The sequence below is a fragment of the uncultured Enterococcus sp. genome, assembly GCF_913775425.1.
Taxonomy (GTDB): Bacteria; Bacillota; Bacilli; order Lactobacillales; family Enterococcaceae; genus Enterococcus_G.
Window position 1 is genome coordinate 1 of record NZ_CAJYIS010000029.1, and the last position, 48,177, is coordinate 48,177.

The window sequence follows — 48,177 nt, forward strand, 5'->3', positions numbered from 1 at the left end:
CGATGGTGTCAAATTGTTTTACTAAACCAGTTGTATATTTTTGAAGATAGTCTTCTCGTTGGTTCATGATTTTTCGATTAATCTTCGCCACCATGATACGAGCTTTTTCTAAGTTTTTAAACGAAGACAGCTCAAGCTTAATACCTTGTTCTTTGGCAAGATTCATTTGTTTTTTAGCTTGGATTCTCCTTCTAGCAAGTTTTCGTTCCCAAAGCTTACGCTTTTTAGACAAAGTGCGTTCGAAATTTTTATTTGGTAATTTTACACCATTCGATTGTATCGCTAAATAAGAAATCCCTAAATCAATACCAATACAACGATTAGTCTTAGCTAATGTTGAAGGTTCATGTTCCACCTGAATCGTTGCCGTAAATGATCCGTTCGGGTTTTTTCGAATAACAGCACTCTTGATTTTGCCATTGATACGGTGTAAGCCATTTGCTTTCACAAGACCTAGTTTTGGCAATCGAATCACATGGTTATCCACAACAGAAATATTATTGTTTACACAATTTGATTTGTAACTATTTTTAGGATTCTTCTTCGATTTGAATCGAGGAAACTTTGTTTGTTTTTTGAAGAATCTTGAAAATGAATCGTTTAAATCCGCAGAAGTATACAGTAAGCTTGTACTTTCAGCGGATTTGATGAATGGAAATTCTAATTTCATGGCTTTAATCAAGTAGTTCATGCCGAATTTACCGACAAAATCACCACCATTTTTATGGCGTTCAATTTGCATGGCAAGTAATTGATTGTACACAAAGCGATTGATATGGAAATTAGATTCGATGAATTCAATTTGTTTTTGAGTAGGATATAGTTTGATTTTGATTCCTTTCAGTTTCATTATGATTCATCTCCTTTACTCGTTGGCCGTCAATATACTTCGCAATAGCATGTTCATTTGTCGTTCCAATACTTTCAACAAAATAGCTAGGGGACCAGAATTGTCTATCCCCTTTTGGCTTCCCAGAATTGGTTTTCAGTTCTGGATGCAGTTGGAAAATCTTCCGAGCACTAATCCCTTTTAGCCAACGAACAATATTGGTGACAGAAAGTTTTGGTGGTGCACTAACCAATAAGTGAATCTGGTCATCAAGACCAATCTCCATATGAGATATGGTGAACCCATATTCATCAGCAATATCATATAGTAATTGTTTCAAATCTGTTTCGATTTTACCTTTTAACATGTTGTTCCGATATTTGGTTCCCCAAATTAAATGGTAGTTTAAATTGTATACAGAAGTCCTACCATATGTAAATTGTTTATCATCTTTCATATCAGCACCCCTAGACAATTATACCATTACTATATGTAAACTAAAAAGAAACAGAACGGGAATTCATCTCGGCATTAAAATACCGAGTTTCCTTCCCGTTTAATTAAAAAAAGAGATGTGACAAAATTCGTCACATCTCCTAAAAAATGAATAAACAGTATTCCCAAAATAGACCTGTCAAAAATAAGCCAAAATCTTACCGAATTAAATAAAATAATTATTGGTAAGATTTCAGCTTATTTCTTGTAGTTGCTACTTTTACTACGGCTGCTTGTGTTATTCTGAGACCATCGCGATCACTTCGATTTCAACTTTAGCGTTTAATGGCAATGTGTTTACCGCATACGTGCTTCTTGCCGGATACGGTTCACTAAAGTAGATGGCATATAGTTCATTGATGGTCGTAAAGTCAGCCATGTCCGCTAACAGCACAGTCGTTTTCACAATATCTGTCAAACTAGCACCTTCTGATGCTAAGATTCGTTTGACATTTTCAATTGCCGTGGACAATTGTTTTTCAACACCACCAACCAATTGATTGGTTTGGGGATCGATCCCTAGTTGACCCGATACAAATAATAAAGAACCTGCTCGTCGTACTAAAGAATACGGTCCGACTGGTTGAACTAATTTTTCTGACATACTACTTCACTCCATTCTTTCGGTCTTCCCTTTAGTATACGTGAGAAAAGAAGAAAGCAACACTATTTTTTAGTTTAATCTGTAAAAGAAGTTTTACGTTTCTCATATTTTGCAAGCCAGATAAACAATAGAACATCGATGATCAAAACTACAAAAATAAAGAAGAAAGCAGAATGAAATCCAGTAAACTGATTTTTTGAAGTATCGCTCGCCACAATCGCTGCCACAATCGATGTCCCCACAGCTCCTGCAAATTGCTGCAATGTATTAAATAGTGCATTCCCGTCAGCTTGATCTTTAAGAGATAATTGCTGTAGACCATTTGTCATGATATTTGGCATACTGATCGACATTCCAAAGGTAAAGAAAATATAGATCCCTGCTAAACCAAAACTCGTACTTTGACTTAATAAAAACACGAACAATCCGCCACCGATCATTTGTAGGATCAGACCTGTTGCGATTGGTTTTTTAGCACCAAAACGATCATACAAAATCCCACCTACCGGAGCTAATAATGCCCCTACGAACGCTCCTGGAAACATCGTAACTCCTGATACAAATGACGATTTATGAAGGACAATCTGAACCATATTCGGAATCAAAAATGAAAAAGATAGTACTGCAAATTGGCCGATAAAATACTGTCCTAAATGCAAGTTGAAATCTAAACGTTTGAATAGACGTAGTTGTAAAATCGGTTGGGCTTGTTTTTTATAATGAACGAGCGCCAAAATACTACCGACAATAACGAGTGCGATATAAATCACGATTTGGCTGCCTAAATGTTGAAATTCTGTAAAAATCATGATCATACCGATCAGGACGATTGAAATGTAGATCCAACCTAAACCATCAAATTTAGGTTTTGATGGTGCAGTTTTTTGTTCAATCGTATACATTCCTAGAATATAAGCTAGAACTAATATCGGGATGATCAAATAAAATACTGCCCGCCATCCTAAGCTATCAACTAAGATTCCTCCATAAGTCGGTCCGATTGCAGGTGCGATTGCCGTAATAAAGTTCCCGATCCCCATCAATAACCCAATTTTTTTACGTGGGGCTTGTTCTAAAATAATATTAAACATCATCGGTAAGCTGATCCCCGTACCGACTCCTTGTAAAACACGTCCGATAATCAAGATCGGTAGTGTGGGCGCAATGACATCGACGACTAAGCCTCCAATAAAAAAGAGTGCTGCTGTCGTGAATAATTGTTTGAGTAAAAAACGCCGTTTCAGATAAGCAGATAACGGCATCATCACTGCTAGCATCAATAGATAAGCCGTTGTCAACCACTGTAATTGTGATAATGGTGCATCGAATAATTCCATCAGTCTTGGGAAAGTCACATTCATCGCAGTCTCAATCAACACTCCTGCAAATGAAAAGATTCCGGTCGCTAAAATGGCGAGTACTAATTTTTTACTTATTTTTTCCAACGTACGTTCCCCCTTTTTCGTCTATAGATGATCGACCAATTTTTGGGATAGCGCTAAAGAACCACTTTCGTATACAAAGCGTCCTTTATTCGTTTTCTCACTTTTTAAATAGAGCGCTTTCTAAATCTAACCATCTGTTTGATTTAGGACGCTTATTTTAGAAAAGCTTCTGGTTTCTTTGTATCGCCATAACTGAAGCCCTGTCAACTAAAGTTCGTACATGGACCATTCTAAATAGTTCCAATTGTGAAGTCAATCAAAAAAAAGAAGGCGAAATATTCTCACATTTCGGCCCTTCTTTATTATTTCTCACATTCTTTTAAATACTCATCAAGATAAGTCAAAAATTTTTGTGCCAATTCACTAAATTGATGGTTATTCTTTTTGATCAAAATCAATTCATTTTGGTCTTCGTTTTCTAGTGGAATCAATACGATCCCTTGTCGCTCTGGATACTTCACAAGCCCTGAGCCTGATCCATAAGCTAATGTTTCATGCAAGATCCCAACTAGGGTAGCACGATCGGTCGTATGGATCACTTGATTTGCATCAAAAAAGTCTAAAATATCTTCAGAAAAATAAGTATAATGATTCTCTTCTTGCGTGAAGCGAACTTGAGGATACGGCTCTAAATCTGCTACAGTCAGGCTTTTCTTATGACTTAAAGGATGAGTTTCGCTTAAAAAGATATGGGTTTGAAAGACACCTAATGTCTCATAACACATATCCCCGCTTTCAATAATCCGGACTAACGCTCTTCGATTGCGTTCATTGAAATATAAAATACCCAATTCGCTGCGAAAATGTTCGACTTCTTGAATAATATTCATCGTCGTATTTTCATAAATGCGAAAATTTGTATAATCCGGAAATTCTTTGATTAATCGACTCACGACATGAGATAAGAAATCATAGTGTTGGCTTGCGATCGAAAAATGATGCGCTCGTTTTTCAGGTGACAAAAAGCGCGTTTCTAATAAATTGACTTGCGAGAGTACTTGTTGTGCGTATTGTAAAAAATCTTTTCCCGTTGTGGTCAAAAATGCACCATGATTCGTACGTTCGAATAAAGAAATACCAATTTCCGTTTCTAATTCTTTAATCGCATGCGACAAACTGGGTTGAGAAATATATAATTTTTTAGCTGCTTCACGAAAACTTCCATTATTTGCAATCGCAACGACATAGCGCATTTGTTGGATATTCATCTTATTGCTCCTTTAATTTGATTCATTTAAATAGGCTGTTGCCAACGCAACAAAGTAATCGATCGCTTGTGGCAACATCGCATCATCTACTCGAAAACGCGGATCGTGTAGTTCATACGGCCCGCCTGAACCGATCATGACAAAACTTCCAGGAATCGTTTCTTGATAATAGGCAAAATCTTCACCAATCGCCGTTTCTTTTACGACTTTCGTTTCTGTCATCACGTTACGCGAACAAGCTAGTGATAAGTCCGTCAACAATGGATCATTTAAAACTGACGGGCAATTTCCATACCATAACAACTCGATTTCGACTTCATTAAGTAAAGCTAATTGGGTTAAAATCTTACGAATCCGTTGTTCAAGATAAACACGATTTTCCCGGCTAAACGTGCGAACAGTTCCTTCTAACATCCCCGTATCTGGAATGACGTTCCAAGTACTTCCACTATGCACTTGCGTAATACTGACTACAGCATGTGAATCTGGTGCGATCTCACGACTGATCAGTGGTTGGAATGCTTGGATGATCTGTGCAATAACAAGCATTGGATCACGACCTTCGTGTGGCTTAGCAGCATGTGCTCCTTTTGCCTTGATTTGGATTTCAAAGCGATCAACAGCTGCCGTTAACGCTCCAGCCTTTGTCCCTAGTGTGCCTACTGGCAACGATGGATCATTATGAAATCCAAAAATAGCTTCGACTTTTGCTAATGCCCCACTAGTTAAAACCGTTTTGGCACCCACGCCAGTTTCTTCCGCAGCTTGAAAAACCAATAAGATCTCGCCATTTAACTGTGCAGCTTGTTGTTTTAATACAATTGCAGCACCCAACAATACACTTGTATGCATATCATGGCCACAGGCATGCATCACGCCTGGATATTCAGAGGTATAAGGGACGCCTGATTGTTCGACAATAGGCAATGCGTCAATATCTGCTCTTAAGGCGATCGTTTTACCAGGATTCGCTCCTGTGATTCTCGCGATCAAACCCGTTTTCAAATTTGTATCGACCACCTCGATCTCATATTCTGCTAAAACAGCCTTAATTTTTTTGGTCGTTTCGATTTCTTGATTGGATAGTTCTGGAAAACGGTGCATCTCGTGTCTAAATTTCGTTAAAAAAGGAATCATTGCCTCAATCGTCATATGTGAACGTCTCCTTTGACCTTATTATATAAGGAAAATTTGTTTCTATCATACGCAGACAATCTCGAACTTGTCAATTTGTTCTGCAAAAAAAGATTAAAAAATAATGAAAGTTCTTAATCATATTTCAGCAGCTAAGTCTTCAAATTGCGTATTTTAAAACGAATAGGGTAAAATAAGAGCAACACAAATTTTAATCGATAACAGTACTTACAAAGATGGAGGAAATGCTATGACGAAAAAATTGATACTTCAAGGTTTTGAATGGTATTTACCAGCAGATGGTACGCATTGGAACCTGTTGGCAGAAAAAAGTAAGGAACTACAGGCGTTAGGATTTACAGGTGTTTGGATGCCGCCTTCTTCAAAAGCGGCCGAAGGAAAAAATGACGTAGGTTACGGCGTGTATGATCGTTACGACTTAGGTGAATTTGATCAAAAAGGCACGATCCCTACAAAATATGGAACCAAAGAAGAATATTTACACGCAATTCATGCGTTAAAAGATGCAGGACTAGAAGTGTTTGCAGATATCGTCTTCAATCAAATGCTAGGTGCTGACGAAACAGAAAAAGTCCCTGCTACCAAATATAATGCAGAAAATCGTAATGAAGAAATCAGTGATGAAGTCGAAATCGAAGCTTGGACAAAATTTACCTATGAAGGTCGTCATAAACAATATAGTGATTATGTTTGGACGTGGGAGAACTTTTCAGGAATCGATTATGATGAACGTACGAACAGCCATGCAATTTTCAATTTCGCTGACAAAGGTTGGGATGATGCGGTCGATGATGAAAATGGGAATTTTGATTACTTGATGGGTTGCGATCTAGATATGAACAATCCAGAAACGCACGAAGAATTAGAAAAATGGGGACAATGGTTTTATGATCAAACTCAAGTCGATGGTTTCCGTCTCGATGCTGTAAAACATATCGAATTTTCTTACTTTGTAGATTGGTTATCTAATCGTAATGAACAAGCTGGGCGCGAGTTGTTTGTTGTAGGTGAATATTGGGCAAATGAAATCGATAAATTAGAAGACTATTTAAAATCTAGTGGGAATATGATCCATTTATTCGATGTGCCTTTACATTTTAATTTCTTTGAAGCAGCTCAGTCTAATGGTGAATATAATATGACTGAAATTTTCAACAATACACTCGTTCAATCGCAACCTGATTTTGCCGTAACATTCGTAGACAACCACGACACCCAAAAAGGCCAAAGTTTAGAGTCATGGGTCGAAGGCTGGTTTAAACTGCATGCTTATTCTTTAATCTTATTGCGTAAAGAAGGAATCCCAGTAGTCTTTTGGGGTGATCTTTATGGGATGCCATCCCAAGAGGTAGAACCTGTTGGAGAAGCACTCGAAGCATTGCTTTATGCGCGTACCCATTTAATGGATGGACAACAAGTCGATTATTTTGATGATGAGTCGATTATCGGCTGGTCAAGTATTGGTGCAGAGGATCAAGAAGATGCTGGTATGGCCGTGTTGATGACCAATGCAACAGGTGGACGTAAACAAATGACTATCCATGCTCGTTTTGGTGGCAAAACGTTCGTCGATATTTTGGGCCATAATGAAGAAAAAATCATTTTAGATGAGACAGGTAGTGCTGATTTCCCAGTAAATGATGGCCAGATTTCGGTATATGTTCAAGAAGATTTTGCGAATCGCTTTGCAACGCGTCATGAAGGAGAACAGCGTTAAAAAGCTGTTTAAAAAGTGATCCGCCCTTTTTAAATACCGTTTAGTTAATTTTTGGGATGTGGCAAAAATCTGTCACATCCTTTTTTACGCTGACTACTATGTTTTACAACTTAGTGATTGTTTGTTATACTAATATGTAATACATACTAGAAAGGAGAACCTTGTGGCCAATAGTCAATTGTTAAAAGGAACTTTAGAAGGTTGTGTCTTAGCAATCATTTCTACCAAAGAAGTTTATGGCTATGAACTTGTACAAGTATTACGTAATCAAGGCTTTCCACAAGTTATTGGTGGAACCATCTATCCTTTACTACAAAAACTCGAAAAACGCGCTTTATTAAAGAGTACGATGCATCCTTCTGAAGATGGACCTGATCGTAAATATTATCAAATCACGGATAATGGACGCGCATATTTAATGAATTTTCAAGAAGAATGGCAACAATTGAATCAAATTGTAACTACGATTTTAACCACTGCACAGGAGGATCTACATGAATGAAGTCACCCAGTTAATTGAACAAAATAACGAATTAAGAAAACAATTAAATGATGAGAATATGGTCTATTATGAGGATCTACTCGTCTATTTCCGCTTAAAAGGCTGGTTGATTGAAGATCGATTGATCGAAGAAACACTCTTAATGATCTTACAAGATATTCTCACTGCTCAACAAGAAAATGAAACAGCCGAGGATTATTTTGGACGATCACCAAAAGAACATGCAGATGCGCTATTAAACGCACTCCCTAAAGCATCGATCAAACAAATCAGTTCCTTTATCGGATTAACTTTTGGGATTTTGACCTTCTTTAGTTTCATTGGTCAATTTACTACCGGAATCAACCGCTTTAGCCTTGCGATCTTAGTCAGTAATGCCATCATCAGCGCTTGTGGTGTTGCCGGATTGTTGTGGTTTATCCAAACGATGATCTATACCAAAGTCCCTAAATGGTTATCCACACTACTTGTAGCAATCGGTAGTGCTTGTTTATTTGGTGGATTTTTATTCTCGCAATTTTATTTACGAACGACGTGGGAGATCGTTTTACCACACGCTTTTATTATTACTGCTTTTTCTATTATCTTAGTTGGTTTAACGATCTATCTTTTGATCAAACTAAGCAAACACGAGTACCAATCGATTCTTTTAGGTGTCAGTCCCTTCTTGTACGTCAATGGTTTAGTAAGTATCTACAATCAATTTGCTGCCTTATCCTTTTCTAGTTTTATGAATACCACCTTGCAACTCTTATTGATTCTAGCAAGTGCAGGCGTTTCTTACTTTTTACTATTTCGCTTTAGCAAATAAAACAAGAGACATTCACAATTGTGAGTGTCTCTTGTTTTATTTATTGAGGTCTGGAATATAGAGATTTCCCAATGTCGCTGCCATAATCGCTTTGATGGCATGCATTCGATTTTCAGCTTGAGTAAACACTAATGAACGTGGACTTAAAAAGACTTCGTCCGTCACCTCTAATGCGTCAACGCCTAATGATTGCGCTAACGTTTTCCCTTCGACTGTTTGCAAGTCATGAAAAGCAGGCAAACAATGTAAAAAAATGACCTCTTCATTTTGCGTTGCTTCAATGCACGCTTGGTTCACTTGGTAAGGAAATAGCTGATTCAGGCGTGCTGTTGTATCAACATCTTCTCCCATCGAAATCCAGACGTCCGTGTACAATACATCGGCTCCAAGTACCGCTTCATTGAGATCATCGGTAATCATAAATGACGTGTTTGGAGCTGCAAACTGTTTTGCCAATGCGACGACCTCGGCACTTGGTTGCAAGTTACTTGGTGCTGCGATACGAACTTCGACACCTAATAACACACCCGTGATCAGTAAGCTATTTGCGACGTTATTGCGCCCATCGCCTAGATAAGTCAACACTTTATTTTCTAAAGTTCCAAAGTGTTCTTTGATCGTCATAAAATCTGCTAGCATTTGTGTTGGATGCCACTCATCGGTCAACCCATTCCAAACTGGAACCTGACTTTTTTTCGCTAGTTCTTCTACGATAGATTGCGAGAACCCACGATACTCGATGGCATCAAACATACTTCCTAAAACTTTAGCGGTATCTGCGACCGATTCTTTTTTTCCAAATTGAATATCTGCTTTTCCTAAAAACTCAGGATGCGCACCTAAGTCGTTTGCCGCAACCGTAAATGCGGAACGTGTACGCGTCGATGTCTTTTCAAATAACAATGCGATATTTTTTCCTAAAAGATATGGATGAGGAATTTGTTGTTGTTTTAACGTCTTTAAATGAAGCGAAAAACCAATCAAATATTCCCACTCTTTTTTGGTAAAATCTGTCTCTTTCAAAAAAGATCTTCCTTGAAAATGGCTCATACTGTCACCTCAGATACATTTGCTGAATAAACAATGACTTCTTTGATTTCTTGGATCGCTTGAATCAATTGTGCCCCTTTGATAACTAAAGGTGGCAATAAGCGTAAGGTGTTTTGCTGAGCGGATAACGTTAAAATACCTTTTTGATGTAATTTAGCGATTACTTCTGAAACTGGAATCTCTGGAGCTAATTGGATCCCAACCATCATCCCTTTTCCTGTAATTGCTTGAACTTTTTGTACACCATTTAGTTCTTTTTCTAAAAAGTACCATAAAAGATGTGATTTTTGCGTTACCGCTTCTAAAAATGTCGGCGTCAGTAAATCAAGAACCGTATCGGCTGCAGTCAAGGCTAAAGGATTACCACCAAATGTCGTTCCATGACTTCCTGGTCCAAATGAAGGTGCTAACGCTTTTTTCCCAATCATCGCCCCAACTGGTAAGCCATTGGCCAATCCTTTTGCTACAGTAATAATATCTGGTTGCATCGCATAGTGCTCAAATGCATAACGTTTTCCTGTGCGTCCCATACCCGTTTGGACTTCATCGATGATCAATAAGACACCTTGTTCATGACAAGTATCATTTAAAGCTTCTAGCCAATCAGCAGTTCCTGCAATAACTCCACCCTCTCCTTGAATGATCTCCACGATTACTGCTGCCAGTTCGTCATGGATCAGATCTAGTGAAGGATAATCATTATATGTACCAAACGTCACGTCTTCTAATAAAGGACCGAATCCTTCTTTGATCCCTTCGTTTCCAGTCACCGATAACGCACCAGTTGTTCGTCCATGAAATGAATGCGCAAAGGACAACACCGCAGTTTTTCCTGAAGCTTTACGCGCTAATTTCAAAGCTGCTTCGTTTGCTTCTGTCCCTGAATTACAAAAGAAAACGGCATAGTCCTCTGTTGGCACCAGTTTACTTGCTACTTTTTCTTGTAAAGAACTTTGATATAGATTTGACGTATGCCAGATTTTACCCAATTGTGTTTGGACAGCTTGATTCAGTGTTGGATGATTGTAACCTAAGTTACATACACCGATTCCACTTGTTAAATCTAGATAGGCATTTGCTTGTTGATCATATAAGGTAACGCCATGCCCTTCAGTCAATTCAAAAGGATGTTGTTTATAAGTTTGAAAAAGTGTCGTCATGTTGATCATTTCCTTTCTGAATACTCGTACCCACTGTCGTTAAACTATTGGTTACCGTAATTTTTTGTACACCAGTGTAAGCCGCATAAAAGGCTGCTGCTAATTTAGGTTGCATCCCTTTAGTGACGATATTTTGTTTTTTTAGTACTTGTGCTTGTTTTTGCGTCAAGACTTTGACGACCTCTCCTTGATGTAATACACCCGGAACATCCGTTAGGAAATATAAGGCTTCTGCTTGCAGAAAACTGGCAATTTGTGCAGCTGCTGTATCTCCATTGACATTTAGCCATTGCCCCTTAGAATCTAATGCTAACGGAGCGATGACACCGATTCCTTGTGCTAAAATATGAGCAAATTTTTCTTGATTTACACCAGTAATATTTCCAACATATCCGTATTTTTCTTGGTCTAAATACGTTCCTGTGATCAATTGATCCATCGCAGCGTGTAAACCAAAGACTGGAAGTTGATAGCGAGTAAACATTGCGAGAAATTGAGGTTGGATCTCACCTAGTAATACCATTTTCGTAATGGCTAATGTTTGCTCATCTGTCACACGGATCCCATTTTCTTTTTTTACAGGAAGTGCTAATTGTTGTGCCCATTCACTGATCGTATTGCCTCCACCATGGACAAGTAAAATTCGCTTTCCTTGTTTATGCCAATAACTCAGTTGTGCAAAAAAAGCTGGCGTCAATTCTTCTAAGGCGTTCCCACCGACTTTGATGACGATTAATTGTTTCATAGTGCGTCCTTCTTTCTTAAGTAGTGTACGTCGCATTGATTCTGACGTATTCATACGTTAGATCACAACCCCATGCTTTGGCTTCACTTGATCCGACATCTAAAGAAACTTCAATTAAAATATCTTCACATTTCAATGTCTGACTGATCAATGCTTCATCAAAAGCGATCGCTTGACTATGCTCTACGACTTTATGGTGATTAATGGCTACTGTCACCGCATTAGGATCTAGTGTAATTGCCGTTGCCCCAAGTGAGCTGATGATTCGTCCCCAGTTTGGATCAGCACCAAAAATCGCTGATTTGACTAAGCTAGATCCCACAATCGCTTTAGCAGCTTTTTGTGCATCTAACACACTTTTTGCTTTGGTTACATGAACTTCAATTAATTTTGTTGCGCCTTCACCATCTTTAGCAATCGCTTTAGCTAGCGTTTCTAGAATGTGATGATAAATTGCTTTAACCGTTTGATAAGTTGCAGAAGTCGTTTCCACCAACGTATTTTTTGCTTGACCGTTTGCCAAACAAATCACCATATCATTTGTTGAAATATCTCCATCGACTGTGATTTGGTTGAATGTTTGATCAGTCAATTCACTCAAGATTTGTTGTAAGGCTGCTGGAGCAATTGCACAATCAGTCATTACAAATCCTAGCATCGTCGCCATATTGGGATGAATCATTCCTGAACCTTTTGCAAAGCCCGTAAATGTACAAGTTTTTCCATCGATTTCGCTTGTCACGCAAATTGTTTTTTCAATCGTATCTGTTGTTAAGATCGCACTTGTAATCGCAGTATTTTGCGTTTGTTCTAATTGCGCTATTCCATTTTTGATTTTATCCATTGGTAAATACGCTCCGATCAGTCCTGTTGAAGCGATCCCAACTAATTCTGGATCGATCCCTAATCGTTCAGCAGCTAATTTTTGAGTTTGCTGCACATCTTGCATCCCTTGTTCTCCTGTGCAAGCATTGGCGATCGCACTGTTCATGACTAAAGCTTGCAATTGATGGTTCTTTTTGATCAGTTGCTTGGTCTTAGCTGTGGGTGCTGCGCAAAATTGATTGAGCGTATAGACACCTGCAGCTGCAGCCGGAACATTCGACACGACCCAGCCAAAATCTAATTTTTTTTGACGTAATCCAATATGTAAAGCATCACTTTTAAACCCCTTTGGCCAAGTAAATGCGATTGTTTTCATTGTAGTCTCCATCTAATTTTCCCCTTTAAGGCAGTTGCGCAAACAGCGGTAGTGCCGTTGTTTCGTCAAAGCCAAACATTTGATTGAAATTTTGAACTGCTTGTCCTGCAGCACCTTTTAATAAATTATCGATTACAGATACGATTGTTAACACTTGTGTCGTTTCATTGAATACAGCACCTATCGCACAGTGGTTTGTTCCAACAACCTCTTTTAATGAAGGAATGCGCTCATTTAAGTAGTGCACAAACGGTGTTTGATGGTATGTATTTAAAAATAACTTATCGATTTGTGCTTGCGTCATATTTTGATTTAACTTCACGTAAATCGTTGCCATCAATCCTCGATTTAACGGTACTTGTGTCGTCGTAAACTGAATAGCTGGGATCTTCTCATCCCATTGTTTTAATTGGTTCATCATTTCTGGGATATGTTGGTGTTCATTTAGTTTATATGGATAAAGGTTTTCATCGATAAAAGAAAAATGACTCGACAACGCTAAACTCTTTCCTGCTCCAGAAACGCCTGATTTGGCATCGACAATAATAAAATTAGGGTCTAGTACGTTTGCTTGCGCGAGCGGTGCAAGACCTAGCAAAGTTGCCGTGGCATAACAACCCGGATTTGCAACATAAGCACTATATTCTTTAGTAAATTCTGCTAATCCATAGGTAATGGCTAACGATTCATTTAATTTAGGATGTGCACGTTTATACCATTTTTGATAACTCGCTTCATCTGACAAACGAAAATCACCAGATAGGTCAATAATTGGGAATTTTTGATCGATCAATGAGCCCAACATCTCTTTTGCGACTCCGGATGAAGTAGCACTGAATAAACAATCTACTTCGTTTACGACCAAATCAACATCAAATGGCGTAATCATAGTATCGTCTAGATAAAATTGATCCACGACATCTGATAATTTTTGCGCTGGTTTATCAGGGTTTCCATATAAATAAATGTTGTCGACGTGTGGATGTTGTTGCATCAGTTGATAGACTATCGCGCCTCCGTATCCAGTCACTCCTAAAATCCCAATATTCATATAACCCCTCTTTTCTTGAATAAAAATTCAATATTTATTAAGTAATATAATACATATTCATTCATTAATCAATGCTTTTTTCAATAAATTTTCAAAAAAATCTTTTTTTATTCGTTTAAATTATGTTTTTTCGTATTTTTATAAGATTATAAGCATAAAAAAACTTGTATAATCTATAAAGATTATACAAGTAGAGTGTACAAAGATGGATGTTTACTCAAATCAATAAATGTTGAATCAAAAGCAGTTAATCGTTCCAATAAGGATTCAATAGCTTGCGCTTCTTTTAATTGGATGCCTAAAACGACTGGTCCAGTGCGACGATTGACTTTTTTGGTATATTCAAAGCGGGTGATATCATCGTCTGGTCCTAAAACTTTTGTAACAAATTCTTTTAAAGCACCGGGACGCTGTGGAAAATTCACCAAAAAGTAATGCTTTAACCCTTGATAAATCAGTGCACGTTCTTCAATTTCTTCCATCCGGCTAATGTCATTATTTCCACCACTAATCACACAGACGACTGTTTTCCCTTTAATTTGCTCTTTCATTTGTTCTAATGCAGCAACGCTTAGTGCTCCAGCTGGTTCGACGACGATCGCTTGTTTACTGTAAAGATCCAAAATGGTCTGACAAATCTCTCCTTCTGGTACTGTATACACTGCATCTGTCGTTTGTTTTACGTATTGATACGTGAGTTCTCCAACTCGTTGTACTGCAGCACCATCAACAAATTTATCTAGTTGCTCTAGTGTAACTGGTCCATTTTGAGCTAGTGCAGCCGCCATTGACGGCGCTCCCTCTGGTTCGACTCCGATCACGTGAGTACTTGGACTCATAGCTTTTGTATATACCCCTACTCCACTGAGTAAACCACCACCACCAACAGCTGCCAGCACATAATCGATCGTCAATTCTTGTTGCATGGCTTGTTGCATGATTTCTAGAGCCACTGTTCCTTGACCTGAAATAATCGCTTGATCGTCAAAAGGGGCAATAAATGGAAGTCCGTTTACAGTCGCATAAACTTTAGCTGCTTGTGCGGCTTCGTCAAATGTATCGCCTACTAGTCGAATGTCGACCATTCCTCCGCCAAAAAATTGGACTTGGTTGATTTTTTGTTGCGGTGTCGGAGTGGGCATAAAAATCACACCTGGAATCGTTAATTCCTGACAGGTATACGCCACACCTTGTGCATGGTTGCCGGCACTCGCACAAACTACTCCTCGCTCAATGATCGCACGTTCTTGTTGTGTGATGGCATAGTATGCACCACGTAGTTTGAATGAACGGACTTTTTGCAAATCTTCACGTTTTAAATAGACCTTACAGGCATATCGTTCAGATAAATACCGATCATATTGTAGTGGCGTTTTGGTTACGACATGTTGCAACGTTTGATAGGCCGCTTCGATCGTTTGTTTGGAGACACTTTGATTTGTTTTGACGACTTCCATCTAAACACTTCCTTTTTTATTTCACTTATTGACCATTCACAAATGGCATCATTTTACGTAATTCTTCTCCCACTGCTTCGATTGGATGACCTGCATTTTCTTGACGCATTTCTTTAAAGTGCTTAAATCCTTGTTCGTTATCTTCAATGAAGCCTTTTGCGAATTTTCCATTTTGAATATCCGCCAAGACAGCTTTCATATTGGCTTTTGTTTGTTCTGTAATAACACGTGGTCCTGAAACATAATCGCCATATTCTGCTGTATTTGAGATCGAATGACGCATTTTGGCAAATCCTCCTTCATAAATCAAGTCTACGATCAACTTCATTTCATGACATACTTCAAAATACGCCAATTCTGGTTGGTATCCGGCTTCGACTAACGTTTCAAATCCAGCTTCGATCATACTCGTCAACCCACCACATAATACAGCCTGTTCTCCAAATAGATCCGTCTCGGTTTCTTCTTTAAAGGTTGTTTCCAAAACACCAACGCGAGTGGCCCCGATTCCTTTAGCATAGGCTAAAGCAAAGTCAGTCGCGTGTCCTGTTGCATCTTGGTAAACTGCAAATAAAGCTGGAACTGCAAAACCTTGGGTAAAGGTTCGACGTACTAAATGTCCTGGGCCTTTAGGGGCTACTAAAAACACATCCACATCTTTTGGAGGCGTAATCACATCAAAATGGATATTAAATCCATGAGCAAATGCAAGTGCATTTCCAGAGGTCAAGTTTGGTTTGATCTGCGTCTCATATAACGTTCCTTGAATTTCATCTGGTGCTAAAATCATGATGACATCGGCTTTTTTTGTGGCTTCATCAACTTCAAATACATCAAATCCATCAGCTTTTGCCATTTCCGCTGATTGACCTGGACGAACACCGATGATCACTTGATGTCCATTATCACGTAAATTTTGTGCGTGAGCATGACCTTGTGATCCATAACCGATAATCGCTACAACTTTATCTTTCAATACCTCGTTCTTTACTGAATCATCATAATATACTTTTGCCATGTTGTTGCCTCCTCTAATTTTATAGACACACTACCTAAGTAGATTGTGTTCTTGTTAATCCAACCACACCCGTGCGCGCAATGTCTACAATACCAAATGGTCGTAAACTTTCGATACACGCGGTGATTTTTTCGTGGTGACCAGTGATTTGAATGATATATGCTTTTTCATGTGCATCAACGATCGTCGCTCGAAACGGTTCGATTGTCGTTTGGATCGCTGCACGTTGTTCAAGAGGTGCATGGATGCGAACTAACGCTAATTCGCGTTCGATCGCTTGTCGCTGTGTCATATCCGATACTTTTTTTACATCGATCATTTTATGCAACTGCTTCATAACTTGTTGTACTTCTTCTAAACTTTTCACTTGGATCACAATAGTAATCCTAGACCACAAAGGATCCTCGGTTTCTCCGACAGTAATACTTTCGATGTTGACTTGTCTTCTGGTCAATATCCCCGTGAAGCGATTTAAGACACCTTCTTGATTGCTTACAATAGCACTTAGGATCCTTCTCATACTCTAACCACCCCAATCATTTGGTTATTGGCTTTTCCTGCAGGCACCATCGGCAATACTTCTTCACTAGCCGGGATAATGATCTCAATGACCTGAGCATTTGGATCGTCAAAAGCTTTAGCCAACTGTGCCTCGACGGTCTGAGGATCAGATAGCGTAAATGCATCTAATCCATAGGCCTTAGCCAAAGCTACAAAATTTGGTTGTTGCTCAAACTCTGATTCTGAATAATGATCACTAAAAAAAGTATGTTGCCATTGATGAACCATCCCTAAAGTATGGTTGTTCAATAAGATCACCTTAATCGGTAGTTGGTATTGTTTCAGTAAGATCAATTCTTGGTTGGTCATTTGAAAGCCACCATCGCCAACGAAAATGACTACCTTACGATCAGGCTGGGCAATTTGAGCACCGATTGCTGCCGGAATCCCGTAGCCCATCGTGCCCAAACCGCCACTAGTGATTAGTTGATGATCACTTGTAAATGGATAAAATTGTGCAACCCACATTTGATGTTGCCCGACATCAGTTGCCACTAATGCTTCACCATTTGTTAGACGACCAATTGTTTCGATCACTGCTTGTGGTTTGATCTGATCGGAACTGGCTTCATACGTAAACGGGTAATGGAGCTTATATTCAGCAAGTGTCTCACTCCAGTCTTTTCGATCCATTTGAGGCAATTGATCTGCTTGATTTAACGCGAGCAATGTTTCTTTTGCATCCGCTACTAGAGGAATATCCACCCGTACGACTTTCCCAATCTCCGCAGGATCTAAATCGACATGGACGATTTTGGCATGAGGCGCAAAGTCACTTGGTGAACTGGCTAAACGATCATCAAAACGCGAGCCAAAATTTAATAATAAATCACATTCTGTCAATGCCATGTTTGCCGCGTAAGAACCATGCATCCCTCCCATTCCTAAAAACAAGGGATCATCATTTGCAACGACGCCTAATCCAAGTAATGTCGTTAACGTCGGTAACTGATAGTGTTGAATAAAGGCTCTTAATTCTTTTGTTGCATGTGCATGACTTACACCGGCACCCACTAAAACTAAAGGACGTTTGGCTTGGCTTAAGGCCTCCAATACTTTTTTGATCTGCTGTGGATTTGGCAAGCGATTTGGTTGGTAGTTCGGCAAGGAAACTGGTGTTTTTTGTGGTGCTTCAAGTTCAATCAATTGTGCCATCAAATCTTTAGGAATATCGATCACAACTGGCCCCATTCGTCCTGTTGTGGCTAAATGAAAAGCCTCGTTGACTACTTTTTCGATTTCTTCTACGGCACGGATTTGGTAATTGTATTTGGTAATTGGCATCGTGATACCAAGCATATCTGCTTCTTGAAAGGAATCTTTACCAATACCACTAGTTGCTACTTGACCAGTTAATACGATCATCGGCAAGGAATCACTCATCGCATCTGCGATTCCCGTGACTGCATTCGTCGCACCTGGACCACTTGTCACTAGTACCACACCTGGTTTTCCTGATACTTTTGTATATCCTTGAGCTGCATGTGTCGCTCCTTGTTCGTGTCGAACTAGAATATGTTTGATCTTTTGATAATCATATAATGCATCATAAATCGGCAATACCGCTCCACCTGGATAGCCAAAAATAAATTCGACTTCTTGAGCTGCTAATGCGTCAAGTAGTTGATGTGCTCCAGTTCGTTTTGTCATTTTTTTGCCTCCTTACGATAATAATTCCTCTGGGATCTGCATGATCGCTCCAGTATGCGCCGAAGTGACCAGTGCCGTGTAACGTGCTAACCAACCAGAACGAACTTTTGCTTTGAATATCGGTAAATGTTGCATTCGCTCCATCAGTTCTTCATCAGTGATATCTAGATGCATCGTCCGTTTTGTCAGATCGATTTCGATCACATCGCCGTCTTGAATCGCTGCGATTGGTCCACCTGCAGCTGCTTCTGGTGAAACGTGTCCAATCGCAATTCCACGAGTAGCACCTGAAAAACGGCCATCGGTAATCAGCGCAACGTCTTTACCTAAGCCTCGACCTACGATCCTTGAAGTGGGCTCTAACATTTCTGGCATACCTGGACCTCCTTTTGGCCCTTCATAGCGAATCACGACGACATGCCCTTTTTTCACCGTGCCATTATCGATTGCAGTAACGGCTTCGTCATGTGTAGAAAAACAAATCGCTTTACCAGTAAACGTACTGATACTTGGATCAACCCCACCGACTTTGATCACACTGCCTTCCGGCGCGATGTTGCCATATAAGATCGATAAACCACCGACTGGACTATATGGATCTTCTTTCGGATGGATCACGGCTTCATTTTTGATAGTACACGCAGCAACATTTTCACGAATCGTTTTGCCTGTGACCGTAATGCGATCAGGATGGATACACCCTTCGATACTGACAAGCTCATTGATGATGGCCGATACTCCGCCTGCTTCATGCACATCATGCATCGAATATTCAGAAGATGGTGCAATCTTTGAAAGATAAGGCACACGTTTGGCGATCTCATTGATATCGCTTAGTTCATATTCAATCTGAGCTTCTTTGGCAATCGCTAATGTATGCAAGACTGTATTTGTCGATCCCCCCATTGCCATATCTAATGCAAATGCGTCATCGATTGCTTCTTTAGTCACGATGTCTCGTGGTTTAATTTGTTTTTTGACTAGATCCATTAAGTGAAACGCCGATTCACGAACTAGATCACGACGCTCTTTAGATACAGCAAGCGTTGTGCCATTTCCAGGTAACGCCAAGCCTAAAATCTCCATCAAGCAGTTCATCGAGTTTGCCGTAAACATGCCCGCACAAGATCCACACGTCGGACACGCATTTTTTTCTAATTGTTTAAATTCTTCTTCCGTCATCTTACCTTCTTTAAACGTTCCGACTGCTTCGAACATTGTCGAAAGTGTTGCGGTATGGCCTCTTGGATCCACACCTGCTTTCATCGGTCCACCTGAACAAAAAATTCCGGGGACATTCGTCCGCATCGCAGCTAGCAACATGCCTGGCGTGATCTTGTCACAGTTTGGCATGTAAAAGACACCATCAAACCAATGCGCATTGATTACTGTTTCTGCGGAATCGGCGATCAACTCCCGACTTGGTAATGAATAACGCATCCCGATGTGGCCCATTGCGATTCCATCATCGACACCAATCGTATTAAACTCAAAAGGAATGCCTCCGGCTTCACGAATCGCTTCTTTGGCAATATCGGCTAACTCTCTTAAGTGGACATGTCCTGGGACAATATCGATATAGGAATTGCAAATCGCAATAAAGGGTTTTTGCATATCCCGAGCATTTTTAACTTGTCCTGTTGCATATAATAAACTTCTTGCAGGTGCGGCTTCGATGCCTTTTTTGATTTGATCACTGCGCATGTTTTTCATCCTCTCATATAAAAAAAGCATCCCATCAAGATGGGATGCTTTAGCAAAAGTCCCATCTACCAAGCGAAATAGGACTTGAACTGTTTCGAAAATAACGAAAACATTCTAAGTCCTGGGTCTAATTAATAAAATAATGACTGATTGATTCATTACTGTTCGCTTGGTCATATCGGGTCTCTCCTCTTTATCTTTTATTGTTTGAATTGTCTGTTAATTTAAAGGTTGTTGTCAGTTTAGCGATTATTTTAAGCAAAGTCAACATGTTTTTTCATTTATTTTTAATACAACTCATTTAAATTTCATTTTATTTTTTAAAAAAAGCCAACGAACTTTAAATCGTTGGCTTTTTGCGCATTTTAAAATAACATGTTTTAATATTCATTGATTTCTTTGCGTTCCGATAAACGACTTTGTTTCCCAATTCGCGTCTGTGCTTCTGCTTTTAATGCCTCAAGTGGAATACCTTTTTCTACAAGTAATACGCTTAGGTGATACAATAAGTCATTTGCTTCTAAAATCAATTCAGACTGCTCCTCGTTTTTTGCTGCGATCACGACTTCCGTTGCTTCTTCTCCAACTTTTTTTAAAATCTTATCCAACCCCTTATCCAATAGATAATTGGTATAAGATCCTTCTTTAGGATGTTGCTTGCGGTCTAAGGCTTCTTGATACAACTCTTCAAACATTGATTTTCCTCCTGACTTTTCGTTATTTAATCGTACGGTAAAAACAGCTTTTTTCACCTGTATGACAAGCGGCTCCTGTTTGTTCGACTTCAATTAAGAGCGTATCGTTGTCACAATCGATTTTGATTCCGACTACTCGTTGCACGTGCCCACTGGTTTCACCTTTATGCCATAATCCCTTGCGGCTTCTAGAATAAAACCAAGTTTCATCTGTAGCTAATGTCTTCTCATAACTTTCTTGATTCATATAGGCCAACATCAGGACTTCTTTGGTCGTAGCATCCGTCACAATAGCTGGGACTAATCCATCTTGTTTTTTAAAATCGGGATACATCAACGTCACTCCTATTCTATAATCCGGACTGGAATCTGTTGTTTTTTTAATTCTTGTTTTAAGGAAGGGATCGTCACTTCATTATAGTGAAAAATACTTGCCGCTAGCGCACCAGTAGCTGGGGTTTTCGCTAAGACCTCGACAATATCTGCTTGATTGCCAGCTCCTCCTGACGCGATGACAGGAACGTCAACGACTTGACTGATTGCTTGATACAATGCTAAGTCATAACCTGACTTCGTTCCGTCCTTATCCATCGAGGTAACGAGCAACTCACCTGCTCCTAAACGTACAGCTTCTTTAGCCCACTCAATAGCATCGATTCCCGTGTCTTTACGCCCACCGGTTACAAATACATGCCAACTGTCACCAACACGTTTTGCATCGATGGCGACGACGATACACTGATTGCCAAATTTTTGAGCTCCTTGCGTAATCAAATCTGGATGTTGAATCGCAGCCGAATTGACCGCGACTTTATCGGCACCAGCTTTTAGCATTGCATTCATATCCGCTACACTGCGAATTCCACCCCCGACAGTAAAGGGAATAAAGACTTGATCTGCTGTTTTGGACACGACATCGACCATCGTTTGGCGTCCCTCATGCGTCGCACTAATATCTAAAAAGACCAATTCATCGCATCCTTGTTCATAGTATGCCTTGGCAATTGCAACTGGATCCCCTACGTCAGTAAGATCAACGAAATTGACGCCTTTTACGACACGGCCATCTGTCACATCCAAACAAGGGATGATCCGTTTGGCTAACATTGTGCACCTCCATTGACTTTCGCTAAGTCTTCTAATGATAATGCCCCACTATAATACGCTTTCCCAACGATGGCTCCTGCTACACCTAATTGAGCAAGTTCAATCAAATCTTCTTTACTGTGGATGCCACCAGACGCGATAATTTGACAATTTGGTAGGGCTGCGATCAAGTTGCGATAATGGTCAAAATTTGGTCCCGACAGCGTGCCGTCTTTTGCCACATCTGTATAAATAAATGTGGCTGCTCCATACTCTGCTAACTGTTTTGCCAGTTCAATGTAATCAAGTGCCGTTACTTCTTGCCAACCTTCGATTGCAACTTGACCATTTTTTGCATCGATCCCAACAACGATCTGTTCGGCACCAAAACGTGCGATCGCTTCTTTAACAAACAATGGTTCTTTAGCTGCCATCGATCCTAAGATCACACGGTCGATCCCGACTTCTAGATATGCTTTTATTTGGTCCATCGTCCGAATCCCGCCACCTACTTCAACTTTCATTTGGCTTTCTTGTTTTAATTGGGCGATCAGATTTGCATTGACTGCTTTTTTTTCTAGAGCACCATCTAAATCCACGACATGCAGATACGTCAAACCAGCTTTAGCAAAAAGTTTTGCTTGTTCTAAAGGATAAGCATTCACGATTGTTTGTTTCGAAAAATCCCCTTGGTATAAACGGACGGCTTTTCCGTCTTTTAAATCAATTGCTGGTAGAATTTCCATATACATACTCCTTAAAATTTTTTAGAATTTGATGACCTTGGTCACCGGATTTTTCCGGATGAAATTGTGCACCAAATACAGCACCTTTTGAAATCATTGCCGGTACGCGGCCATTATACTCACTATACATCCGCAAATACGCATCTGCGACATCGGTATAATAACTATGTACAAAATAGACATATTCCTGATCGATTCCTTTAGTCAAGGCATCTTCATGATTCAAGTGAACTTGATTCCATCCCATATGTGGTACAGGATAGTCTTTTGTTGCCTGTAACGGCCGACATACTCCTGGAATAAAACCAAATCCCTTCGTTGCGCCATGCTCTTGACTGGACTCGACCAATAATTGCATGCCCAAACAAATACCTAATAAGGGGATTTGCTTTTCAACTAGTTCGTTGATGACATCGATTAAGTGTCGTTTTTCCAATTCTTCCATCGCTTTAGGAAAAGCTCCTACACCAGGTAAGATCAATCCATCTGCTTGACGTAAACGTGTAGGATCACTGGTCAGTTCTGCTTCGACCCCGATTGCTTCTAAAGCTCGTAAAACGTTCCGTGTGTTCCCTGCATCGTAATCAATGACTGCTATCATTACAGCACTCCTTTCGTCGAATTCACTCCTTGAATTTCAGGATTGATCGTAATCGCCTCACGTAAGGCACGACCAGTTGCTTTAAACAAACTTTCGATTTTATGATGCGTATTAGTACCGTAAAGCACTTTTTCATGAAGCGTCATTTGTGCATTAAACGCGAATGCCTGGAAAAATTCTTGCGTCAACTCGGTATCGAATTGTCCCAACTTAGGATTCGTCAAGGTTGCTTCAAAAACTAAGAAACTACGACCAGATAAATCCAAGCTGACCATCCCTAAAGTTTCATCCATTGGTACAAACGAAGTCCCATAGCGATTGATTTGTTTTTTATCTCCTAGCGCTTCTTTAAGTGCTTGACCTAGAGCGATCCCAATGTCTTCAACTGTGTGATGACTATCGACCTCTAAATCCCCCTCGGCTTTTACGATCAAAGAAATCCGTGCGTGACGTGCAAAAAGAGTCAACATGTGGTCAAAAAAACCAACACCTGTTTGAATGTCGACCGGTTCTACTTGATCTAAACAAAGGGTCAATTGGATCTTTGTTTCATAAGTATCTCGTGTAATCGTAGCTTGTCTCATTATGATTGCTCCCTCATCGCGACTGCTCGGGCATGCCCGACCAATCCTTCTTTATTGGCTAATGCTTGAATAGCTGGTGCTGCTTTTTGAATGGCTTCTTGTGTATAAGAAAGATACTGGATTCGTTTGACAAAATCATGCACACCGAGTGCAGAAGCAAAACGCGCCGTCCCACTCGTTGGCAAGACATGGTTTGAACCTGCAAAATAATCACCGATTGGTTCACTCGTATACGGACCTAAAAAAACCGACCCTGCATTTTTAACCCGATCTAAATAGGAAAAAGCATCCGCAAACGCGATCTCTAGATGTTCTGGTGCCAAAGCATTCATTAAGGTAAACATTTCGTCGACTGTTTTCGCGATGATGATCCTGCCATGCTCTTTGATTGATTGTAAGGCAATTTCTTTTCGTGGCAATTGTTCCACTTGTATGAAGACTTCGCGTTCTACTGCCTGTGCCAATTCGACAGAATCGGTGACTAAAAAGGCCCGCGCAAAGACATCATGTTCAGCTTGTGACAATAAATCAGCTGCTAGATAGGCGGGATTTGCATCGTCTCTAGCTAAAATCCCGATTTCTGAAGGACCAGCGATCATATCGATTCCAACTTTACCAAATACTTGTTTTTTCGCCGCAGCCACAAATCGGTTTCCGGGACCTACGATCTTATCGACGGGACGAATCGTTTGTGTCCCATAAGCTGCTGCAGCAATTGCTTGTGCTCCTCCAACTTGATAGATAGTATCCACTCCAGCTAGCTTAGCAGCCACTAAGATAGCTGCATTAAATACGCCATCTTTTGGCGGTGGCGTAAACATCACGACTTCTTTTACACCCGCTAATTTTGCTGGGAGCACATTCATCAAGACACTTGAAGGATAAGCAGCTGTTCCTCCTGGGACGTAGACAGCTACGCGCGTCAAAGGAACGATTTTTTGTCCACGCATCACGCCATTTTCTGGAAAGTCGATAAATCCTTGTTCGATCTGATGCGTATGATAAGAAATGATATTTTCTTTTGCTTGTTCTAAAGCAGTTTTCACTTCAGGTTCGATTCGTTCGAAAGCCTCTGTGATCACAGCAGTTGAAACCACTAGATCATCTAATAACACACCATCGAATGTTTGGGTATAGTCATAGAGCGCTTGGTCTTTTTGTTTTCTTACAGTTTGAATGATCGTAGCAACTGCTTTTTCGACCTCCATTTGATTGTCTTGATCGAGTTGCTCGACTTGAATTCGTTCAATAATACGATCGATATCGCCCGTTAACCAGGTCATGTTCATTTAACATTCCTCCAAACTTGCTTCCACTTGATTGATAAAGGTCAAAATTGCTGGATTACTTTTTAAAGCCGATTTATTTACGATTAGACGAGCAGAGATCCGGCAAATCTCTTCAAAGACGACCAATCCATTTTCTTTTAATGTCGTTCCTGTTTCGACAATATCCACAATCGCATCTGCCAAATGAAGCAATGGTGCAATCTCCACTGAACCTTCGATTTTTATGATTTCAACATCTTCTTTCTTCGCTTGGAAAAAACGACTCGCCACTGTCGGATATTTAGAAGCGATCCGCTTACGGCGATGATTATTTGGATCATAGTTTGATGTAGAGGCGACGGCAAAACGACAAACCCCAATCCCTAGATCCAACATCTCATAATACCCTTCTGGATGTTCTAGTAAGATGTCTTTACCTACGACACCGATATCGGCGACACCATGACGAACATATGTCGTCACATCGACTGCTTTGACTAGTAAGAAACGAAACTTCCCATCTGGACTTTCAAAAATCAATTTGCGCTTTTTATCTTCCATAAATGCAACATCAAAACCTGCTTTGGCAAATAACGCCAACGTTTGTTTTTCTAAACGCCCTTTTGTTAATGCGATCGTGATCGGTCGACTCATAGTTTTACCTCTTCTTTCCCACCTGTCGCATCGATGATCCATACTGCATCATACAGCCATTTTTTCGCAAATCGAAGCGTCTCTTCATATGTTTCAAATAAAGACAATTCAATGCCTTCTTGTTCGAAATCAGGTGCGACATTTGCAGTTTTATCATCAAAATAGACAAGAATTTTTTTATGCTCTTGTTTTGTTGGTTTTTGATATAAGAAATCAAAAAGTGTATCGATATTTAGTGCCCATCCAACTGAGCTCGTTTGTGCTAAGTCAAATCGTTTAAATAGATAATCATATCGCCCACCACTGAGAAAGTTTTCAGGGATCCCTTCACTAAAACTTGAGAACATAATCCCCGTATAATACTCCATCGCTCCGACCATACCCAGATCGACACGTAGACGCTGTGTCAATGAATGTGGAAATAATGTAACGAGTGTTTCAATCTCTGCTAGATCATCTAGGATTGGATGATTCTCAGGTAGTAAAGTTTTTGCCTTAGCCAAGGTTTGCTCGATCGGTCCAAATAACTTTGGAATCTCTTTGATAAATTCACTGATCACACTAGGGATCTGAATGGCTAGCTCTGCAATATCCGTAATACTTTTATTTAAAAAATGGATCTTTAATTGTTCGGTCTGTTCGCGATCTAGATGCAATTCCGTCACTATATGTTGAAAAATACCAGCATGTCCGATCTCGATCGAATAATTCGGAACCGCTAGAGCCGCTAACACTCGATCAGCTGAAAGAATCGCTTCATACTCTGCTTTTAACGAAGGAAAACCAATAATTTCGATTCCAGCTTGGGTAAATTCATTTTGCAATCCTTTCATCTCGTCATGATAGCGAAATACTTTTCCGCTATAACGCAATTTAAGTGGCAATTCGACTTTAGTCGAAGCAATCACACGGCCGACCGGTGACGTCATATCCGGACGCAAGGTCAATAAGCGCCCTTGATTGTCAAAGAAACGATAAAATCCTTCTTGATTATGACTACCTTCAAATACTTCAGCAAATTCGATAACCGGTGTCTCAATTCGTTGAAAACCGCGCTGACGTAACAGGCGATTTACTTGATATTCAAGTTCAAATACTCCTTCTGCCCGCCGAAATAAGCGGTCTTTCGTTCCTGCTGGCAATTGCTTTCTTCTCATGACTGCTCCTCCTTTTGTAACTGTTTGATACAAGTGATCACTTGTTGCATCTCATTTTGTGTCCCAATCGAAATACGTAAATAATCGGCTAAACGTGGTGGTTGCTCAAAATAACGAACATAGATCTGACGCGCTTTTAATTGTTCATATAGTTTTTTGGCTGTCGTAAAGTATGGTTTAGTCAACACAAAATTGGTATGACTAGGTAATGTTTCAAAATCAAGCTGTGTTAATGCTTGGCTAAACCAAATTCTAGTGCTGACGACTTCTTGAGTTATTTTTTGATAGTATGTCTGATCTTTTAAAGCTGCGATTGCTACTGTTTCAGCTAATGCATCGACTGCATAAGGATTATATGAATTTTTCACTGCTTTGATGATGGTTGTTAATTTTTCTGATCCAATCCCATATCCTACTCGTAAGCCTGCAAGTGCATGATCTTTTGATAAGGTACGCGTCACGTATAAATTTTCATACTGTTTCACTAAAGAGACAACGCTAAAACCAGCAAATGCTTGATACGCTTCATCGACAATAATCACTTGATCTGGATAGGTTTCAAGTAAAGAAATAATAAATGCTTTGGTTTCAACTTGACTCGTAGGTGCATTTGGATTTGCCAATACGACGCCACCGATTTTTTTAGGCAAATCTTTGGGCCAGTGGAATTGTTCGTCTAGTGCAATCGTTTGGTAAGGAATACCATATAACTCACACCATACTGGATAAAACCCATAAGTCATATCAGGAAATAAAATAGCCTTTGATGTTTGAAAAAAACTTTGAAACGCTAATGCTAAAATATCATCACTCCCATTGGAAGTCGTAATCAAGCTCGGATCGATCCCTTCTTGACTAGCAATCACTTGACATAGCGCTTGATTATCGACTGATGAATAGCGTTGTAGTTTCTTCAAGTCAAACGTGCTAAGTGCTTCTTTTATAGTGGGTGAAGGTGGATAAGCATGTTCATTCGTATTTAATTTGATTGCAGTTTGTTCAATCACTTGTTCTCCTGGAACATAAGGTTTAATTTTACGTAATCCATCCATTTTACTATTCCCTCCTAATTAAAAAAAAACGCCCTCTAGCACTATTAGCTAGAGGACGTCAACACGTGGTTCCACCTCTGATTTTTTTGATTTTCACAAATCAAAACTCATCAGGTCGATCAAATCGATCGATCTTGGCGTTAACGGGCCCACCGTTTTTTCCTACTCAAATACTATTTGGTTCAAAAAAACACTCCAGAATGTGTCGTCTTATTGTTCTTACTCTTTTTCACCAACCAAGAGTTCTCTTTAAAAGAATGGAATAAGCCTTTTTCTCTCATCGTTTTATTATATAATTTTCATTTTTTTGATATTGAAACTATCATAATGATTATTTGTTAAATTTGCAAGAAAAAAATGCAAAAAACTTAAAATTAAGTATAATGAAATTAAGAAACATTCGTCTTAATTATTTATTCACAAAGGAGAAAAGATTGATGGAATACTATGACCAACATCTTCATACACATTTTTCTTATGATTCAAATGCTGATTTTGAGGACTATTTAACAAACTACGATGGTTACGTCGTGACAACTGAACATTTTGATTTAGCCAATCCTGTTACTAAAGTCGATGATATCCCCGATTATGAAATGTACAGTCAAACAATCGATAGCTTAAATAAGCGTTTTGGCAATCGTGTTTTAAAAGGCATCGAGATCGGTTACATCGCTTCTGAAAAGGATCGGATCATCGACTATTTAGCCGATAAAGACTACGATTTAAAATTACTTAGTGTGCATCATAATGGCCAATTTGATTATTTAGATGATGAAGTCAAAGATATGGATCCTGCACACATTATTCCGATGTACTTCGAACAATTAGCAGAAGCTATTGAGGTCATCGATGCCAATGTGTTTGCCCATTTTGACTATGGTTTTCGGGTGTTTGGTCTATCCGTTGCTGAATTTAAACAATATGAAGCGCAGTTTTTACCGATTCTAGATCAAGTAATCAAAAATAAATTGGCCTTCGAATTAAATGCTAAGAGCGCTTACTTGTATGATAATTTAGCGTTATATGAATATGTCATCGATTTATATCTTTCACGTGGTGGTACCTTGTTTAGTGTTGGATCAGATGGGCATTACCTTGAACATTTCCGTTTTCATTTCGATGATCTTTTTGCTTTGTTAAAAGCAAAAGGTGTGACCGAATTAGCGATTTATCAAAAAGGAAAGCAAATCATGGTTCCATTACCAGTCTAAAAAAAACGTCCTCAGCATCAAAAGTGAGGACGTTTTTTTAGATCTCTTTTTCTAAAATCGGACAAATACGATCTTGTTTTCCTAAAGGAAAATGTTTGATCCCGATTTTTTTAAATCCATGACGTTCGTAAAAACGAATGCCTGCATGATTTTTTTCATAAACAGTCAACCGTAAATAACGTTTTTGTTTTGTTTTAGCATAACGATTCGCTTCATTGAGTAATCGTTGCCCTAACCCTTTGTTCTGATAATCTTTGAGCAGATAGATCCGTTGAATCTCTATAGCATCTTTTTCGTCATTGACTTTCATATAACCAATGAGTAGTTGATGATCCTTAATACCAATAAATTTACTGGTTGACTGTGCTAATTCTACTGCCAATATTTCAGTTGTCAACTGTGTCTGTAAATATCCTTGCATATCAAGTGGATCTGCGCCAGCGATAAACGATTCATAAAAACTGATAACACTTACAACTTGTAAAGCATCTAGATCATCATGATCTAAATACGCTAGTGTGATTTGATTGTCCATCTAACTCCCCCTTTAAAGTAGTATACTAAAAAATGAGTGCAGTTGTAAAAACCCCCAAAAGCTAGAACAGATGTCTAGCTTTTGGGGGAGCACTACATTTTGTATTCACTTTTTAGTTAGTCAGATTTGTCCCATTTGTCGCAATCACTTGTCGGTACCAGTCAAATGATTTTTTCTCATAACGATTTCCTGTACCGTTGCCTTCATCATCTAAGTCGACATAGATAAAACCATAACGTTTGCTCATTTCACCTGTCGAAGCGCTGACTAAATCGATACACCCCCATGGCGTATACCCCATAATATCCACACCATCAACGATTGCTGCGGCCATCGCCTCGATATGTTCGCGTAAATAATCAATACGATAATCATCTGCTACATAGAAGTTCTCGTCAACTTTATCGATCGCACCTAGACCATTTTCTACAATAAAGACCGGTTTTTCATAACGATTGTATAATTCATTTAACGCGATTCTCAGCCCAACTGGATCGATTTGCCAACCCCATTCACTCGCTTTTAAGAAAGGATTTTTTAGACCGGCAAGTAAGTTTCCACTTGCTTTTGCTGCTTCTTCATCCGTAATATCAACTACACTAGACATATAATAACTAAATCCAATGTAATCAACTGGATAGTCTTTTAATAACTCTAGTTCACCTTCTGCAATGTCTAACTCGCTGACATTGTATTTGTCAAAAATCCGTTTGGTATAAGCTGGGTATTCTCCACGAACTTGAACATCCGCACAGAAAAAATTCATTTCTTGATTTTGTTCGATCGTTGCCATTTGATTGATTGGATTAGAATCCATACTATAGGTTGTTGCATAGATGATCATACAGCCAATTTGTAAATCCGGATTCAATTCGTGCCCGATTTTTACGGCCTTACTGCTAGCTACAAACTGATTATGCCATGCTTGGAAGACATTTTGATAATCACTAGCCCCAGTCGAATTTACCATTCCTTGACTCAAAGCTGGAAAATGGAAAGCTGAATTGATCTCATTAAATGTCATCCAATAGTTGACTTTACTATGGAATTTTTCTAACACCACTTTTGCATAACGTTCGTAAAAAGTAATCAATTCACGGTTTTTCCAACCACCGTATTCTTTTGCCAAATGTAGCGGCATTTCATAATGAGAAATCGTAATGACTGGTTCGATGCCATATTTAAGACATTCATCGATTACTTGTTCATAAAATGCCAGACCTTCTTTATTAGGTGTCAACTCATCCCCTTTAGGGAAAATGCGTGTCCACGCGATTGAAAAACGATAGCATTTAAAACCCATTTTCGCAAACAGGGCAATGTCTTCTTTGAAACGATGGTAATGATCGATTCCTCGATGATTTGGATAGACATATTGTGCTTCATCGATCGTCCAATCAAATGTATCGCTGCCTAGAACTTCAAGTCGAGTTTTCCCACCAGGCATAGCATCTGCTACGGATAATCCTTTACCGCCTTCTTGATATGCTCCTTCTAATTGGTTCGCTGCTGTAGCGCCACCCCATAAAAAACCTTCTGGAAATACTGATTTTGTCATATTGCCTCCACCTTTCTATTTTACAATCGTCAACAGATCTTCGCCATTTAAAATCGTTTCTTGATCTAGATCTAATACATCGGTAAATTGTGCCGTGTTCGTAATCACGACTGGCGTTACCACTGGGTACCCTTGAGCTTTGATAAATTCAATATCAAAAGTGATCAATCGCTCACCTTTTTGGACATGGTCACCTTGTTTCACATGTGCTGTGAACCCTTTTCCTTCAAGTGCAACAGTGTCCATTCCAATATGCATCAAAATTTCAATTCCGTCAATCGTCGTCAATCCGACTGCATGTCCTGTTGGAAAAATCGTTGTAATCTCACCATCATAAGGAGCGTATAGTTCTCCGATCACAGGCTCGATGGCCACGCCTTTACCTAGTGCTTCAGAAGCAAAGACTTGGTCTTCGACTTTGCTTAAAGGCAACACTGTTCCTTTTAAAGGACTTGAAATCGTATAATGATGCGCATCACTTGTTGGATTGATTCTTGTATCTGTTACTTCATCTACTTTTGCTAATGGCGTTGTTGCCGCTACTTCTGGTTGATCTTCAAAACGTAACACCATCGTCAATACAAAAGCTAATACAAAAGCGACTGCAGTACCGATGGCAGCCCAAATGACACCATCCAAACTTTTAGTATCTTGAGGGATAAAACTTGGTAAGCTTAAAATACTCACTAATCCAAAGGCATAGTTTTGAACATGTGAAAAACCAATAATCGCCCCACCCACTGCACCACTGATACATGCTGCAATAAATGGTTTTTTAAGTGGTAATGTTACTCCGTACACAGTTGGTTCGGTGATCCCGAAAAATGCCGTGATAGTAGACGACATGGCTAATCCTTTTAATTTGGTATTTTTAGTCATAAAGAAGACCGCTAAAGCTGCACCTGCTTGAGAAATAACAGCAGGTAGTAACATCGGTACCATCGAATCTGATCCGTATTGTGTTAAATTCAATAAAGCGATCGGTACAAAGCCCCAATGCATCCCAAACATTACAAAAACTTGCCATAAACCACCCATTACAGCACCAGCTACTAATGGACTTAGCCCGTAAATCGCGCCATAGCCTTTACCTAACCAATCCCCTAAAATCGATCCAATCGGACCAATCGCAATAAATGTTAAAGGTGCCATGATCAAGAAGACCGCTACAGGAACACAAATAATTTGTAAAAAGTCCGGAACAACTTTTTTAAAGAAACGTTCTACGTAACTTTGAATAAATACAGCTAATAAAATCGGAATAACCGAAGATGTATATGCGCTTGCTCCGATAATGACTGGTAATCCTAAAAAGCTCAATGTTTGACCAGCAGAAGCGGTAATCGTTGGATAAACGAGTGCCATCGCTAACGCTAATGCCAAAAATTCATTGGTTTTAAATTTACGTGCAGCCGTTACGGCTAAAGCGACTGGTAAATAAGTAAAGAAACCATCTGCAATGGCAAACAAGACGATATAAACACCTGAAGTATCTGTCAACCAATTTAATGCTAAAGCGAGTGTTAGGAATCCTTTTAATACCCCAGCTCCTGCCATCGCACCTAAAAAAGGTGTGAAAATCGACGACACGATATCGATCAAACGCCCAAGTATCGTTTCGTTTTTATCAGAAGCTTCATCGGATGAACTACTTAAATTCGATTGGTTGATCAATTCACGATACACATCACTTACATGACTTCCGATCACGACTTGATATTGACCACCACTACGGACGACTTGGATCACATCTGGATCTTGCTTTAAGCGTTCTGTATCAGCTTTTTCTTCGTCTTTTAATTTAAAACGCAAACGTGTTGCACAATGGACGACACTGTTTACATTTTCTTTTCCTCCTACCGCATCTAGCACACGGCTTGCAATTTCTTGATTTTTCGACATAAGATATACTCCTTTTTTACTATTTTTTATAAACAAAAAACCCAAATTGAAAAAACACTAGTGCTGATGCATAGTTGTCTTTTCAATCTGGGTTTTGCCTGCCTAACCAGTCACAATCCATTCGATTGATTATTATTGTTCTTGCACGACCCGTTCGATATGGATCGTTAAATAAATCATTTCCGATTCGCCAATTGGACGATCGTAACGCGTAATCAAAAAATCATTGATCCGCTGTACAGCCTGAAATGCCTTTGGATATTTTGATTGAATCAATGCAAATAAAAATTCATCCGTTTCTTCTGAAAGTTTATTTTCCAAATAGCGTTGGGCGAAGTATTGCAAATGTGTCACGATTCTTTGATAACTTAACGTTTCAGCATTAAGGGTGATTCCAAAATAACGACTGATGATTCTTAAGATATTGCGTACCATCTCCGTCGTTTCCATCGTAGTCGACATATCCGCATGCTGTTGTTGGGCATTCACGATATGAAACGCGATGAATCCGGCTTCTGATTCTGGTAATGTCACTGAAAAATAATCTGAGATTTTGGCTAAAGTATGTTGCGCAATCCGAAATTCTTTAGGATAAAACTTTTTTGTTTCAAAAAGTAGCGGATTTGGTAATTCGATTCCTTCTTTAGCTCGCATGATCGCATAATGCATATGGTCGGTCAAGTTTAAATAAATAGTTGGTGCTAGGGTCACTTGAAGTTCTTTTTCAGCATAATCAACAATTTTTTTGACTAATTCGATTTCCTCAGCCGGAACATCTTCAAATAATTGCTGAAACTGTTGACTCGTTACTGAATCTTTTAATACAAATTCTTTTTCGATCAAAGTATCTTCAACGACATCCCCTGATTTCTTTTGAAAAGCGATCCCTTTTCCCATGCAAATCACTTCTTCACCGCGCTGATTTAACGAAGAAATCACATTATTGTTCAATACTCTTTCAATGATCATCTTGATCCTCCAATCAACATAAAAAAAAACCTAGAATCATCCCCATACAATTACACGAGATAACTCCGGTTTTGCCTGCCGAGCAGTAACAATCCTGATTACAAGAGCTATCTTAGCATAGATATTTTCCATATGCAAGCCTTTTCAGTATTTTTTATGTTGCTTATTTTTTATTTATGAACGCTAAAATTCGGCATACTTGTTCCACTGTATAGGCTAAGTTATCCGGACCATCTCTCAACGCTTCTTTAAGAGAAGTCGGCGCGGGTATAATGCTAAAGCAAGCAGTTATCCCTATTAGGTCAAGGTCTTTTTCTACACTTCCACCAAATGCTAAAATTGGAATCTGATGAGTTGTAAGGCGCTGGATTACTCCTGCAATCACTTTTCCCTTTTCTGTTTGGTAATCAATTTTTCCTTCTCCCGTGAAGACAATCGTATCTTTTGTTACGTAACGCTCTAGATTGACTTCATCTAACACCCAGTCGATGCCAGAAATTCTTCGACAACGTTCATTCACTAAACTTAACCCAAAAAGAATACCTCCGGCTGCGCCCATACCAGCAGTTTGTAAATAATCGTTATGTTTTTGATTGAACGTTTGAGCTAAACGAACCGTTTCTTTTTCTAATTGTAAGATCTCACTTGCTGTAGCTCCCTTTTGTTTAGCAAAGACATGTGCTGCTCCTTGGATACCACACAATGGATTTTCCACATCACTAGCTACGATAAATTCGAGATGCTTGATCCTTGGATCGATCGTTTCACTAGATAAAGTATCGATTTTAGATAATTGAAGTCGGCCATTTGGAATTTGAACGTATTGTTTTGTAAAAAATCGAACACCCAACGCTTGTAAAATCCCAAATCCTAAATCGTGTGTTGCACTGCCTCCAACTGCTAAAATAATTTTTTTCGCACCTAATTTTACGGCTTCTAATACACACTGTCCTGTACCAAATGTTGTCGTAGTTAACGGTGTTCGTTTCACTTTAGCTACAAGTTCCAGTCCACTCGTTTGTGCCAATTCTAAAACAGCTACTTTGGTTTTTTGATTATATAGAAATGTTGCAGGTACTACTTCATCAAAGAATGGTCCCATCACATGCCGCGTCACTTTTTCATAATCCGCATGTTCACTAATGACATCTAGCGTTCCTTCCCCGCCATCTGCTAGAGGAACATGATGGATAGTAGCATCAGGAAAAACCTGACGAATCCCCTTTGACATTGCAACAACTACTTCTTTTGCCGTCATGCTTTCTTTGAATGAATCTGGTGCTAAGATAAATGTTTGGCTCATTCTCTTCACCCCTTTCTTATTAGTGTACTACAAATTTGCATAAAAAAAAGAGGTTCCCTATTAAGATAGGTTCCCTCTTTGATTTATTTTGTTTTTTGAAACATCACTTGACGATATTCATGAATCGTTCCAATCGTAAAGATGGCGATTCCTAGCCAAATAAAGGTGAAAACAAACCATTTGTGTGGGTCAAATGCTTCATGTAAAAAGAAGACAGCTACGATCAGTTGCATTGTGGGATTGATATACTGAATGAAACTCAATGTCACAAAATCAACATTTTTTGCCGCCACAGTAAATAAAAGTAAAGGTACAGCAGTCACGATACCACTTAATACTAAAAGTACCATCACAAGAGGCGAATAAGACCAAAATGATACGTCCGTGAAAAAGAATAAATAGACCAGTCCAAAAGGCACGCACATAATCGTTTCTAGCATTAAGGAAAAACTCGCAGGCAATTGGATTTTCTTTTTAATGACTCCGTACAAACAAAAAGCTGTAGCTAAGATCAATGTATTGATTGGAAGCGACCCTGTTTGAATCGTGAACCAAACCACACCAATCGCTGCAAATAAAATAGCGAGAACACTCGTCTTCGTCAATGGTTCTTTAAAAAAGATCAATGCGATCGCTACATTAAACAAAGGCATAATATAATACCCTAAACTAGCCTCAGTCGCTTGACCATGACCGACCATGTAAATATAGGTCCCCCAATTGACTGCAATCAAAAAAGAAGCTAAGGCAACCCAAATGATTTTTTTAGACTGAATCAATGTATTGACTGCTAAGAAAAAGGCACGCCAATCACGTTGAACCGTTAAAATAAGTGCCATAAATACAAGTGAAAATACAAAACGATAGGCTAAAATATCTAATGCTGGGACGATAGCCAACAGCGCCCAAAATAATCCTAACACACCCCAAAATAAATAGGATACTAATCCACTTAGAATCCCGACTGATTTTTCTTCCATTGATATCCTCCAATCTCTTCTAAAGTTAGCATAACACGTTAAATTTAGAAAATCTCTATTTTATCTAATTTGATGTGTAAAATATGCTTTTAAAAAAAGAAGAGTGACAGAAATCTGTCACTCTTCTTAAAAATGATTGAACCATATTCTATTGACGAATCATATAATCGAAAGCACCTAGCGCAGCTGTTGCACCAGATCCCATTGAAATAATGATTTGTTTATAAGCACTATCGGTACAATCACCGGCAGCGAAGATACCTGGTACACTTGTTTGACCAAATTTATCCACTACCAATTCTCCCATACGTGTTTTTTCAAATCGTTCATCTAAAAATTCTGTATTAGGAACCAAGCCAATTTGAACAAATACACCAGCTAAATCAACTTGATGTTCTTCGTTCGTTTCACGATCGATATACGTCAATGCATGAACTTTCGAATCGCCTAGGATCGCTTTCGTTTGTGCGTTTTTGATGACCGTAACGTTTGGTAAACTCGCTACACGTTCTTGTAAAACTGAATCAGCTTTTAATTCTGGTAAGAATTCTAATACCGTAACATGACTAGATAGACCAGCTAAGTCGATGGCGGCTTCGATTCCAGAGTTTCCGCCACCAATCACGGCAACATCTTTTCCTGCAAATAAAGGACCGTCACAGTGTGGACAATAAGCGACTCCTTTATTTTTAAATTCTGCTTCACCAGGAACATTAACATTGCGCCAACGCGCACCTGTTGCTAGAATCACAACTTTTGCTTTTAAAATTGCACCATTGTCTAATTCAACAACCTTAAGACCAGCATCTTCTTGAATATCGATCACACGTCTTGTTTTGATGATATCGATTGGATAAGTTTTTGCGTGTTCTTCTAGTGAAATCGCTAATTTTTCCCCTTCAGTGTAAGGTGTTCCGATCAAATTTTCGATCCCAACAGTTTCTAAAACTTGACCACCAAAGCGTTCTGCAACGATTCCTGTGCGAATTCCTTTACGCGCAGCATAAATTGCAGCACTCACTCCAGCAGGACCTGCTCCAACGACCAAAACATCAAATGGTTCTTTAGCAGATAGCTCTTCATGATCTGATTCACCGATTGCTAATTTGTCTAAAATTTGTTCAATCGACATCCGACCACTATCAAACTCTTCGCCATTCAAGAAAACAGTCGGTACTGCCATGATTCCCTTTGCATCGACTAATTCTTGAAACATTCCACCTTCAACCATCGTATGAGAAACATGTTCGCTTAAGACACTCATGATATTCAAGGCTTGCACGACATCTGGACAGTTATGACATGTCAAACTTACAAATGTCTCAAAATGTAACGGGCGATCGATTTGTTTGATTTTTTTGATCACATCTTCATCGACCTTAGGTGCACGACCACTCACTTGTAATAAAGCTAATACAAATGACGTGAACTCATGACCTAAAGGAACTCCAGCAAAAATGACGCCTGATTCTTTTCCTGGCTGGTCTAAGCGAAAGCTTGGTGTATAGTCCAGCTTTGCTTCAACGAAAGTCAAGCGATCAGACATCGCCACGATTTCTTCGATAAATGCACGTACTTCAGTCGACTCTTGTTGATCATCTAAACTTGCTGTAAAGACGACATCATTTTCTAAAAGGGCTAGATATTGAACAAGTTGTTCTTTGATATCTAAATCTAAACTCATAGTGTCCCTCCTTAAATTTTACCTACTAAATCTAAGCTAGGTTTCAATGTTTCTGTACCTTCTTTCCATTTAGCCGGGCAGACTTCACCTGGATGGGTACGTACATATTTCGCAGCTTTTACTTTATCGATGTAGTGACTTGCATCACGTCCGATACCATCTGCATTGATCTCAACAGTTTGAACGACACCGTCTGGATCGATCAAGAATGTACCACGTTGAGCAGCACCTTCTTCTTCATCTAATACATCAAAAATACGAGAGATACGGTGATTTGGATCCCCGATCATCGTATAGGTAATTTTACCAATCGCTTCTGAATGATCATGCCAAGCTTTATGAGTAAAATGCGTATCTGTTGATACTGAGTATACTTCTACTCCTAATTCTTTTAATGTCGCATATTGATCTTGTAAGTCTTCTAATTCAGTTGGACAAACAAATGTGAAGTCAGCTGGGTAAAAACAAAATAGACTCCATTGTCCTTTTAAATCTTCTGAACTCACTTCTACAAAATCACCATTTCTAAATGCTTGAGCTTGAAATGCTTCGACTTCTTTTCCAATTAATGACATGGATCATTCCTCCTAAAAATTTTAAAATTGTAATTTTATTTACAATAATCATTATTATATTAAATTGATTATAAGTCAACCTTTATGAAACAAGAATTGAAAGATAAAGGGCATTCTTTATTTATTCACTAATTGTTTATTTTCAATTATCATTGCTAAATGAAAATGGGCTCTTCTGATTAAAAGAAAAAAACCAGAACAGATGGACATTTTCACTTCCCTCATTCTGGTTTTTATTGAGTGCTTAAGACACCAAGATTAAATAAGTACTATTGCTCATTCTTAGCTGACGTAATTAAGGAAATTCGACATCGATAGAACCATCTTCGTCTGGAACTAATTCAGAAAGCAGCATATTTTTCAATATTTGAACGGAAACTTCTTGTTTCATTTGTTCAAAAGAACGTTTAGCCTCTACCTGAAATTCATAAATAGGGCGGTGTTGTCCCCAGTTACGGCCATTGACGACCACTTTTAACTGTTGTAAATTATCTGATTGCTCGATCCATTGTTGATCGAGTGCTTTTAATAAAATCAAACGTTTAAAATAAATTTGTTGGTATAAATTATCTAACGGCGCCATTGCAACAGCCAAACGTTCCCGAATCAATTCGATCAAAAATTCTCTTACATTTTTTTTATTCAACTCGCCTAAATCAAGTACGCGTTGAGGGTCAAAATCATAGTCGATCGTATTAAAAATAAAATCAGTTAATGTTTCTGAATTTAGATTTGCAGCATCTTTACAATAATTTACAATAGCTTGATTAAACGAGTAATGGATCAATTTATCTAATTCTTCAAGTAAAGCAGACATGATCATATTTCGTGTTTTATAAACAGTATCACGCTGAATCGTAATGATTTCATCAAACTCTAACGTGTTTCGACGTGCAGCCACTTCTTGATTTTTACGGATTGCTTGTGATTTATCAATAACTCTACGATATTTACGCTCGCTCAACGAAACATTTTCAGCTATTTTTCCTTCGTCTAATTCTTCTAACATCTCTTGACGTTTGTGGTTAGCCCATTTTGGCGCACTTTCCACTACGATACGATCCTCTAGTGAAACGTAAAAGATACTATCACCTGGATCGCCTTGACGGCCAGAACGTCCGCGAAGTTGATTGTCGATACGGTCACTAGTCATGCGTTCTGTTCCTATTACAAATAATCCGCCTTGCTTTTTCGATCGACTATCCAATTTGATATCAGTACCGCGACCAGCCATTGAAGTTGCTACAGTTACAGCTCCATGTTTTCCAGCTTCTGAGATGATCCAAGATTCTCTAGAAGCCGTTGTCGCGTTTAATAGATTATGAGGAATTCCATTTTGTAGTAAAATCAATGAATACAATGTCGACATTGAAACAGAACCCGCTTCAATTAAAATCGGACGATCCACTAGTAATGCACCTTTCACTGCTTCTAGTGAGGCCATGATCTTAGCTCGATTAGTTAAAAATACTAAATCTGGATGATCGATTCGATTGATTGGTTTATTCGTAGGTACTTTGACAACATCCAGATTATACGTTTCCCGAAATTCATCTGCATCGGTTAACGCAGTCCCAGTCATTCCTGAAATGATAGCAAATTTTCGGAATAGATTTTGATACGTGATCGATCCCATCGAGCGCGTTTCTTTGGTGATCACTAAATTTTCTTTCGCTTCTAAAGCCTGATGCAGACCTGCTTGTAATTTCGTTCCTGCTAACTTACGACCATTTGTTTCATCTAATAATACGATTTCCCCATCATCGACTACGTAATCACGATTGATATGTAAAATGTAGTTTGCTCGTAACGCGATAACCAAATGACGATACAAATCGCGCCATTCTTCACTTAAAATATGCTCGACTCCAAAGTATTCTTCAGCCTTTTTGATCCCTGTTTCTGTAAACCAGACTGATTTTTGATTTTCACTAAGCTGATAATCTTCTTCTTCAATTCCTTGAACAAACCAGTTTGCCAAAGAATAAAAATTCGATTGAACTTTTGGTGCCCCGGAAATCACTAGAGGAGTCTGTGCCATATCTAATAAAATCGCATCGATTTCATCAATCAAGACATAATTCAATTGATTGATGAATTGTTTTTCAACCGTTACAGCTAGATTATCAAACAAATAATCAAAACCTAATGCACTATTTGTGGTGTACACAATATCCGCATTGTATACCACTTCTTTATCGATTTCTTCATCTTCAAATTCAGGAACGCCGATTTCAACCGACAGTCCTAAAAATTGGTAGATTTTTCCCATTTCTTGCGCATCACGTCTAGCCAAGTACGGATTTGACGTAATCAAAAAATTCCCTTTCCCTCTTAGCCCATGAAGGTATAATGGCATCGTCGCAGTCAAAGTTTTGCCTTCACCTGTTTTCATTTCTGCTACATTTCCAAAAAACAAAGCTACAGCACCTAATATTTGGACGAAGTAGGGTTTCATCCCTAATAAACGGCGGTTTGTTTCAACTACTACCGCATAAGCGGGTATCAATAAACTTTCTAACTTAGCCCCTTGTTCCAGTCGTTCCCGAAAGTTCAAGGTTTGTGCTTGCAGTTCATCATCGCTCATTTGTTGATACGTATCTGCCAACGCAATAATTTTATGGGCGATTTTTTCATATCGTTTAAACTTTCGATTTTTCATCCTTATCACTCATTTCAACGAAGTAAACATATGGTAATTGGTGCTAGTCGTCTTTTTCTGACTCTTTTAATACACCTTTTGCTTGAAAGCCATCCAGTTCTTGGATCTGTTCGCGCAGTGCTTGATTGGCAAATAGATCAAACACGATTTTACCTTCTGTTGCTTTCAATTGGATTTTTTCGGACGCAACAAGCGGAATACCTTCTTTTGTGACTAAACGCTGTCCTTCTTTGTTGACTAAGGTGATCGTAAAGACATACGATTTATTACGATCCAGTTTTTCAAAAGGAAACTCGCCTTGATAGATTTGACTTTGATCAAAATCATCTGTCTTTTGTGACAATTGATACTCCTTAGTCACGACTTTCGTTTTCATCGTTAGTTCTGCTTGTTCGATAGGTGCCGTTGATTCAGTCGTCTTTTGAGTCGCACTTGTTTGTCGATAATCCACAGCTTGTTGTAAATAGTAAATCCCAAAGATAAATAAGCCTAATACTACAATAATCATAAACAAACGTTTCATAATACTTGATCCTTAACGATCATCTTCCATATTTAAAGACAACTCATTTAAAACATCTAGTTGTTCTTTTAATATAGCATCAAGATCAAGTGAACTTTCTTCCGTCATAAAATCATCTGTTGCATCAGAGCTAATAGCTTGCGTGCTTGATTCTTCAACAAAATAATCGACATCTTGATTGTTGTCATATTGTTGTTCACTCAACTGGGCTGAACTAGAGTCAGATATATACGCTTGTCTTGATGGCTCTTCATCTACAGATTCAAATAGTGGTTCTTGCGCTTTAGTTTGCACGGTCTCATCGGTTGCAAACTCTAAATCGCTTTGGCCGTTCCACATAATTTCACCAAATAGATATTCTCCTTTAGAACAAGCATTATCCATTTTTTTACAGAATAATCCTACCGTTTCTAAGGCAAGATCAACTTGTTTCTGGTTGATCACTTCTGCTTGGATATCACGTATTAAGATGCTGTCTGCATACTGTACATCGTTGTCTTTTTTCAAATAAGATAAAACTTTTTTCGTTTCTTCAACAAATTCTGCACGAACAAATGGTGTAAGATCGATCGTATTTTGACCGTTTACTTTTAATACAAATTCACTTCTTCTGGCAGCAGTCGTGATCAAATTATATACGATTTCACTATTGATTTGAAATGGACGTTCTCCTTTTCGCAAACAACTTGTACGATATTCTTGAACGACACGGTCTGCTAAAGCGATCAAACCTGTCGAAATGTAATCACTTTTGATGACTTCCCCATCTTCATAGACATCGCAACATAAATAATGGTCGCTTAAATCAAGTACGTAAGACAAACCATCTAAAAAGTTCATTTCTTCCATATCGACATCGACTTTAGTATGGTTATCTTCTAAAATAGCACATAGTGTTCTTGGGATCATCGTTACATCTTCAACTATGATCGTATAAGTTTCACCATCGACCATTGTGTGAAATTCACCAGTAAACGCTTGTTCGATTGCTGCTAAATCATCTGTACTCTTAGTTGAAACACCAATACATAATGAACAAGCAAATGTATTTGAATATTTCGCATCGAACAATTCTTGTTTGTCAGCTACTAAATACGACAAAATCGTTTTGATAAAAGCATGTGTTTCAGGCCCTTTTAGATTTTTTAAAACATTCCCAAATGTTTCATACGCTTTAGGACGACGGCTATATAAATGATTGATTCCCCAATCGATAGCATTCAGGCTATCTTGTAATTGAATCCGTTTTCCATGATCGCCACCTAATTTATCACGAAACAAAACGGCTTTCCAGTTGTTTTTCTTTACGGAAGAGTAACTTGCGCTTAATACCTTGTGATACCCATTTGCTACAATTCCTACTCGATATTCATCAATATCTAATCCGATAATATGTTTCACGTATAGTTTCCTCCTGTATTACAACACTATTTTAGCGAAAGCGATCACTGATCTGTAAAGATAATTGTTGTAGTTGATTTTCTTGTGTAGCTAGCTTTGTTTTGATCGTCGTTACTTGTGCCAAAATAGAGACCGTATCTTTCTTTTCTATCAGTCTACCTTCTAGATATGCAAGTTGTTTCTCAATTGTATCATAGGTTTCGTTGAAAGATTGAAAAAGACGTTGAAGCGTCAAAATTTCTTGATAAGACACTTTCGAGTATTGTTTGATTTGTTCTAAAAATTTATATAGACTTTTATACTGCTGATCTCTAATTTGGATTAATTCATCGATCTCGTTCACTAAATGGTTGATGGTTTCGTTAGTTGAATCAATCCGCATCCAAATGACTCCCTTCTTCCTTTGATTCGAGTGCAATCAGTTCAGCAGATAATAAACTTTTTCGTGTAAATAGACCGTTAGTTAGTTGCTTACTGATTCTTGTCACATTTTGTTTCATTTGTATTTTTTCCGCTATAGATAAATGACATATTAGATTTTCGATTTCATCTAATGAACGGATCGTTAACCCAATATTGTAACGTTTGACGATTTGCGCAATCGCAGACTCTTCCCACACGATCACAGGCATCCCTAAAGCTATATATAATGAGATTTTATGTGGAGAATTGTAGCGTGTATATTGCCCGTATGCTCCACCTTGAGCCAAATCCTCGTCCCATGCTAATCCAAATGTATCTCTAGGTAAATGATAAACCAATTCCTCAGGCGCATAACTTCCTTGATAATAGACATTTGCTGAGAAATTCTCACTCAAGCCATCACCAAAAGCAAAAATCGGGATCGACCACTGCCAATTCTTTAAAAAAGGAGATTTGTGTAAGTTTCCTGCAATTGTTACTTTATTTTCGAATATAGTGTTTGGATCAAGTAGTAGCGTTTGTGGACATCGATAATCAAATAATTCTTTTAAAATCAATGGTACAACCACCCCTGCATCCAGTAATGCTTTCTTCATCGCTGATCCATGGATGATTACTGACTGCGCTTGATTCAATAAAGCAACTTCTCTTATTTGATCACTTGCTCCACGTAGATATTCAATATCATGTATCCATAGACAAACATCGATTTCACGTGCATTCATACGTGAAATAAAACGGGTATCAAAATCAAGACCGTTATAGCTAGGATATTGATACACCACCAAATCATTAGCTGCCACACCGGCTGTGATTCCATCGATTCGTGAATGTAATGCATATTCACTTTCATTATCATCATAGTAGCGATAAATATATAGTGGCTTGTAATCCATTTTACGACTAAAAAACAAGACATCTTCACGAGCCTTTGATACAGAGTCGTGCGACTCACCTTGAACGACTGTCGTTATCCATCTTCTCATTTTACATACTCCCTATTAGGTAAGTCATTACAAAAGCTTTTTCATCTGAAACCTTTTCTAAATCTCTACTTTGACTCCATTCTTCGATGACCGAGCTAATATTAGTATCAATTTGTTCAGCATTTGTCACGTTGCTAAACAAAGCGAGGTCAAACAATTGTTGATCATATGGTGAAATCGTCCAATTTGCTAATACTTGCGACTGTGCTTGTTTCAAAAAATCATAAGCTACTAGTTTCCCTTGATTTTTTCTCAAGATCAAACTCAAGTCAAGAATACTTCCTAAGAAAAAAGAACGGGCGAAAACTAACTTATTTTTCTGGATTTTTGCTAGAAACATTCGGATAAAGGAATCAATATTTTGTTCAACATACGATATTTTGATTCGATGATAGTGTTTAAAGTTTAATACTCCCAAATATAAAACAATATCATAGAGGGTAAAATATTCGATTTTTGATAAATAGCTTTCGATTCGTTCTACTCCATAATGTTTAACGGACTCTTTTGATCCCGTACGAATCATATCACAAAAAATCAGAATCAATTGATACAGCTGCGTGTCTTCTCGTGAAAATCGAAATTTTTCCAATTCTTTGGCAACCGCTACAAGCTCTTGTTGACTTTTTTCATCGTGTTTCAATGAAAGATCGACCGTAAGCAACAAAATACGCAGTAATTCATCCGTACTATCTACAAATAAATCCTCCAGTTCAATAAATGAGATTCCTAAAATCTTGGTCATACTAACAATGTATTCCATCGGAAGATCAATATCGTACTTCAACCACCGATAGTACCGAGATTTAGACAGATTGATTTTCTCTTCAAACGTTCGAATGTAGATTCCTTTATTTTTACGAATCTCCTCGATTTCTTCACGATTGATATTCACTGAAACAACAGAAGTTTGAGGGATCTCTCGTTCTGGATTCACCATTCGAATCAATCGCCGTACACCTAACAGATATCTCGATTCCATCTGAAACATCCCTCGCTTTCTTTGACTAATTCATAATAGCAGTAATCAGCGAATAAACTAGAGAACCTAAAATCAAAACAGACATAATGATCGCTAAAGTCACTGTGATCGCTTTATTTTTTTTAGTACTTTTTTGAGAGTGATCTTTCGCACGTTTGGTTTCTGATGCGAAAATGGTTTGAATCTCTTCATCTAATTGTTTGTTCTGTTTCAAGACCGTTCACCTTCTTTATATCTCTACTATAGAAATTAGAGAGTGGAATGTGTTGACTCACTTAAAAACATCTCTTGAGCACTTAAGATTTGATCATGGATATCAACAGTTTCACTTGTCACTGCTACATCGATCGTCTCTGTACTTGAATCTGATTCACTTAGATCGACTGTTAGCGACACCTCTTCGACCACTTCTTGATCAATCGTAGAATCCGGCAAAGACTCCGCTACTTCCGTTTGAACTTCTTGTTCTGCTTTTGATACTTCAGAAATCACTTGTTTTACTTGTTCCAAATGTTCATCTTGGTCTGTTAATTTACCGATCAACGCTTCTAACATTTGTGTGCTCTCAGCTAATAAGTAATCTTTCATAATCTTATTTTCAATATCGTACGCACTTTTTAGAGTCGTATATAAAACTTTTAATTCTGCTTCATTTGTTTGGTATTGTGTATAATGTGTCGTGAATTGCGTTTTTAATTCTTGTAATTGTTGTGTGGTCACGTGTGTTTTACTTGCTGCAACTTCTTTGATTTTGGTATGAACGAGCGTCATTTGTTTGATTTCTGCCTGTTGTTTTTCTGTCAGAACTTCTGCTTGTTGCAATTCTTGATCGAAATTCAATACGGATTGTGGATTTTCAGCTACTAATTGTTCCATTTGTCCAAAAATTTCTTTTGCTGCTTCGTTTGTCATAATAAGTTCCTCCTAATTGTTTTCTACATCGATTTTTTGTAAGTTTACGCCGGTCGCTTTTAGTTGTTCATAGTATTCTTGCTTCATTTTGACACGATGGACATAAGCGATTTTATTTTCTAAAATCGATCTTAAATTCCCTTTAATTTGACCATCTTCACCAATCGGCGCTTCCATTAAGCGCAAAATGTTATAGGAAGTCGTTTTTTCTAATGCAAATAATTCCATTCCTAGATATGAGATTGTCACTGTATCTTCTGGATTGACTACTTTAGCTAGTTGTGCTGCGATAAATTGGGCTAACGTTTGATAACGTTCACGGATGGCTAAGGTTTCTGGATCGCGAATCGTAATAAAATTGATTTGACCTTGATAAAAATAATAGGTCACGATCGGTTGCTCATGATCATTTAAAAATTGGATCTCTTGTACTTGGTTTTTATCGTAAAAAATATGACTATAAACTTTTCCATCACCACTATATTCCTCCACAAAATCTAACGATCGATCAGCATGGAAGTAACGCACTTCTCGAACATGACGTCTTGTTTGTGGATATAAGAACACCTTCCCAATTTCAGAACCATCGTACAAAATCGAAATACTTCGATTTTCGTTCATAAAAATTTCTGCATTTTTTACTGTTGGTACTTGGTTGAAAAATAAAAACGTCTCTGGATCAAAGCTACGCTTGGTTAACTCATCCAACAAATTAATCCCCGTTACGTCAAGTCGTCGTAACACGGTTTGAAAATCGGGCATTGGTGAAATCGATAAAATCTTAGTATTCGGCTGTTTTAACTGTTCTTGTTGTTTTTCCCAAATTTCACCGTTTGGTCTAATCACGGTCATCAACTCATAATTCATCGATCAACACTCTCCATTTCTCTGCAATTACTGAGTCTTGAAACGCTTCAACAGAAGTTCGCGTTTTATCTTGGTAAGCTTGATTAGGTGCACTACATAATTTTTGGATTCCTTCAGCTAAGCAAAAAATACTAAAGGTCGCATCTGTACGCGAAAAGTCACACAAGTACCCATTGACACCATCTTTGACTAACTCTAATGCTCCAAATCTCGCCTTAAAGGTAACGATCGGTAACCCAGCATTCAGTGCTTCAATATAAGTCAGTCCAAATCCTTCTGAATATGATCCAGAGATGAAGGCATCATATTGAGGATAGACAGTATCTAATGTATTGGAATGTCCTTTAAGTTTGATATAGTCACTAGCATCTAATTCATCAATTGTCTTTTTGATAACGTGGTCTTCTGATCCTTGACCATAGATATCTAATGACAAATCAGGGAATTGCTCGCGGGCTTGAACTAACGCACGCACTACGATATCGATGTGTTTTT

The 48,177-nt window shown here is 38.6% G+C and carries 48 protein-coding genes and 1 other annotated feature; of the genes, 4 read left to right on the forward strand and 44 right to left on the reverse strand.

The genetic code is table 11. The annotated features are described in order from the left end of the window. The 6 genes from QZ413_RS03015 to QZ413_RS03040 all read right to left on the reverse strand — a co-directional run. The coding region (locus tag QZ413_RS03015) for a transposase (RefSeq protein ID WP_297076191.1) at positions 1-850 on the reverse strand (850 nt) is incomplete at its 3' end. Continuing rightward, the gene (gene tnpA / locus QZ413_RS03020; protein WP_297076194.1) at positions 798-1,286 is read right to left on the reverse strand and encodes an IS200/IS605 family transposase; all 489 of its coding nucleotides are present in this window, start codon (positions 1,284-1,286) and stop codon (positions 798-800) included. The genes QZ413_RS03015 and tnpA, both read right to left, overlap by 53 nt. Positions 1,287-1,562: 276 nt before the next feature. After that, positions 1,563-1,928: a Rid family detoxifying hydrolase gene (locus QZ413_RS03025; protein ID WP_297076196.1), complete on the reverse strand. Its 366-nt coding sequence runs from the start codon at positions 1,926-1,928 to the stop codon at positions 1,563-1,565. Positions 1,929-2,002: 74 nt separating this feature from the next. After that, on the reverse strand, positions 2,003-3,373 hold the full coding sequence (locus QZ413_RS03030) for an MFS transporter (protein ID WP_297076199.1): 1,371 nt from the start codon (positions 3,371-3,373) through the stop codon (positions 2,003-2,005). Between the two features lie 302 nt (positions 3,374-3,675). Beyond that, on the reverse strand, positions 3,676-4,581 hold the full coding sequence (locus QZ413_RS03035) for a LysR family transcriptional regulator (RefSeq protein ID WP_297076201.1): 906 nt from the start codon (positions 4,579-4,581) through the stop codon (positions 3,676-3,678). A gap of 12 nt (positions 4,582-4,593) precedes the next feature. Then, positions 4,594-5,733, reverse strand: coding sequence for an amidohydrolase (locus QZ413_RS03040; RefSeq protein ID WP_297076203.1), 1,140 nt, complete (start codon positions 5,731-5,733; stop codon positions 4,594-4,596). Between the two features lie 232 nt (positions 5,734-5,965). Here QZ413_RS03040 and QZ413_RS03045 point away from each other — a divergent pair, with 232 nt between their 5' ends. The 3 genes from QZ413_RS03045 to QZ413_RS03055 all read left to right on the forward strand — a co-directional run bounded on the left by QZ413_RS03045 (position 5,966) and on the right by QZ413_RS03055 (position 8,766). Next, positions 5,966-7,453 (forward strand): alpha-amylase, encoded by a 1,488-nt coding sequence (locus QZ413_RS03045; protein WP_297076206.1) that lies wholly within the window; start codon positions 5,966-5,968, stop codon positions 7,451-7,453. A gap of 163 nt (positions 7,454-7,616) precedes the next feature. Then, positions 7,617-7,955, forward strand: coding sequence for a PadR family transcriptional regulator (locus QZ413_RS03050; RefSeq protein WP_297076209.1), 339 nt, complete (start codon positions 7,617-7,619; stop codon positions 7,953-7,955). Beyond that, complete coding sequence (locus QZ413_RS03055) at positions 7,948-8,766, forward strand: hypothetical protein (RefSeq protein ID WP_297076212.1); 819 nt, start codon at positions 7,948-7,950, stop codon at positions 8,764-8,766. The genes QZ413_RS03050 and QZ413_RS03055 overlap by 8 nt, the downstream gene beginning before the upstream one ends. Before the next feature lie 36 nt (positions 8,767-8,802). Here QZ413_RS03055 and argF read toward each other — a convergent pair whose 3' ends face one another. The 20 genes from argF to hisC form a co-directional block, all read right to left on the reverse strand. Further along, positions 8,803-9,816, reverse strand: coding sequence for an ornithine carbamoyltransferase (gene argF, locus QZ413_RS03060; RefSeq protein WP_297076215.1), 1,014 nt, complete (start codon positions 9,814-9,816; stop codon positions 8,803-8,805). Beyond that, positions 9,813-10,976: an acetylornithine transaminase gene (locus QZ413_RS03065; RefSeq protein ID WP_297076219.1), complete on the reverse strand. Its 1,164-nt coding sequence runs from the start codon at positions 10,974-10,976 to the stop codon at positions 9,813-9,815. The genes argF and QZ413_RS03065 overlap by 4 nt, the downstream gene beginning before the upstream one ends. After that, positions 10,951-11,721, reverse strand: a complete 771-nt coding sequence (argB, locus tag QZ413_RS03070; RefSeq protein ID WP_297076223.1) for an acetylglutamate kinase — start codon at positions 11,719-11,721, stop codon at positions 10,951-10,953. The genes QZ413_RS03065 and argB overlap by 26 nt, the downstream gene beginning before the upstream one ends. Before the next feature lie 16 nt (positions 11,722-11,737). Then, positions 11,738-12,934, reverse strand: coding sequence for a bifunctional glutamate N-acetyltransferase/amino-acid acetyltransferase ArgJ (gene argJ / locus QZ413_RS03075; protein ID WP_297076224.1), 1,197 nt, complete (start codon positions 12,932-12,934; stop codon positions 11,738-11,740). A 13-nt stretch (positions 12,935-12,947) separates the two neighbouring features. Then, positions 12,948-13,973, reverse strand: a complete 1,026-nt coding sequence (argC, locus tag QZ413_RS03080; protein ID WP_297076226.1) for an N-acetyl-gamma-glutamyl-phosphate reductase — start codon at positions 13,971-13,973, stop codon at positions 12,948-12,950. A 182-nt stretch (positions 13,974-14,155) separates the two neighbouring features. Continuing rightward, positions 14,156-15,430 carry a threonine ammonia-lyase IlvA gene (gene ilvA, locus QZ413_RS03085; protein WP_297076229.1) on the reverse strand — a complete coding sequence of 425 codons (1,275 nt, stop codon included), beginning with the start codon at positions 15,428-15,430 and terminating at the stop codon, positions 14,156-14,158. A gap of 25 nt (positions 15,431-15,455) precedes the next feature. After that, a complete protein-coding gene (gene ilvC / locus QZ413_RS03090) occupies positions 15,456-16,448 on the reverse strand; it encodes a ketol-acid reductoisomerase (protein WP_297076232.1) in 993 nt (330 codons plus the stop codon). 34 nt (positions 16,449-16,482) lie between these two features. Then, on the reverse strand, positions 16,483-16,968 hold the full coding sequence (ilvN, locus tag QZ413_RS03095) for an acetolactate synthase small subunit (RefSeq protein ID WP_297076238.1): 486 nt from the start codon (positions 16,966-16,968) through the stop codon (positions 16,483-16,485). Next, on the reverse strand, positions 16,965-18,659 hold the full coding sequence (ilvB, locus tag QZ413_RS03100) for a biosynthetic-type acetolactate synthase large subunit (RefSeq protein WP_297076241.1): 1,695 nt from the start codon (positions 18,657-18,659) through the stop codon (positions 16,965-16,967). The genes ilvN and ilvB overlap by 4 nt, the downstream gene beginning before the upstream one ends. A gap of 12 nt (positions 18,660-18,671) precedes the next feature. Next, positions 18,672-20,363 carry a dihydroxy-acid dehydratase gene (gene ilvD / locus QZ413_RS03105; protein ID WP_297076243.1) on the reverse strand — a complete coding sequence of 564 codons (1,692 nt, stop codon included), beginning with the start codon at positions 20,361-20,363 and terminating at the stop codon, positions 18,672-18,674. Positions 20,364-20,743: 380 nt separating this feature from the next. Beyond that, positions 20,744-21,058, reverse strand: a complete 315-nt coding sequence (hisE, locus tag QZ413_RS03110) for a phosphoribosyl-ATP diphosphatase (protein ID WP_297076244.1) — start codon at positions 21,056-21,058, stop codon at positions 20,744-20,746. 22 nt (positions 21,059-21,080) lie between these two features. After that, entirely contained in the window at positions 21,081-21,401 is a 321-nt protein-coding gene (gene hisI, locus QZ413_RS03115; RefSeq protein ID WP_297076247.1) for a phosphoribosyl-AMP cyclohydrolase, read from the reverse strand. Between the two features lie 2 nt (positions 21,402-21,403). Beyond that, a complete protein-coding gene (gene hisF, locus QZ413_RS03120; RefSeq protein WP_297076251.1) occupies positions 21,404-22,165 on the reverse strand; it encodes an imidazole glycerol phosphate synthase subunit HisF in 762 nt (253 codons plus the stop codon). Then, the gene (hisA, locus tag QZ413_RS03125; protein WP_297076254.1) at positions 22,159-22,890 is read right to left on the reverse strand and encodes a 1-(5-phosphoribosyl)-5-[(5-phosphoribosylamino)methylideneamino]imidazole-4-carboxamide isomerase; all 732 of its coding nucleotides are present in this window, start codon (positions 22,888-22,890) and stop codon (positions 22,159-22,161) included. Before hisA ends, hisF begins: the two co-directional genes overlap by 7 nt. Further along, positions 22,868-23,491: an imidazole glycerol phosphate synthase subunit HisH gene (gene hisH / locus QZ413_RS03130; RefSeq protein ID WP_297076256.1), complete on the reverse strand. Its 624-nt coding sequence runs from the start codon at positions 23,489-23,491 to the stop codon at positions 22,868-22,870. Before hisH ends, hisA begins: the two co-directional genes overlap by 23 nt. Next, positions 23,491-24,075 carry an imidazoleglycerol-phosphate dehydratase HisB gene (gene hisB, locus QZ413_RS03135; RefSeq protein WP_297076259.1) on the reverse strand — a complete coding sequence of 195 codons (585 nt, stop codon included), beginning with the start codon at positions 24,073-24,075 and terminating at the stop codon, positions 23,491-23,493. Before hisB ends, hisH begins: the two co-directional genes overlap by 1 nt. Continuing rightward, positions 24,075-25,358, reverse strand: a complete 1,284-nt coding sequence (gene hisD, locus QZ413_RS03140; RefSeq protein ID WP_297076318.1) for a histidinol dehydrogenase — start codon at positions 25,356-25,358, stop codon at positions 24,075-24,077. The genes hisB and hisD overlap by 1 nt, the downstream gene beginning before the upstream one ends. Before the next feature lie 6 nt (positions 25,359-25,364). Continuing rightward, complete coding sequence (hisG, locus tag QZ413_RS03145; RefSeq protein ID WP_297076260.1) at positions 25,365-25,997, reverse strand: ATP phosphoribosyltransferase; 633 nt, start codon at positions 25,995-25,997, stop codon at positions 25,365-25,367. Further along, positions 25,994-27,154 carry an ATP phosphoribosyltransferase regulatory subunit gene (locus tag QZ413_RS03150; RefSeq protein ID WP_297076263.1) on the reverse strand — a complete coding sequence of 387 codons (1,161 nt, stop codon included), beginning with the start codon at positions 27,152-27,154 and terminating at the stop codon, positions 25,994-25,996. The genes hisG and QZ413_RS03150 overlap by 4 nt, the downstream gene beginning before the upstream one ends. Beyond that, positions 27,151-28,206: a histidinol-phosphate transaminase gene (hisC, locus tag QZ413_RS03155; RefSeq protein ID WP_297076266.1), complete on the reverse strand. Its 1,056-nt coding sequence runs from the start codon at positions 28,204-28,206 to the stop codon at positions 27,151-27,153. Before hisC ends, QZ413_RS03150 begins: the two co-directional genes overlap by 4 nt. Positions 28,207-28,254: 48 nt before the next feature. Continuing rightward, positions 28,255-28,496, reverse strand: a binding site (T-box leader). 147 nt (positions 28,497-28,643) lie between these two features. On the opposite strand from hisC, the gene QZ413_RS03160 reads away from it, so the two are divergent. Next, complete coding sequence (locus QZ413_RS03160; RefSeq protein WP_297076268.1) at positions 28,644-29,420, forward strand: PHP domain-containing protein; 777 nt, start codon at positions 28,644-28,646, stop codon at positions 29,418-29,420. A gap of 37 nt (positions 29,421-29,457) precedes the next feature. On the opposite strand, the gene QZ413_RS03165 is transcribed toward QZ413_RS03160, so the two are convergent. The 18 genes from QZ413_RS03165 to QZ413_RS03250 form a co-directional block, all read right to left on the reverse strand. Continuing rightward, positions 29,458-29,955, reverse strand: coding sequence for a GNAT family N-acetyltransferase (locus QZ413_RS03165; protein WP_297076271.1), 498 nt, complete (start codon positions 29,953-29,955; stop codon positions 29,458-29,460). Positions 29,956-30,067: 112 nt separating this feature from the next. Then, complete coding sequence (locus QZ413_RS03170; RefSeq protein WP_297076274.1) at positions 30,068-31,513, reverse strand: glycoside hydrolase family 1 protein; 1,446 nt, start codon at positions 31,511-31,513, stop codon at positions 30,068-30,070. Positions 31,514-31,528: 15 nt separating this feature from the next. Then, entirely contained in the window at positions 31,529-33,415 is a 1,887-nt protein-coding gene (locus tag QZ413_RS03175) for a beta-glucoside-specific PTS transporter subunit IIABC (RefSeq protein ID WP_297076277.1), read from the reverse strand. A gap of 132 nt (positions 33,416-33,547) precedes the next feature. After that, positions 33,548-34,384 (reverse strand): BglG family transcription antiterminator LicT, encoded by an 837-nt coding sequence (gene licT / locus QZ413_RS03180; RefSeq protein ID WP_297076281.1) that lies wholly within the window; start codon positions 34,382-34,384, stop codon positions 33,548-33,550. Between the two features lie 163 nt (positions 34,385-34,547). Then, complete coding sequence (locus QZ413_RS03185; protein WP_297076282.1) at positions 34,548-35,687, reverse strand: glycerate kinase; 1,140 nt, start codon at positions 35,685-35,687, stop codon at positions 34,548-34,550. A gap of 83 nt (positions 35,688-35,770) precedes the next feature. Next, positions 35,771-36,667, reverse strand: coding sequence for an EamA family transporter RarD (gene rarD / locus QZ413_RS03190; RefSeq protein WP_297076284.1), 897 nt, complete (start codon positions 36,665-36,667; stop codon positions 35,771-35,773). Between the two features lie 148 nt (positions 36,668-36,815). Beyond that, positions 36,816-38,351 (reverse strand): alkyl hydroperoxide reductase subunit F, encoded by a 1,536-nt coding sequence (gene ahpF, locus QZ413_RS03195; RefSeq protein WP_297076286.1) that lies wholly within the window; start codon positions 38,349-38,351, stop codon positions 36,816-36,818. Between the two features lie 11 nt (positions 38,352-38,362). Next, positions 38,363-38,926 carry an alkyl hydroperoxide reductase subunit C gene (gene ahpC / locus QZ413_RS03200; RefSeq protein WP_016186430.1) on the reverse strand — a complete coding sequence of 188 codons (564 nt, stop codon included), beginning with the start codon at positions 38,924-38,926 and terminating at the stop codon, positions 38,363-38,365. A 295-nt stretch (positions 38,927-39,221) separates the two neighbouring features. Further along, positions 39,222-41,588 (reverse strand): accessory Sec system translocase SecA2, encoded by a 2,367-nt coding sequence (gene secA2 / locus QZ413_RS03205; protein WP_297076290.1) that lies wholly within the window; start codon positions 41,586-41,588, stop codon positions 39,222-39,224. Positions 41,589-41,631: 43 nt separating this feature from the next. Continuing rightward, positions 41,632-42,111 (reverse strand): hypothetical protein, encoded by a 480-nt coding sequence (locus QZ413_RS03210; RefSeq protein ID WP_297076292.1) that lies wholly within the window; start codon positions 42,109-42,111, stop codon positions 41,632-41,634. A gap of 12 nt (positions 42,112-42,123) precedes the next feature. Continuing rightward, on the reverse strand, positions 42,124-43,512 hold the full coding sequence (locus QZ413_RS03215; protein WP_297076295.1) for a hypothetical protein: 1,389 nt from the start codon (positions 43,510-43,512) through the stop codon (positions 42,124-42,126). A 31-nt stretch (positions 43,513-43,543) separates the two neighbouring features. Beyond that, positions 43,544-43,894 (reverse strand): hypothetical protein, encoded by a 351-nt coding sequence (locus QZ413_RS03220; RefSeq protein ID WP_297076298.1) that lies wholly within the window; start codon positions 43,892-43,894, stop codon positions 43,544-43,546. Next, on the reverse strand, positions 43,884-44,921 hold the full coding sequence (locus QZ413_RS03225; RefSeq protein ID WP_297076301.1) for a hypothetical protein: 1,038 nt from the start codon (positions 44,919-44,921) through the stop codon (positions 43,884-43,886). Before QZ413_RS03225 ends, QZ413_RS03220 begins: the two co-directional genes overlap by 11 nt. 1 nt (position 44,922) lies before the next feature. Continuing rightward, a complete protein-coding gene (locus tag QZ413_RS03230) occupies positions 44,923-45,903 on the reverse strand; it encodes a helix-turn-helix transcriptional regulator (protein WP_297076303.1) in 981 nt (326 codons plus the stop codon). Between the two features lie 25 nt (positions 45,904-45,928). Beyond that, positions 45,929-46,117, reverse strand: a complete 189-nt coding sequence (locus tag QZ413_RS03235) for a hypothetical protein (protein ID WP_297076305.1) — start codon at positions 46,115-46,117, stop codon at positions 45,929-45,931. Positions 46,118-46,152: 35 nt separating this feature from the next. After that, positions 46,153-46,815, reverse strand: a complete 663-nt coding sequence (locus tag QZ413_RS03240; protein ID WP_297076309.1) for a hypothetical protein — start codon at positions 46,813-46,815, stop codon at positions 46,153-46,155. A 12-nt stretch (positions 46,816-46,827) separates the two neighbouring features. Continuing rightward, on the reverse strand, positions 46,828-47,682 hold the full coding sequence (locus QZ413_RS03245) for a hypothetical protein (RefSeq protein WP_297076312.1): 855 nt from the start codon (positions 47,680-47,682) through the stop codon (positions 46,828-46,830). Continuing rightward, positions 47,672-48,177, reverse strand: a 506-nt coding sequence (locus QZ413_RS03250) for a glycosyltransferase (RefSeq protein WP_297076315.1), incomplete at its 5' end; no start/stop codon positions are given. The genes QZ413_RS03245 and QZ413_RS03250, both read right to left, overlap by 11 nt.

Excerpts from the sequence above, each read along its gene's own strand:
- tnpA (WP_297076194.1), bottom strand. The coding sequence starts at position 1,286 with ATGAAAGATGATAAACAATTTACATATGGTAGGACTTCTGTATACAAT.
- QZ413_RS03025 (WP_297076196.1), bottom strand. The coding sequence starts at position 1,928 with ATGTCAGAAAAATTAGTTCAACCAGTCGGACCGTATTCTTTAGTACGA.
- QZ413_RS03035 (WP_297076201.1), bottom strand. The coding sequence starts at position 4,581 with ATGAATATCCAACAAATGCGCTATGTCGTTGCGATTGCAAATAATGGA.
- QZ413_RS03040 (WP_297076203.1), bottom strand. The coding sequence starts at position 5,733 with ATGACGATTGAGGCAATGATTCCTTTTTTAACGAAATTTAGACACGAG.
- QZ413_RS03045 (WP_297076206.1), top strand. The coding sequence starts at position 5,966 with ATGACGAAAAAATTGATACTTCAAGGTTTTGAATGGTATTTACCAGCA.
- QZ413_RS03055 (WP_297076212.1), top strand. The coding sequence starts at position 7,948 with ATGAATGAAGTCACCCAGTTAATTGAACAAAATAACGAATTAAGAAAA.
- argF (WP_297076215.1), bottom strand. The coding sequence starts at position 9,816 with ATGAGCCATTTTCAAGGAAGATCTTTTTTGAAAGAGACAGATTTTACC.
- QZ413_RS03065 (WP_297076219.1), bottom strand. The coding sequence starts at position 10,976 with ATGACGACACTTTTTCAAACTTATAAACAACATCCTTTTGAATTGACT.
- argB (WP_297076223.1), bottom strand. The coding sequence starts at position 11,721 with ATGAAACAATTAATCGTCATCAAAGTCGGTGGGAACGCCTTAGAAGAA.
- argJ (WP_297076224.1), bottom strand. The coding sequence starts at position 12,934 with ATGGAGACTACAATGAAAACAATCGCATTTACTTGGCCAAAGGGGTTT.
- argC (WP_297076226.1), bottom strand. The coding sequence starts at position 13,973 with ATGAATATTGGGATTTTAGGAGTGACTGGATACGGAGGCGCGATAGTC.
- ilvA (WP_297076229.1), bottom strand. The coding sequence starts at position 15,430 with ATGGAAGTCGTCAAAACAAATCAAAGTGTCTCCAAACAAACGATCGAA.
- ilvC (WP_297076232.1), bottom strand. The coding sequence starts at position 16,448 with ATGGCAAAAGTATATTATGATGATTCAGTAAAGAACGAGGTATTGAAA.
- ilvN (WP_297076238.1), bottom strand. The coding sequence starts at position 16,968 with ATGAGAAGGATCCTAAGTGCTATTGTAAGCAATCAAGAAGGTGTCTTA.
- ilvB (WP_297076241.1), bottom strand. The coding sequence starts at position 18,659 with ATGACAAAACGAACTGGAGCACATCAACTACTTGACGCATTAGCAGCT.
- ilvD (WP_297076243.1), bottom strand. The coding sequence starts at position 20,363 with ATGCGCAGTGATCAAATCAAAAAAGGCATCGAAGCCGCACCTGCAAGA.
- hisE (WP_297076244.1), bottom strand. The coding sequence starts at position 21,058 with ATGTTTGAAGAGTTGTATCAAGAAGCCTTAGACCGCAAGCAACATCCT.
- hisF (WP_297076251.1), bottom strand. The coding sequence starts at position 22,165 with ATGTTAGCCAAACGGATCATCCCTTGTTTGGATGTGACAGATGGCCGT.
- hisA (WP_297076254.1), bottom strand. The coding sequence starts at position 22,890 with ATGGAAATTCTACCAGCAATTGATTTAAAAGACGGAAAAGCCGTCCGT.
- hisH (WP_297076256.1), bottom strand. The coding sequence starts at position 23,491 with ATGATAGCAGTCATTGATTACGATGCAGGGAACACACGGAACGTTTTA.
- hisB (WP_297076259.1), bottom strand. The coding sequence starts at position 24,075 with ATGAGACAAGCTACGATTACACGAGATACTTATGAAACAAAGATCCAA.
- hisD (WP_297076318.1), bottom strand. The coding sequence starts at position 25,358 with ATGACCTGGTTAACGGGCGATATCGATCGTATTATTGAACGAATTCAA.
- hisG (WP_297076260.1), bottom strand. The coding sequence starts at position 25,997 with ATGAGTCGACCGATCACGATCGCATTAACAAAAGGGCGTTTAGAAAAA.
- QZ413_RS03150 (WP_297076263.1), bottom strand. The coding sequence starts at position 27,154 with ATGAGAAGAAAGCAATTGCCAGCAGGAACGAAAGACCGCTTATTTCGG.
- hisC (WP_297076266.1), bottom strand. The coding sequence starts at position 28,206 with ATGGATGGATTACGTAAAATTAAACCTTATGTTCCAGGAGAACAAGTG.
- QZ413_RS03160 (WP_297076268.1), top strand. The coding sequence starts at position 28,644 with ATGGAATACTATGACCAACATCTTCATACACATTTTTCTTATGATTCA.
- QZ413_RS03165 (WP_297076271.1), bottom strand. The coding sequence starts at position 29,955 with ATGGACAATCAAATCACACTAGCGTATTTAGATCATGATGATCTAGAT.
- QZ413_RS03170 (WP_297076274.1), bottom strand. The coding sequence starts at position 31,513 with ATGACAAAATCAGTATTTCCAGAAGGTTTTTTATGGGGTGGCGCTACA.
- QZ413_RS03175 (WP_297076277.1), bottom strand. The coding sequence starts at position 33,415 with ATGTCGAAAAATCAAGAAATTGCAAGCCGTGTGCTAGATGCGGTAGGA.
- licT (WP_297076281.1), bottom strand. The coding sequence starts at position 34,384 with ATGATCATTGAAAGAGTATTGAACAATAATGTGATTTCTTCGTTAAAT.
- QZ413_RS03185 (WP_297076282.1), bottom strand. The coding sequence starts at position 35,687 with ATGAGCCAAACATTTATCTTAGCACCAGATTCATTCAAAGAAAGCATG.
- rarD (WP_297076284.1), bottom strand. The coding sequence starts at position 36,667 with ATGGAAGAAAAATCAGTCGGGATTCTAAGTGGATTAGTATCCTATTTA.
- ahpF (WP_297076286.1), bottom strand. The coding sequence starts at position 38,351 with ATGAGTTTAGATTTAGATATCAAAGAACAACTTGTTCAATATCTAGCC.
- ahpC (WP_016186430.1), bottom strand. The coding sequence starts at position 38,926 with ATGTCATTAATTGGAAAAGAAGTCGAAGCATTTCAAGCTCAAGCATTT.
- secA2 (WP_297076290.1), bottom strand. The coding sequence starts at position 41,588 with ATGAAAAATCGAAAGTTTAAACGATATGAAAAAATCGCCCATAAAATT.
- QZ413_RS03210 (WP_297076292.1), bottom strand. The coding sequence starts at position 42,111 with ATGAAACGTTTGTTTATGATTATTGTAGTATTAGGCTTATTTATCTTT.
- QZ413_RS03220 (WP_297076298.1), bottom strand. The coding sequence starts at position 43,894 with ATGCGGATTGATTCAACTAACGAAACCATCAACCATTTAGTGAACGAG.
- QZ413_RS03225 (WP_297076301.1), bottom strand. The coding sequence starts at position 44,921 with ATGAGAAGATGGATAACGACAGTCGTTCAAGGTGAGTCGCACGACTCT.
- QZ413_RS03230 (WP_297076303.1), bottom strand. The coding sequence starts at position 45,903 with ATGGAATCGAGATATCTGTTAGGTGTACGGCGATTGATTCGAATGGTG.
- QZ413_RS03240 (WP_297076309.1), bottom strand. The coding sequence starts at position 46,815 with ATGACAAACGAAGCAGCAAAAGAAATTTTTGGACAAATGGAACAATTA.
- QZ413_RS03245 (WP_297076312.1), bottom strand. The coding sequence starts at position 47,682 with ATGAATTATGAGTTGATGACCGTGATTAGACCAAACGGTGAAATTTGG.